This window comes from Companilactobacillus halodurans (assembly GCF_009600985.1).
GTDB lineage: Bacteria > Bacillota > Bacilli > Lactobacillales > Lactobacillaceae > Companilactobacillus > Companilactobacillus halodurans.
In genome coordinates this window covers 1-44,331 of record NZ_VDFP01000021.1, presented here as the reverse complement: position 1 = coordinate 44,331, position 44,331 = coordinate 1, and the positions used below count along the sequence as shown (strand labels likewise).

Below are 44,331 nucleotides of genomic sequence, written 5' to 3'. Positions count from 1 at the left end.
ACTCCTGTTTGATTTGGTTTGGTTGCTTAAATCTTAACACGAGAACAGTGATGTTCTTTTTTTATCTAAAAGAGAATAAAAAACTGGCGTTGATTTATTCATCAACACCAGAAAGTTTAGAACCAAAAATCTCACTTAGAATGTAATTTACTTACAATTCTAAGTGAGATTTTTTTTGAAATTGTTATTTAGCAACCGTCTGAATCCAACGCTCTAAATCCTCAACATCATAATTTTCTTGAATTTGTTCCATCATCGTATTCAAAGTCATGCTATTCATTGTCGTAATCAAAGTATCTTCGAGATTGTTCATCGCCGTACTGACAGCACAAGGCTCGAGTTTAGCTTTATCTTTATTTAAAAATTTAACGAGTAAATGTTGGCTGGCAAAAACTTTTTCAGGACCTTCGATAGCTTTAAATATTTTATAAAAATCAATTTCCGCTAAAGGCACAGCTAAAGAAAAGCCACCTGATTTTCCAGTAGCGGATTTGACTAGGCCTTCTCTTACCAAAGCCTTGATAGTCTTTTTTAGATAGGAATGAGAAACGTGCAATCGTTGACTTAAGGCTAAAGAATTTATATGTTTGCCCTTTGGCAAGCGCGATAAGATTAATAAAACATAAATTGATTGCTCCCAACCTGATGAGATTTTCACTTGACACACTTTCTTAACGAAACTACTATCGATATTAGGGACACCTGGTATCCCTAAATGATTCTAACATTTTTATCATGCTAATTTTAGCATGCACTATCTTGATTAGAAAGCATTCATAAGGAGATGAAGAGGAGTCTTCCAACTAATCTGAGAATAACATCAAATAGAAAAGAGGAAGTAATATGCAAGTTGTTTTAGGATCAGATAAAGATGGTTTTGAACTCAAAGAATTTGTTAAAAAGAATTTGACTGAGCAAGGTTATGAGATTGTTGATCTCTCAACTACCCCAGCCAAGAACTTTATTGAATCTTCATTGGCAGTTACTCATAAGGTTCTAGAAAGCGGTATCAAAAAAGCAATTATGTTTGATAAATACGGTGTCGGCAGTACCATGGCTTCTAACAAAGTTAAGGGTATGGTTACAGCTAACGTTGAAGAGGAGCGTACCGGACATATGACAGCCTTACACAATGGTGCTAAAGCTATTGCTTTAGGTTCCGGTATTGTCGGACCTGAATTGGCCATGTCAATTATTAATCGTTACTTAAAGACTGAATATGCTGCAGGTAGACACCAAGTTCGTCTAAACATGCTTGAGGAGATGATTTAATTATGGCAACTGATAAATATGAATATGATGAAGATAGAGCTCAACCTGAATATGTCGATCCAAAAATCGACAAGCATACAATTGTTGCTTTAGCCAATGACCACATTGTCACTGATTTGAAAATGTTGATTTCCGACCATTTGAAGTCTGAAGGCTATCGGGTCTTAGATGTCGGTACTTATGATCACACAAGAACTCACTATCCAATGTACGGCAAACGTGCCGCTGATGCAGTTAATGATGGCAGAGCTGATTGCGCTATTGTGCTATGCGGTACTGGGATTGGTATTGGAACAGCCGCTGATAAAAATGACGGTATCCGCTGTGCTATCGTTGGCAATATTGCCCAAGCTGTTTATGCTAAGGAACAATTAAATGCCAATGTTTTGGCCTTTGCTGGAATTGTTCTTGGACGTGACTTCGTCTTCGATATCGTTGATTATTACTTAAATGCTAAGTATCAACCAAGCGATACTAACAAAGATCTCATTAAGAGAATCGATCAAATCGCCACTCCTAATCCAGATCAAACTGATAACCCTGACTTCTTTGATAGTGAAAATAAGAAGTGGGCTCAAGGAGTTTATCACGATTAATAAAAATTAAATACTTTTTATAAAAATAAAGCTCTTAGTTTGAACATAAATTCAAACTAAGAGCTTTTCTTATATTTAAATATGAATAATAAAAAAAGAGCCCTACATGTCTGCAGGACTCTTCTGTGGTAAGGTGCGGTGATTTTCCAAACGCTTGCGCGCCAACCACGTACCCTTACCTCGGTTTGGCACCGTTTGATAGTATCGCATGTTTTGCCTTCATAAGTCAATTTTATTAATTGAAATAATTGCTTTTAGTATCCGTTTTCAATAAGTTGAATTGGCAACTCTTACTCTGACAAGGCTTCAACAAACTTGTTTCACATGGAACATCTTGTATAAAGACAAGCGTTTGCCACCACATATAGTAAAAGGTACTAATTAATTAATTTTGAATTGTTTTGACCAAGTCATAACATAATTTGTGACTCAGGATTGAAGAATCTGGTGAAACGGGATTGTCTCCCTTTTCAGAGACGGCTTTGAGAAATGCTCTGATAATTGGATCAAATCCTCTAGTAACCAAAGTATTTTCCCAATCAGGACGAGCAGTTTGAGTTTTAGAGCCAGTTTGAAAAGTATCCAACAAATTAAGATTGGTTACTTCCTCTCTGGTCCTAATTCCTTGGACAGTCGATAACTCCAAATTGCTGCCACCTATCATGTTGGTAATGATTTGAGCTTGAGATTTTTGACCTCGTAAAGTGATATAGCCCTGTTGCAAATTTCCATCATCAGTTACCAAAAAGTTATCAACGTGTGCAATTTTTTCATCCATCAAATAAACTGCTGTATCAACTGAATGAATCATCAAATCAAAGATTGCAAAGGCTGTTGGCTGAATTGCTTTTTCACGAATCTTTTCAGATACGATTGTCCGCTTATCTTCAATTTGCTTTAATTCTTGATTAAATGGTGCGAATCTACGATTGAAGCCACATGTCAAAAGCAAATTATTTTTCGCTGCTAAATCGTATAAAGATTCTACCTGCGATAAGTCTTCAGACACCGGTTTATCAACATAAACATTGATACCATTTTCCAATAATTGCTTAATGATTTTAAAATGCGTCTGCGTTGGCGTATGAACGAAGACTGCCAACGGTTTTTCTGCTATCAATTCTTCTAAAGTCTGGTGAAAATGTTTGAAGCCGTACATCCGCTCCAATTTCTTACCTTTAGCTTCATTTCTAGTCGTTAAATGCCATTCATACTCATTTTGTAAGGTCGCCATTACTGGTAAATAAGCTTTTTGAGCAATATTTCCAAGTCCCATCACGCCAATTTTTTCCACATTATCAACTCCAATTAGTTTTCATCAAATAATTCCAAATGGTCTTTGAGATATTTTCCAGTCAAACTGTCTGGATTTTCTGCAACCGTTTTCGGATTACCCGTTGCTACAATTTTACCACCATTGACCCCGCCTTCGGGACCCAAATCGTTGATATAGTCGGCATTGGCAATAATATCTAAATCGTGTTCAATAACGATGATCGTAGCATGATTTTTCAACAATTTATTGAAGACATCCATTAACACTGAAACATCCCTTGGATGCAAACCGACGCTTGGTTCATCGAAAACGAAGAGTTGATTTTTTTGACTGCGTTTCATATAAGTTACTAACTTCAACCGCTGAGCTTCACCACCAGATAAGGTCGGCGTACTCTCACCTAATTTGAGATAACTCAAACCGATGCTGACCAAGACGTCAAGAATGCTTTTAATTCGTGGCACGTCGTGGAAAAATTCAACTGCTTCTTTGACTGACATATCCAATATTTCAGCGATATTTTTGCCATGCCAAGTGATATCAAGAATTTCTTTCTTATAACGATTACCATGGCAGACAGGGCAAATTTGTACCATATCAGGCAAGTATTGGATATCCAAGGTAATTACACCTGTTCCTCCGCAATTTGGGCATGCACCCTGCTTATTGTTGTATGAGAAGTAAGTTGGCGTAAATTTTTTGGCTTTAGCCGCTGGGGTCTCAGAAAAAATCTTGCGCAAACGATCCAAAATCTTCGTATAAGTCCCAACCGTTGAACGAACATTTTTACCAATTGGAACTGAATCCACCTTAACGATATTTTTAATTCCCGCCGCATCAATTGATTTAACGAAATCAGGTAAATTTTCACCCTCAATTTGGTCATTCAAAGCTGGCAAGAGACTGTCAAAAATCAAAGTAGTTTTTCCAGAACCAGACATCCCTGAAACCACATTGAGCGATTCCTTGCTGAATTTAGCCGTCATATCATGGATATTGTATCGGTCGCCAACTTCAATCGTAATTGCCCCATGTTCAAAAGGTTTTTGTTGCTGATGCTTGATTATTTGCGCTGTCCCAGTCAAATAAGGTTCAATCACAGAATTCTGATTTTCTTTAATTTGTTCAACCGTTCCTTGTGTTATAACACGTCCACCGTCATTACCAGAATCGGGTCCGATTTCAATCACATAATCAGCTGCCGCAATGATGCTAGTATCATGGTCAACCACAATCAATGAATTGCCTAGTTTAACTAATTCACGCAAAATTTTAATCAAGCCATCCACATTTGCTGGATGCAATCCGACACTGGGTTCGTCTAGAACGTACAAAACGCCAGTCATTTGATTGCGAATCGTTCGAGCCAATTGAATCCGTTGCAATTCACCAGTTGATAAGGTATTACCGGCTCGTGAAATGGATAAATAATTTAAGCCTAAATCAACTATGGGTGACAAGAGATCCAATAATTCATGGGTCAAATTTTTTCCTAATTTTTGCATATCTTCTGGCAACCATGACATAATCTCATCGCAGAAGTCTTGAAGTTGTGAAATAGTAAATTGACTGACTTGGGCGATGTTCTTGCCGACTAATTCATTAGTGAACAATTTTGGATTGAAGCGACTGCCGAGACAATCAGGACAAATTTTTTCTGAATAGAATCTTTCCAAACGTTTCAAGGTAGTTTCATTCTTAGTACTCTTCAAACTATTTTTTACGGCAGTAATAGCATTTTCATAAAGGGCATTCAATCTAAAGGAACGTCCCGTCTTAGTTGGGACCAAAACTTCCTTTTTTTGTTCTTTGCCATTTATGACAATATCTTTTTCTTTATCGGTTAAATCTTTAAATGGAACATTTGTCCTAACGCCAAGCTCTTTGATGATATCCTTTTGCAAGGTCCGACCAGGCAATCCCCATGAACGAACCGCACCTTCATCAATCGTTAAACTTTTGTCAGGGATAATCTTATCGATTTCAATTTCTTTTAAGAAACCTGTTCCCTCACATCTTGGGCAAGCTCCATCAGAATTGAAGGCAAAATCTTCTGCACTGAAAGCCATAAATTTTACTTGGCAGACAGGACAAGTCATCATGCCCATTTTTTCATCTGAAGATGGCAGATCCATCACTTCAGATATTTTTAACGTTGGTTTTAATCGATGACCATTGGGACAAACGACTGAAGCCAATCTTGAAAACATTAGTCTCAATATATTTAGACTTTCCGTCATAGTTCCAACGGTTGAACGAACGCCCGGAACAACTGGACGTTGTCTCAATGCAATCGTTGATGGCAGATTTTTGATGTTCTTTACATCGGAACGACCCATTTGCGTGATTCTTCTGCGAGTATAGGTCGATAAAGCATTGAGATACTTTCTAGCTCCTTCAGCGTAAATCGTATCCATTGCTAAAGATGACTTCCCCGAACCTGAAACACCAGTGATAGCTACAAATGAATTCAATGGTATCTTCACATCGATATTTTTGAGGTTATTAGCTTTGGCACCGATGACTTCAATATTTTCCGGAATATAATTCCTATGTCTGATTGTCATAAATTTCCCCTCTCACCTTATCAATTCATTCCAATGGCTTGATTATAACATTCAAAGCCTTGATTTCATTGGGATTGCACTTATGAATCATAACGCCATTATAGTTTGATTTATCACTCGATAAAAAGAACTAGGCCAATTAAATCGGCTTAGTTCTTTTATTTATGCAAAATAAGGTTCTACTATCGTTAAGCTATTCTTATCTAAATCAACTTCGGCTTTTAATCCATATGGCAATGCTGTTCTAGGATAAGCATGTCCAAAGTTTAAATTAGTCATCAATGGCGTTTGTAAATCTTCAGTGACCTCTTTTAGTATTTGGCAATACTCTTCATAGTAGACTTCATCTTGAGGTTTTCCGGTAATAATCGCAGAAACACTTTCTAAAATACCTTTTTGCTTAAGATGTTCTAACATTTCTCTATAAAGATCGGGTGATGGCTTCTCTTCACTAGTTTCAAGGAATAAAATTTTTCCTTGAAAGTCTTTAGCTTCTGGCAAAAGGTGATATTTTTGATTTACTTTTGGTTCATCTGCAAAATAACGATCAGTGATTAAACTATTAAGACTATCTAGACACCCTCCTAACAAGGTTCCTGAAACAATTCCTGATCCTCTAAGGACTTGAAATCCTTTGGTTTCTTTGTGGCTTATTCTAGTTTTATCAATAGCTTTAGTCGAAAAATCAGTTCTTTCTTCATACCAAACAGGACTAGTTTTTATTTCAGTTCTTTTGGGATTCTCAAAGTAATTTTGCAAGGTGTTTTTAGTATAGGGCAATAATTCTGGTCCTAATTCTGCCCAGTCATTTAAAAAGTTGGGACCATAATAAGTCGTCAATCCCAATTGGTAGAGCATCAAGTGGTCAACGGTGGTATCAGAAAAACCGCTAAATATTTTAGGATGTTCTTGAACGTTTTTAACGAATTCGGCATCATCTAGTAAATATGGTGCTAAACGATAAGTATCATTGCCGCCAATAGCCGAGAAAATTCCTTTGATTTCTTTATCGCTAAAAGCTTTTTTTAGGTCATCAGCTCTTTTTTCCGGATGATTCTTCAAATACTCAACGCCTTTTAGACTATTGGGCATAAAAACTGGAGTGAGTCCAAATTCCGCTAATCTTTCTTTCCCTTTTTCCAATTCATGTTTAGCAAAAGCTTCGCCTAATGTCCCAGCTGACAGACTGACAATAGCGACTTTATCACCTTTTTTTAACGCTTTAGATTTAATCATTAAGAACACCCCTCCAACTATAAATTGTCTTCGATTATAATTCTTATCATTGAGAATTGCCACACGATTTTAGCCGTTATAACGGTTAAGTGGCTTCGTTTATCATCTGATAACAAAAAAAAGCAGTGCCAATTCAAAATGAATTGGCACTGCTTTTTCTTTTATAGTTATCTTTATTTAATCAAATAATGGAATGTGTTCCTGTGTCTTAACGTCGAACATCCCTTTGTCTGATATTTTTAATTCTGGTGAAACAAGTAATGAAATCGTCGAAAATGACATAATCTCATTAAAGTTACGGTATCCAAGATTTTGCATTTCTAAACGAACTTGCTTGAGCTCCAATGCCAATTGTTCGATTGGCTTTTCACTGATGATACCACCGATTTTTAAAGGTGCATCAGCCACTATAACGCCGTTATTGACGACGAAATAGCCACCTTGTTCATCCAATATTTGATGTTGAACTTTTAAGATCGAATCAATATCGGTGCCTAAAACCATCAAGTTATGGTGGTCATGCGCCCAAGTTGCCCCAATAGCACCTTTTTTGTCAATGGCACTCTTAACTAGAGCAAAACTGATATTGCCATTTTTTCCATAGCGTTCTTGAACCATTAACAACGCTAAGCCACTAGTTTGCCAATCAATGACACCATCGACAACAGGCAATTCGAATTTTTTTGAAGTGGTAAAAGTACCTTTTTCGTTTAAAACAATGACATTTGCAGTGACAGATTGTTGAGAACTTTTCAGTAACAAGTCTTCTTTTCCAAGTCGCTTAGCAATAACTGAATGCTGCAATGCTTTTGAAAAATTAGGTTTTAAAGTTGGCAAATCAGAAACACTTTGACCATTTTTAAAGACTCGATCAATTTCAAAATTATCCAAATCATTTAGAAAGATCAAATCAGCCACTCGTCCTGGAGCAATCGCGCCACGATCATTTAACGACATCCGTCTTGCTGGAGTGTACGTTGCCATATAAATTGCTTTGCGCACTGGCATCCCCAATGATATGGCTCTTTTAACAATCAAATTCAAATGGCCGTTGACTAAATCGTCAGCCATCACATCATCAGTCACGAAGCCGGCATATTCATAAAGATTATTCTTAACGATAGTTTGCATATTTTCTTTTGATAAAGACTTATTTTGAAATTGAATGAACATCCCATCGTTGATTCGCTCGATGATGCTTTCTGGAGTCTGGAAAGTGTGATCGGAAGTAATGCCACTACCAGCAAATTTAGCCAAATCTAAGCCAGAATATTGTGGACAGTGGCCTTCAAGTGGCATCGTAGGACGCATTTTTTTACAAAGGTCGATTATTTGTCTAATCAAAGAATCAGGTTGCGATACGATTCCTTTGAAATTCATGGCCTCGCCTAAACAGACGATTTTAGGATTCTTGAGCAGCTCTTTTACTTCTTCTAAACCGATAATTCCCCCAGTAGTCTCCATTTCAGGCTTAGTGGATGGAACTGATGAAGGTAAAGCATAGAAAACATCAATCACGCTCTTTTGAGCCATAAATTCTTTTAAACCAGCAATCCCAGCGACATTTGAAATCTCATGCGCATCAGCAATCACTGTGGTCGTTCCAAATTTTACAGCTTCGTTTCCAAAATTAGCCGGATCAGTCATTGAACTTTCAATATGCATATGTGAATCAACTAATCCAGGAATGATGTATTCATTCTTAGCGTCGATAATTTTATCGGCCGAGAAGTCCAAATTAGGACCAACCATCAAAATTTTACCGTCTTTTATTGCGATAGCTTTTTTTTCAAATTCTTGTGAAAAAGTATTAAAAACCTGACCATTATTAATTAGCAAATCTACTCGCATTTTTACTTCCTCTTAGTTCAATTTTTAGTTCATTGTCTTGTTCCAAAGCTTAATCCAAGTTGGCAATTGTTTGTTGACGTAGTTGAAATCAAGCATCTTAGCACGTTTAGCTGTATCACCGTAAGTCATATATTGTGGGTCACTTAGAGTTACTGAACTATTGACTGGTGCATTGTTCAAAGAGTTTGATCCTGCAACCTTTGTTTGTGACTGCTTACTGATACGGTAATCAAGATACTTATAAGCAGCATCAGTATTCTTGCTATTCTTCAAAATTGAGGCTGTATCGTAATTGGCATATGTACCAGCTTGTGGAACTACATATTCAACATCTGGAGCAGCATTTTTAATCATACCGACCGCAAAGTCGCCAACTACAGCTGCATCGATTTCGCCTGATTTGAACATATTAGCTAAATCAGAAGACTTAGAATAAGTTTTAACAACATTAGGTTTGAGTTCTTTCAAAGCTTTGAAAGCTTTGTCTTGATCAATCTTGCCATTTTGCAAAGTATTAGAAGGTTGTTCTTCGTTTAAAGCGTGTTGATTGGCTAGATAGACCATTGCTGGTCCAAAGGTTGTTGCAATATCTGGAATAGCAATCTTTCCTTCTAATGCTTTATCCCAAAGTTGATCCCACGAAGTAATCTTGCCAGTCTTTTTAGGATTGTAGATGATACCAATACTGTTGACCGTGTATGGAACACTGTTAGTATCCTTAGCTAATTTTTGTTGATCTTTAGTTAAATATTTGAAATTCTTGAGCTTGCTAAAATCGATTTTCTTGAAAACATTTTTATTATTTCCAGCAACAGCATTATTTTGAGCCAATTCAATCACATCGATGCCAGAATTTGGATTATGAGAAACTTGCGTAAATCTCGAAGAACTGTCTCCAAATTGACTCTTAACGGTTAGATTGTTGTCTTTGCCAAATGGTTTAAGAACATCTCTAGTCATTTGTTTAGTAGCTAACCCAAAAGTTGAAACAGTTAGGTTTTTGCTTTCTTTTTTACCGCTACAACCGGCTACCAAAAACATGATTAAGAGTGCTGTAACGGTCATTAAAATTTTTGATTGTTTCTTCATGATGTTAATCCCCTATTTATCTTCCAATTCAATTAATGATGATTTTTCAAAATTTAAAGCTATTTGTGAGTCGTTGACATACTGATCGTTTTCAGTATCGATTTTCATACGTCCCAAAGGCGTTTCAACAATATATTGGTAATAGTTACCTAGGAAGTTTTTAGCGATGACCTTTCCTAAAAGACTATTCTCACCCTGTCCTAAAGTAATGTTCTCCGGTCTGATTGTTAGATAAGTCCCCGCAATCACATCGTTATAGTTCCAATTATTTTCTTGAGCCCATTTTTTAGGAATAAAGTTTTCGTAACCGATGAATTCAGCAACGAATTTAGTTCTTGGGTGTTGGTAAATCGTCTGTGGTGTATCCAGTTGCTCGATTTTGCCTTGATTCATAACGGCGACACGATCAGAAATTGCAAAACATTCCTCTTGATCGTGAGTAACAAAAATCGTTGTCATACTAAGCTTTTTTTGCAAGTGACTGATTTCTTCACGCATTTCAATTCTTAGCTTCGCATCCAAATTGCTCAAAGGTTCATCTAATAAAAGCACATCTGGATTAATAGCCAAAGCACGAGCTAGAGAAACACGTTGCTGTTGGCCACCAGATAACTCATTTGGCATCCGATCTTTTAATTCAGCTAATCCGGTCGTTTGTAAAATACTCAAAGTCTTTTCAGAAATTTCAGCTTTAGATAACTTTTTACGTTTTAGTCCAAAAGCAACATTTTGAAAAATGGTCATATGAGGAAATAATGCGTAACTTTGAAAGACCATGCCAAAATTTCTCTTATAAACGGGCACTTTGGAAATATCTTTATCTGAAACTTTGATTGAACCTGTTTGCATTGGCAATAACCCCGAGATTAGACGCAACATCGTCGTTTTACCGCAACCGCTGGGTCCTAAAATCGATAGCAATTCGACATCTTTTATTTCTAATGAAAGGTTTTTCAAAACTTGTTTATTTTTTTGATATGAAAGCGATAGATCTGATATTTTAATTTGTGCCAAAATTTGTCTCCTAAGTTAATTTGTTCAATCCTAAGTACTTTTCAGCAATCATCATTAAAGCGCCAGTAATTATCATTAAAATAACCGAGACCGCTGAAACTGTTGGATCATAATTATTTTCCAGGTAATTCAAAATTGAAGTTGGCAACATACTCAATGACGGACCATTCATGAATAGCGTGATGGGGATATTGTTAAAAGAAGTGATAAACGAAAGAATAAATGCTGCCATAATGCTTTGCTTAATGTTTGGAATGACGACTTTAAAGAAAGTTATAACTTTGTTATAGCCAACCATCCAAGCAGCCTCTTCAATCCGCTTGTCTAAATCCATCATGCCGGCAGTTAAAAGCCGAATCACATAAGGCATGCACAAGAGAAAATGACCAATCAACAAACTGATGAATAACGGCCAACCAAAACTAATTACTAAAGTTTGGTAAAGTGCGAAGCCAATAACGATTTCCGGTATCAACGCTGGACTTAAGAAAATATGTTGGAACCAATTCTTACGATGAATCTGAAATCTAGTCAACGCATAAACCGCTGGAATTCCCACTATTAAAGCAATTCCCGATGCCAAGATAGCAACGATGAAACTCATCTTCATTCCATCGACAAAATCCGGTTGTTGGAAAACATTGTGATACCACTCAAAAGTAAAACCCTTAATGGGAAATGAGATAGCCGGTTCCGTTCCAAAAGATGTCACCACGACAATAACTAGTGGCAAAATCAGCAATAGTAAAACTAGGAACCCGACCACGGAAGAAAACCTAATTTTTAATTTCAAGACCATTCCTCCGATCAATCAATTTAGATAATCCATTTAGAATCAACATCGTCACTACCGCTATAACGGTTAAGACAATTGCAATCACACTCGCACTAGTCCAATTTCCTAAAGTAATAGACTGTTGTTGCAGCAATGTTGCTAGAACCATATTTTTATTTCCACCGAGCAATTGAGGCGTCGTATAAGCTGTTAGTGCTCCAACGAAAACCAGAATCGATCCTGTAAAAATACCGATTGAAACTTGCGGTAAAATCACCTTAAAGAAAACAATCATTGGTCTTGCACCCAAAACCTCTGCAGCTTCTTCAACTTCGTAATTCAATTGGCTAAAAGAACTGACTAGAGATGTAATCATGATGGGCAAGAATAAGTAAACTGCACCAACAATAATTGCCAAATTGGTATACAAGAGCGTCAAAGGACTGCTGATGATATGCAATTTCATGAGGAAATTATTGATAACGCCGTTTTTGCCCAAAATCATAATCCAAGCAAAATTTCTCACGACAGCATTGGTCAAAATTGGAAATAATACGATGATACTAACGACTTTTCGCCAACTGCCATTTAATCTTGAAATCCAATAAGCCGTTGGTAATCCCAACCCGAGAGTTATCAATGTTGTCACTACAGCAATGAATAATGTTCGGAAAATAACTTGGATATTATTTTGACTGGAAAAAAATAATTGATAATTACTAAACAGTGAACGGCCATCAGTAAACGTCGGTACAAACATTCTTAATACTGGATATATCAATAATATTATGATTATCAATAAGCCGGGTAATAAGAGTAAAGTAGCAAATTTCTTCAAAAGTGCTCAACCTTTCTAATCAATTGATAATGACAAATTACCATTAAAATACGAACGATGTCAATATCGTTTTCGATAATAGTTCGTAATTTATAAAATTGATTAGGATTTTAAAATAAACATTTTTTTATTGCTACTACTTATGTTAGAAAAAATACTTGTAATTCAACATTTGTCTAAACCTCTTGATTTATATGAAATTAGAAAAATATTATTTCGATTTACAAATCGTACACCCGATTTATATTGTTTTTGTAACGTTATAACGATAAATGCTGTTAATTTATCAACCGATAAATAAAGACGCAAAAAGAAGTTGGAGACATAACCATTCTTTCTCCTAAACTTGCAGCATAAACAAAAATAGCTCCTGGTAATCAAAATACAATTACCAGAAGCTATTTATCTTAATTTTCGAAAGATGAACATGTTCTGTCTTGCTTTTTTTTACTTACTTGTTTCAGGCAATTTAGCAATCTTTCCTTGTTCGATATAAACACTCAAAATACCAATATCAGCTGGATTTACACCACTGATACGACTTGCTTGAGCAATCGTGTGCGGATTGATTTTGCTTAATTTTTGAACGGCCTCAGTTGCCAAACTGTCGACCTTTGTGTAGTCGATTCGATCAGGAATAACCTTTGCTTCCATCTTCTTCAATCGATCGATTCTCATTTGTTCCTTCTTGATATATCCAGCATACTTAGTTGCAATTTCAACTTGTTCAGCAACTCGTCTATCAACTGGGTAATCAGCTTCTCCTACCATATCAACGATATCTGAATAGTGAAGTTCTGGTCTTCTCAAGAAGTGGTCAGCTAAGACGCCATCTTTTAATGGCTTCAAACCGTGAGCTTTCAAGAATGGCAAGGCCATCTTAGGCGTAATCATCTTGTGGGCTAAGCGATCCAATTCCTTTTTGATCGTATCACGCTTTTCATTAAAGGCTTGGTAACGTTCGTCACTGATGAGACCTAATTTATAGCCATAATCTGTTAAACGAAGGTCAGCATTATCGTGACGTAAAATCAAACGATATTCAGCACGACTCGTCAACAAACGGTATGGTTCGTTAGTTCCCTTAGTTACTAAATCATCGATTAAGACGCCGATATAAGCTTCATTACGGTGCAAAATGAATGGGTCTTTTCCTTGAGCACGAAGAGCTGCATTGATACCAGCCATAATACCTTGGCCAGCAGCCTCTTCATAACCAGAAGTTCCGTTCATTTGTCCAGCTGTAAAGAGGTTCTTAACAACCTTAGTTTCCAAATTCAACTTCAACTGCCATGGTTCGATAACGTCGTATTCAATGGCATAGCCAGGACGCATCAACTTAGCATTTTGCAAACCAGCAACTGAATGAATCATCTTCAATTGAACTTCTTCAGGCATAGATGTTGAGAAATCACCAACATAATACTCTTGAGTATCCTTGCCTTCTGGTTCCAAGAAGATTTGGTGTCTTGGCTTATCAGCAAAACGAACAATCTTATCTTCGATTGAAGGACAGTATCTAGGACCAACACCCTTGATAACGCCAGAAAACATTGGAGCACGATTCAAGTTTTCACGAATGATCTTGTGAGTATCAGCATTGGTATATGTCATCCAACAAGAGATTTGATGTTGCAAATAACTAGAATCAGGTGTTTCAAAGGAGAAATGATTAGGCTCCTTATCACCTGGTTGTTCGATTGTTTGGTCAAAATCAATTGTATTCTTGTTAACACGTGGAGGCGTACCAGTCTTGAAACGAGTCAACTTGAAACCGTGCTTTTCAAGATCTTCTGACAACTTGATTGAAGGGATACTGTTGTTTGGACCTGATGAATAAGTTAATTCACCAATAATAATCTTGCCTCGTGATGAAGTTCCGGCTGTCAAAACAACTGTTTTAGCGTGATATCTAGCTCCAGTAGCAGTAACAATACCTTTGCAGACGCCATCTTCAACAATCAATTTTTCAGCAATACCTTGGCGAAGAGTTAAGTTATCTTCATTTTCCAAAACATCTTTCATAACACGGTGGTACATGTTCTTATCAGCTTGGGCACGTAAAGCACGAACGGCAGGTCCCTTACCAGTATTGAGCATTCTCATTTGGATATAAGTCTTATCAATGTTTCGGCCCATTTCGCCACCTAAAGCATCGATTTCACGGACAACGATTCCTTTAGCAGGTCCACCAACTGAAGGATTACATGGCATGAAAGCTACCATATCCAAATTAATTGTAATTAAAAGGGTCTTTTGGCCCATTCTAGCAGCAGCTAAGGCCGCCTCTGAACCAGCATGGCCAGCACCTACGACGATGACGTCATAAGTTTCTGAATCAAATTCTTTAACTTCCATCTATCTTTTCACCTATATTTTATTTTCCTAAACAGAATTGTGAGAATAGTTGCGTGATCAATTCATCTTGATAACTCTCACCAGTAATTTCCCCGAGAGTGTCCCAGCAAGCTGTCATATCGATTTGAACTAAATCAATAGGCATTCCTGCTTGGATACCGGAAATAACGTCATTCAAGCTATTTTTGGCTTTACGAAGCAAGCCTGCTTGACGAGCACTAGTGATAATCACGTTGTTGCTATTATCTTCAATTCCGGCGTTGAATATTTTGCTGATGGTTTGCTTGATTGTTTCAATACCATCATTTTTAATTGCTGATGTCTTCAAAATCGTGTCATCAGGCTTCAATTGAACTACTGATTCTGGTGAAATGACCGGAATCAAATCGTTCTTATTAAAGATAATGATTCGTTTCTTGTCATTTGTCGCATCTAATAATTCTTTATCGTCTTCTTCAAGTTCCCGACTAGAATCTAAAACCACAATAACTAGGTCAGCACCTTTTAGTGCTTGACGAGAACGTTCGACACCGATTTTTTCGACTTTATCTTGTGTATCACGAATTCCAGCTGTATCGATCAATTTCAAAGGTACGCCATCGATATTGACGTATTGTTCGACGACATCCCTAGTGGTTCCAGCAACATCAGTAACAATAGCTTTATCTTCATCCAAAAGACGATTCAACAAACTTGATTTACCAACGTTAGGTTTACCGACGATTGCCGTGGCCAGACCATGTTGCAAAATTTCGCCGCTATCAGCTGTTTTCAAGAGACTATCAATACTCTTGCCAACTGTTTTAGCTTTTTCCAACAACATCTTGGTCGTCATTTGGTCAGTATCATATTCTGGATAATCGATATTAACTTCAACTTGAGCCAAAGAATCCAAGATTTCTTGACGTAAGTTAGAAATCAAATGATGCAAATTACCATCCAATTGATTGACAGCTACTTGCATTGCTTTATCAGTTTTAGCACGAATCAAATCCATAACAGATTCAGCTTGCGTCAAATCGATACGACCATTTAAAAAGGCCCGTTTGGTAAATTCGCCTGGTTCAGCCATTCTGGCACCGTAACCAAGTAATAATTGCAGTACTTTATTAGTCGCAACTATACCCCCATGGGTATTTATTTCGATGATATCCTCACGTGTGAAAGTCTTTGGGGCACGCATAACTGAGACCATAACTTCATCAACTAATTGACCATTACTAGGATCGATTATGTGGCCATAATTTATGGTGTGACTTTGAACTTTACTTAAGTCACGTCCTTTAAAGACCTTTTTAGCAACTTCAACCGCTTGGTCTCCTGACATTCTGACGATTGAGATGGCACCTTCCCCAGGAGGCGTCGAAATGGCTGCTATTGTGTCATATTCTGTTACTGCACTTGGCATAATAAAGCTCCCTTCCTATTTTTGAGCATAAAAAAAGTGCATAATCCGCCTGTTTGACGGAAAAGCACCTTGACTACTTTTCTATTTATATACTATGAGCAATTTCTAAAACATCTTAACCAGATTTTTATCAATTGTCAATCATTTACGATTTTTATAGATACGTTTCTTAGCTTTTCTAAGTCGACGTTTTTTCTCGCGCTCTGCTTCTTCAGCTTCTCTCTTTTCACGACGATACTTGAACGGATTTTGGAAAGCCAATGTCTGAAGAACTTGGAACGCATTAGTAACAACCCAGTAAATAGTGATGGCAGATGGGAATGTCAAAGCTGGAACGAAAATAAAGATTGGCATGACCCATGTCATAATCTTGGTTGTCGAATTTTGCGTTGGTTGTGAGTAACTTGAAATGTATGTACTCAAGAAAGTAAATACAGCCGCTAACACAGCCATAATGTAATATGGATCAGCTTTTCCTAGCTCCATCCATAAGAAACTACCATTACGCAATTGCGTTGTTTTATAGATAGCTTGATACAAAGCGAACATAACTGGCAATTGAATTACCAATGGCAAACAGCCCGCTACCGGATTAACTCCAGCTTCACTATATAGTTTTTGTGTCTCTTCACGTAATTTTTGTTGTGTATCGACATCTTTAGCTGAATATTTCTTTTGAAGAGCCTGCATTTGAGGTTGAATCTTCATTTGCTTATTCATGCTTCTAATCTGGAGCCAGTTCAGTGGCAACAAAATAATTCTTACGATCAACGTAAAGAATACAATGGCCCAACCATAACTATTGCCAACTAATGAAGCTAACCAAAGAATGAATCTCGAAAAACTATATATAACATAGTGATCCCAGAAACCAGTACTATGACTAGTAATTGGCTCGTTTAGGTTTGAACATCCAGCTAGAACCAAGACAACACTCAGTAACAGTGCGATACCTACGTATTTCTTTAAGCTTTTTTTATTCACTTTTACACCTATTTAGTTAAAATTTTTCTACCCTAATTTAATACTTTACCTAATTTCAATAAATGTACAATATTTTTTTTCGTTTCAAACATATCTAAATCGACCGCTGGTTTTCTTGCAATAATTAAGAAATCTAACTCAGCAGGAATTTCCGGCTTCAATTCCAAAAGTGATTGGCGAACGTATCTTTTAATCCGATTACGCCCCACAGCCGTATGCGAAACTTTCTTTCCAACGGAAAGACCAACTCTAAAATGTTTTTGATCTTTCTTAGGCATCTTATACAAAACGAAATTACGATTTGCGACAGAATTACCGTTGGAATAGACATATTGAAACTCATTTTCTTTTTTTATGCGATAACTTTTTCTCATATGTCACCAGACTACCCTTGTTTTGTAATAAAAAAAGACCACCAAAATGTTCAGTGATCCTTCAAAACTAAGCTGATAATACTTTTCTACCTTTTTTGCGACGTCTTGCTAGAACCTTGCGACCATTACTTGTACTCATTCTTTTCATGAAACCATGGACGCGTTCACGATGACGCTTCTTTGGTTGATATGTTCTCTTTGTAGTCATCAATAAACCTCCTGACTCTTATATTAAATTATTCACTTCTTCAGACAATTGCTTAACTATAATATCATGTTATGGCAATTTTTTAAACAGCTAATTTCCTATAAATGTCAAATAAACATTAATTATTTTAAAAAGTTTTTCGCAATTTCTATTGTGGATAAAAAGTGGACGATTGTGATAACTTATTTTTTCCACAGGACAGTAAACAAACTTTTCCATCTGTTAATTTGGCTGTGATTTGGTTTTCCACAGGGTTTGTTCAAATCTTGTTTTTTCTTTGTAACAGCTGAAAATAGGTACTTTCTTAGCCTGTGGATTGTGCATAACTGTGTTAACAACTTTTCAGCTTATATATTTTCCACAGGGTTGTGCATTTAGTAAATACCTGTTGTTATTTCTTCAAATTTAAACATGTGTTCTGTGGAAAACTATTTAATAGAATGATAAACTATAGAATGTCATTTTAGGGAAAAAATTATCCACAACCAAGATTGGGGGGAAATAATTGCCAAATATAAGTAACTCAACTGATCCAAAACTAATTGAATTTTGGGACTATTTTACAAACAAACTAAGATCTCAATTAACTTCTGTGAGTTACTCAACTTGGGTTGAAAGTGCTAATCCCTTATATATAGATGGAAATAACATTTACATTTCTGTCCCAACAAAACTACATAAAGATTATTGGGAAAGAAATTACACGGAAAAAATTGCTATTTACTCATATGAATTAAATGGGATTGAACTTAACCCAATAATAGAAAACGATGAAGACAGCGCAAAAAAAGAGGAGCAAAAAGTTGCTCCTCACATTGAACCTGCTCAAGAATCAGCTCAGCCAAAGCATGTATTTCATAATTCGCATCTGAATCCAAAATACACTTTTGCTTCTTTTATTGTTGGTAGCGGTAATCAAATGGCACATGCTGCAGCCCTTGCTGCGGCAGAAGATCCAGGTGGAGTATACAATCCACTTTTTATCTACGGTGGCGTAGGTCTTGGAAAGACTCATTTAATGCAAGCAATTGGACATCAAATGATCAAACTAGACCCACTGGCAAAAGTTAAATACGTTACAAGCGAAACTTTCGCTAATGACTTTATCAATTCAATTCAAATGAGGACCCAAGACGATTTCAGACAGGAATATCGAAACGTCGATCTACTATTAATAGATGATATTCAATTTTTCGCTGAAAAAGAGGGAACTCAAGAAGAATTTTTCCATACTTTTAATGAACTATATGAAAATGGTAAGCAGATCGTCATGACTTCTGATCGTTTACCTAACGAAATCCCTAAATTACAGGCCAGATTGGTTTCTAGATTTACCAGTGGTTTGTCAGCTGACATCACTGCTCCTGATTTAGAAACTCGAATTGCAATTTTGCGTAACAAAGCCAAAGCAGAACATCTTGAAATTCCAAATGATACTTTGTCTTACATCGCAGCCCAAGTCGATACGAATGTCCGTGAGCTTGAGGGCGCATTGATTCGCGTTCAAGCTTATTCAACGACTAAAAATACTGATATTACTAAGTCAGTTGCTGCTGATGCTTTGAAAGTATTCAAACTCTCTAATGACAAAAAAGGTCTTTCAGTTGCGAAGATTCAAACTAAAGTTGCCAAATATTATCACGTTTCCGTTCAGGATTTAAAAGGGAAGAAGCGTGTTAAAAATATTGTCTTACCTCGACAAATTGCAATGTATTTGAGCCGAGAACTAACAGATCGATCACTTCCACAAATTGGTATGGAATTTGGCGGAAAAGATCATACGACTGTTATGCATTCATGTGATAAAATATCCGAGTTAGTCATAAAAGATGAGGACGTAAAACGTTCTGTCAACGAATTGAAAGACGACCTCAGAAATTAACATGTTTATAACTTTTGAGTTTTCCCAAAGTTATCCACAGCTGTTAATAACAAGGATTTTCACTAGACAATTAGTCTTCTGATACTTTTCCACAGTTTTAACAGTCCCTACTACTACTTCTATCTTTATATTAATTAATTAAAAAAGGAGTTACCTATGAAATTTTCTATTGATCGATCAAAATTCATAAATCAAACAAGTAACGTTCAAAGAGCAATTTCCACGAAGACAACTATTCCAATTTTGACAGGCATGAAATTAGACCTTTCAGAAACAGGTCTAACGATCACTGGAAGTAATTCTGATATCTCTATCACATCATTTATTTCTAAAGATGATTCAGACAATGACTTAAAAATCGATAGCATCGGTTCAATTGTTTTACCAGCTAGATTCTTTAACGAAATTATTAAAAAACTTCCTGGAGATAATTTTGAACTCGAAGTTTTAGACAATAATCAAACTTTAATCAAATCTGGAGTTTCAGAATTTACTATCAACGGATTAGATGCCGTTAATTATCCACACTTGCCAGATGTTGAAACTGATAACCAATTAGTTTTGCCAACTGATGTTTTTAAAGAAGTTGTCAATCAAACAGTTATCGCTGTTTCAACGCAAGAAAGTCGTCCAGTTTTAACTGGTGTTAATTTCTTGATTACTAGTGAAGGTTTGACTGCAGTTGCGACTGATAGTCACCGTCTTTCACAAAGAAAAATCAATATCACAAGCGATGAAGACTACAATCTAATCATTCCTGGTAAAAGTTTGACAGAACTTGTCAGAACAATTGATGATTCAGTTAAGGAAATTTCAATGTCTATTTCTGAAAATCAAGTTTTATTCAGCTTTGACAATATTATGTTCTATTCACGCTTGCTTGATGGAAGATATCCTGAAACTGATCGTCTAATCCCTGACGAATCGAACACGCTTTTAACATTTGATTCATCAAAATTATTAGCTTCAGTCGAACGTGCTTCGCTTCTTTCTCATGAAAGTCGAAATAACGTTATTAAATTAGAAATCAAAGCTGTCGACAAAAAAGCTACTCTTTACGGAAACTCTCCTGAAGTTGGTACCGTTGAAGAAGTCTTAGATTTTGACAGTCTCGAGGGCGATGACTTGGAAATTTCATTCAATCCTGATTATCTAAAAGATGCTTTACGTTCTTTTGGAAGCAACACGACAATTGAAATGAGCTTTACATCACCATTGCACCCATTCACTTTAAGACCAGTCGAAGATCGTGATAATTTCGTTCAACTTATCACTCCAGTACGTACTTTTTAATGTGAATTTACCAAAATAGACTGAACTTTCGGTTCGGTCTATTTTTTTTGACTTCATAGATTTAAAAGCAATAGATAAGCGATGGGACTTTTTTCTAGTAATTTTAGTGGGTAGATACTCCTTATTTAAAAAATTGCTCATATCGCCTGATATTTCGTTCTAAGTTGTCTTTTATTGTGAAAACAACTATAATATTGGTATGTCATTAATGGATAAATCTAATAAATAGGGTGTTAACAATGTCTGAAAAAATTAAGCTAGAAACTGAATTTATTACTTTAGGTCAACTTTTAAAAGATGAAGGAGTCATTGCAACTGGTGGTCAAGCCAAATGGTTCTTGAGAGAAAATTCAGTCTTACTTAATGGCAGTCCTGAGGATCGTCGTGGTAAGAAATTGCGCTCAGGGGACGTTATAGTTGTCGGTGATCAAACTTTTGAAATTGAATAAATGTTCGTAAAAGAACTGCGACTTCAAAATTATCGCAACTATGAATCCTTACAGGTCAATTTTTCACCCAATATCAACGTTTTTTTGGGAGAAAATGCTCAAGGCAAGACCAATTTATTAGAGGCCATGTACTTTTTGGCGTTGACAAGAAGTCATCGAACCTCAAATGACAAGGATTTAATTAAGTGGGGCAATGATTTTGCTAGAATTTCAGGAACAGTTATCAAAGATAATTCCAGTCGTTTGAAATTAGATTTGGTAATCAGCAAATCAGGGAAAAAAGCTAAGTTGAATAACTTAGAACAACGAAGACTGTCGAGTTATATCGGTAATTTGAACGTTGTCTTATTTTCTCCAGAAGATTTGTCGATTGTAAAAGGCAATCCGGGAATTCGGCGAAAATTTATTGATATGGAATTTGGTCAGATGTCTGGTCATTATCTGAAAACGACTAGTCAATTTCGATCAGTTCTGAAACAGCGAAATGCATATTTGAAAAAACTTCAGCATCATCAAGCTAACGATATGATTTATCTGGATGTCTTGTCGGATCAGTTTTCGGCTTTTTGTGCGGAAGTAGTTTTTTCGCGCTTACAGTTCTTACAAGAATTACAGACACATATTGAAAAGATTCATGCAAATATAACTGAAGGCAATGAAGAATTAAAAATTGCTTACAAGACATTTTTCAATACTGATGGAAAATCGCTTGAAAACATTTATAATATTTTCAAAGAAAATTTCAAAAAGAATTACCAAAAAGAGATTCAGCGCGGCGTGACACTATTTGGACCACATCGTGACGACATCAAATTTATGGTAAATGGAAAAAATGCACAAGACTTTGGTTCCCAAGGGCAACAGCGTTCGGTGGCTTTAAGTTTGAAATTAGCTGAGGTCGAATTGATTAAGGATCAAGTTGGCGATTACCCAATTCTTTTATTGGATGACGTTTTATCTGAACTTGATCATAAACGCCAAACCCACTTATTATCGTCAATCAAAAATGGTATACAGACCTTTATTACGACCACATCAATCGATGATGTTGATCCAAAATTGGTGAAAAACCCTAATATTTTAAATATTACTAATGGCAAAGTTCAACAGGAGGAGATTTAATGGCTGAAGACAGAAAAGCTGAGCTAGAAAAAAGAGAAGAACAAGTCGAAGAATATGATGCAAGTCAAATTCAAGTTCTTGAAGGACTAGAGGCTGTTCGTAAACGTCCCGGTATGTATATCGGTTCTACTAGTAAGCAAGGTTTACACCATCTTGTTTGGGAAATTATTGATAATGGTATTGATGAAGCTTTAGCTGGTTTCGCTACAAAGATCGAAGTTACTGTTGAGCCAGATAACTCCATTACTGTTACTGATGACGGACGTGGTATTCCAGTTGATATTCAAAAGAAGACTGGTAAGCCAGCACTTGAAACAGTTTATACAATTTTGCATGCCGGAGGTAAATTCGGCGGTGGCGGTTATAAGGTATCTGGTGGTCTTCACGGTGTCGGTGCTTCCGTTGTAAACGCATTGAGTAGCGAACTTGATGTTGAAGTTGTTCGTGGTGGCAAACGCTATGGAATCGACTTCAAACGTGGAAAAGTCAATCATTCAATGCACGTTTTAGGCGACGCTGGTGAATTCGATCATGGAACTCGGGTTCATTTCGTACCTGATTCAGATATTTTTACCGAAACTACTACTTATGATGACAAAGTTTTGACGACTAGAATTCGTGAATTGGCTTTCTTAAATAAAGGTTTGAAATTGACTTTTACAGATAAAAGAGCTGATACAGCTGAGAAGTTAGTCTTCCACTATGAAGGTGGAATCAAGAGTTATGTTGAATTCTTGGATAAAGATAAAGAAGTTCTCTTTGATGAACCAATTTATCTTGAAGGTGTTCAAAAGGGCATTACAGTTGAAGTATCACTTCAATATACTGATGAATACCACACTAATTTGATGACTTTTGCTAACAACATTCACACCTACGAAGGTGGTACTCACGAAGTCGGATTCAAGACTGCTTTGACACGTGTCATCAATGATTACGCTCATAAGAATAAATTATTAAAAGATACTGAAAAATTATCTGGTGAAGATGTTCGTGAAGGAATGACAGCTGTTGTTTCGATCAAGCACCCAGATCCACAATTTGAAGGTCAAACAAAGACTAAATTAGGTAACTCTGATGCTCGAACGATTACTGATCGCTTATTCAGTGAACATTTCATGAAATTCCTCATGGAAAATCCTGATACAGCTAAGAAAATCGTTGAAAAAGGTTCTCTAGCTACAAAGGCTCGTCTAGCTGCTAAGCGTGCTCGTGAAGTAACGAGAAAGCAAAACGGACTAGAAATCAGTAACTTGCCTGGTAAGTTGGCTGATAATGCCAGCAAAGACCCAGAAATTTCAGAATTATTTATCGTCGAGGGTGATTCAGCCGGTGGTTCTGCTAAGACCGGTCGTTCACGTTTGACACAAGCAATTTTGCCTATTAGAGGTAAAATTTTGAATGTTGAAAAAGCCACGATGGACAAAATTTTGGCTAACGAAGAAATCAGAACACTGTTCACGGCTATGGGAACTGGATTTGGGGATGATTTCGACATTTCTAAAGCTAGATATCACAAGATCATTATCATGACCGATGCCGATGTCGATGGTGCCCACATTAGAACCTTGCTTTTGACTTTGCTTTACAGATATATGCGTCCGGTCGTTGATGCAGGATATGTTTATATCGCTAAGCCACCTTTGTATCAAGTTCGTCAAGGCAAGATGATGAGATACTTCGATACAGATAAGGAAAAAGACGACTTTGTTGAACAATTGCCACCAAAGCCAGAACCAAAGATTCAACGTTACAAGGGTCTTGGTGAAATGGATGCGGACCAATTGTGGGAAACAACTATGGACCCAGAAAAGAGAAGATTGGATCGCGTTAACCTCGATGATGCCATCGAAGCTAACCAAATTTTCTCAATGTTGATGGGTGACAAAGTTGAACCTAGAAGAGAGTTCATCGAAGCCAATGCACGTTATGCAGAAGTAGATTACTAGGGAGGAAGACAATTTAATGGCAGATCACAGAATAGAAAATGTTAACTTGACAGAAGTCATGAAGAATTCCTTCGTTGACTACGCTGCTAGTGTTATCGTCTCACGTGCGCTACCTGACGTCCGTGATGGCTTAAAGCCAGTTCATCGCCGTATTCTTTATGGTATGAATGAATTGGGTGTAACGCCTGACAAACCATACAAGAAGAGTGCTCGTTTCGTTGGTGATATCATGGGTAAATATCACCCCCACGGGGATTCAGCTATTTATGAATCAATGGTCAGAATGGCACAGGATTTCAGTTATCGCTATCCATTAGTCGATGGACACGGAAACTTTGGATCAATCGATGGTGATCCACCTGCTGCTATGCGTTATACCGAAGCTAGAATGAGCAAGATGGCAGTTGAAATGTTGCGCGATATCAATAAAGATACCGTTGATCTTGTTCCTAACTATGATGGCGAAGAAAAAGAACCAATGGTTCTTCCAGCTAGATTCCCTAACCTTTTGGTCAATGGGGCAACTGGTATCGCCGTTGGTATGACAACTAATATCCCATCACACAACTTAAAAGAAGTCATCGATGCTCTACATATTTTGATGAGAAATAAAGATGCTACGATTGCTGATTTGATGAAAGCAATTCCTGGACCTGACTTCCCAACTGGCGGTATCATCATGGGTCGCTCTGGAATCAGAAAAGCCTATGAAACAGGTAAGGGAACAATCATCTTACGTGCTAAAGTTGACGTTAATACAAAGAAGAGTGGCGCTGAACAAATCATCGTGACGGAACTTCCTTATATGGTCAATAAAGCTCGTTTAGTTGAAAGAATTGCTGAATTAGCTCGTGAAAAGAAAATTGAAGGAATCACTGACTTGAATGATGAATCAGACCGTGAAGGTATGAGAATCGTTATTGATGTTCGTCGTGATGTCAGTGCTTCAGTTATCTTGAATAATCTTTACAAACTAACGCAATTACAAATTTCTTATGGTATCAACATGGTTGCGATTGTTGGAAAAACACCACATGTCTTTTCACTAAAGGGTATCTTAGTTGAATACTTGAAGCACCAAGAAGTCGTAATCAGACGTAGAACTGAATATGAATTAAGACGTGCTCAAGCAAGAGCTCATATCCTTGAAGGATTACGGATTGCTTTGGACCACATCGATGAAATCATCAAGATTATTCGTGGTTCACAAACTTCAGCAATCGCTAAACAAACTTTGATGGATAGTTACAAACTATCTGACAAGCAATCACAAGCTATTCTTGATATGCGTTTGGTTCGTTTGACAGGTTTGGAACGTGATAAAGTTGAATCCGAATATCAAGATTTGTTGGTTAAGATTGCCGACTACAAAGATATTTTGGCAAAACCTGAACGTGTCGATAAAATCATCTATGATGAATTGCTTGAAATTCAAGAAAAATTCGGCGATGACAGAAGAACAGAAATTCGTGCTAGTGAAATTGCTAACATCGAAGATGAAGATTTAATCGAAGAGGAAAATATCTTAATCGTATTGACTCACAATGGTTACATCAAACGTCTTTCAGCTGACGAATTCCGTGTTCAAAATCGTGGAGGCCGTGGTGTTCAAGGCATGGGCATCCATGGGGATGATTTCATCGAACAGATGATTTATACCTCAACTCATGACCGACTATTATTCTTTACCAATGCTGGTAAGGTATATCGTCTTAAAGGTTATGAAGTTCCTGAATATGGAAGAACAGCTAAGGGAATTCCGGTAATCAACCTTTTGAATATTGAAAAAGGCGAAAAGATTCAAACCATTATCAATGTCGATAAAGATGTTGACCGCGACAATTCCTTCTTGTTCTTTGTAACTAAGCAGGGAACTGTTAAACGTACTCCAGTCAATGACTTTGCTAATATCAGACATTCTGGCTTACGAGCAATCACTCTTAAAGATGAAGATGAGTTAACGAATGTCTTCTTAACAGATGGCAGTAAAGTTATCGTTATCGGAACTCACAAGGGTTATGCTGTAACCTTTAGAGAAAGCGACGTTCGTCCAATGGGAAGAACTGCTGCTGGTGTTCGTGGTATTAAACTTCGTGAAGAAGACTACGTTGTTGGTTCATCAATTGCCCAAGCTGGACAAGAAATCTTGACTATCTCTGAAAAGGGTTATGGTAAGAGAACTTCAGTCAGTGAATATCCAGTCAAGGGACGTGGCGGTAAAGGTATCAAGACTGCTAACGTAACTGAAAAGAATGGACCAATTGCTGGTTTGACTGTCGTTGATGGCGACGAAGATATCATGTTGATTACTGACAAAGGTGTCATGATTCGTTTTGAGGTACAAAGCGTTTCTCAAACAGGTCGTGCTACGCTAGGTGTCAGATTGATCAAGGTCGATGATAATTCAATCGTTTCAACAATGGCTAAAATTGCTGATTCAGGTTCAGATGATGATGATGAGAATTCAGATTCTGACTCTGATTCTGAGACAGACGACCAAAACAATGTTGATTCAAATGATGCTACAACAACTGATGATAATGAAGATTCAGATAATAAATAAAAAATAATCGTTTCTGCGTATTTTGAAATGTATCTCTAAAAAGAGATGCGTGTCAGGCAGAAACGATTTTTTATTGAATAGGTTCTAGTAATTGAGAGTAATTTATGATAAACTTACATTTCGTGAGTATAAAATGTAGTTAATTTATGCTCCTTGTTCTTTAATTAGAACCATTAGACCATAAGGAGGTGTACAGTCATGGCTGAAGTACATTACGAAATCACATATATCATTAAACCTGATATGGAAGAAGACGCAAAGAAGGCATTGATCGATCGTTTCGATAAGATCATTACTGATAACGGCGCCAAAGTAATCGACTCAAAAGACTGGGAAAAGAAACGTTTAGCATATGAAATTGCTAATTATAAAGAAGGTATCTACCACATTATCAATGTAGATGCTGAAAACGATGAAGCAATCAACGAATTCGACCGTCTTTCAAAGATTGAAGATAACATTCTTCGTCACATGATCGTTAGACGCGAAGACTAGTCTTGTTTCACGTGAAACATTTTAAGGAGGCAGATAAATGATTAATCGAGTAGTTATAGTTGGACGCCTGACACGTGATCCTGAATTGAGATACACTGCTAATGGAGCAGCGGTTGCCAGTTTTACAGTTGCTGTAAATCGACAATTCACTAATTCTCAAGGTGAACGTGAAGCCGATTTTATTAATTGTGTTATTTGGAGAAAAGCTGCCGAGAATTTTTCTAATTTTACAAACAAAGGTTCTCTTGTTGGAATTGATGGACGTCTTCAAACACGTAACTATGAAAACCAACAAGGTCAAAGAGTTTATGTAACTGAGATAGTTGTTGAAAACTTCTCATTGCTTGAATCTCGTGCCGAAAGTGAAAAGAGAAACGCCGGTAACAATAACTCTAACCAAGGTTCTAACTACAATAATTCAAATCAATCAAATCAGTCTCCATTCGGAAACAATAATAGTAATAACAACAGTTATGGTAATAACTCCGGTAACGGAAATAATTACCATAACAATAATAACGATAGTAATAATTCAAATAATAACCAATCTAACAATTCTAACAATAATATGAGCGATCCTTTTGCTGACAATAGTAAACCGATTGACATATCTGACGATGATTTACCATTTTAATATAGAAGGGAGCAATCGATAATGGCCCAACAAAGAAGAGGCGGACGTAGAAGACGTAAAGTTGACTTCATCGCTGCTAACCACATCGAATACATCGATTATAAAGATACAGACTTACTTAAGAGATTTATCTCAGAACGTGGTAAGATTTTACCTAGACGTGTTACAGGTACAAGTGCTAAGAACCAAAGAAGACTTACAATTGCTATCAAGCGTGCAAGAATCATGGCTCTATTACCATTTGTTGCTGAAGACTAATTTTTTGAAAATTAATTAAAGACCACTTTCAGGTGGTCTTTTTTTAAACTCTAAATCGGATTTTTTAAAATTTCTTGTTTCGTAAAATTGTTATTATTTCTTAGAAATTATGCTATATAATATTTTTTATAAGACGACTTTTGACGATTTATTTACCATAAATATAATTCGAAAAGAAGAAGTCGGCTGTGATAAAATTAAGGGGTATATCTAAGAGGGGACTAATATGAAAAAGATAAAATCTAATCTGAAATTCTTCCTTTCGCGAGTTGACCATTCGACTCAACTCACGGCGGTCTCTTTGATTGTAATGCTAGTGGCTATTTTAATAGTTGGATTGGTCAGAGGCTCTGCAGCCGGTTACATCCAAGCTGTTTTAATAATTATCTCATTAGTACTATTTATATATTTGTTCTTGCTTTTAGGAGAAAAAGCAGGTAAATATACGAACAATTTACAATATCGAATCGATCGAGGAACAGACAACAGTTTCGTAGAGTATCCTTTAGGAATACTTTTGTATGATGCTGATAAACGAATTCAGTGGGTAAACCCTTACTTTGTTGAGAAGACGGGCTTTAATCCATCTAACAGTATGAGTGTCGGCGATATTTCAAGCGAGTTATCAAGCTTGATTGACGACCAAGAACATGCTGGTAACAAAACTATTCAAATAGATAATAAGTATTACTTAGTTCAAGTCCAAACGGAATTGAAGGTTATCTATTTATTAGATATTACGTATTATTCAAATATTGAAAATAAATATGAAGGCAACCGTTCTGTTGTTGGACAAGTTTATTTGGATAATTATGCTGAAATCACGCAATCAATGAGTGATCGGGATGTCTCTAATTTGGATAATTACATTACCAATGAATTATCTAACTGGGCTTCCGACCAACAAATGTTTTTGAAGCGGATCGATGATGATCATTTCTTCATCATGGCATATACTGGAAAGATTTTTAACATGGAGCAAAATGGCTTCAAGATTTTGGATGTCATTCGTGAATTCACTTCACAGCAAAATGTTCCATTGACCTTAAGTATGGGCTTCTCATATGGGGTCGATGATTTAAATAAATTGAATACTGAAGCACAAAAAAATCTCAATTTGGCCTTAGGACGTGGTGGCGACCAAGTCGTAGTCAAAGAGATTGGCGAAAAAGCTCGTTTCTATGGCGGAAATACCGACCCAATGGAAAAGAGAACTCGTGTCCGTGCCAGAATGATCAGTGAAGCTCTCCAAGAATTGCTCAAGGAAAGCGACCAAGTAATCGTTATGGGACACTCGCATCCCGATATGGATGTTTTGGGATCATCGCTTGGTATTAGACGAATTTCAATGATGAACAATACTCCATGCAAGATTGTCATTAATCCAAATACTTTGCATTCTGATGTCAGTCGATTGCTAGGCATGATTGACGAAGATCCTGAAATCAAGAAGGATATCATTTCACCAGATGAATCGGTTTCAATCAAGACGCCGAAAACTTTAATCGTAATGGTCGACCATTCGAAGCAAAGTATTTCAATCAATCCTGACTTATTTGAAGGAGACAACAATAAGGTCGTTGTTATCGATCACCATAGACGTGGGGAAGAGTTCCCTGAAAATCCTATGTTGATTTATATCGAGCCTTACGCTTCTTCAACTAGTGAATTGATTACTGAAATGCTTGAATATCAACCTAAGAATAAGAAAGCGATTGAAAAAATTGAAGCTACAGCCTTGTTGGCAGGTATTACTGTTGATACTAAGTCATTTTCACTTAGAACAGGAACGAGAACGTTCGATGCAGCTAGTTATTTGCGTTCAGTTGGTGCTGATGAGACTATTATTCAAAATGTCTTGAAGGAAAACGTTGATTCCTTTATTCAAAAGAGCCATTTGATTGAAACAATCACAATGGTCAATGACAATATGGCGATTTGCTTTGGCGAAGAGGATAAGACTTACGATCCAGTTATTGTTGCTCAAGCAGCGGATACATTGTTATCATTAAATAATGTTGAAGCATCATTTGTCATTAGTAAACGTCCTGACGGTCGTGTTGGTATTTCTGCACGTAGTTTAGGAAGCGTTAATGTCCAAGTAATTATGGAAAAACTTGGCGGTGGCGGACACTTGTCTGACGCTGCAACTCAAATTCCTGATTCAACGGTAGAAGAGGTCAAGAATCAATTAGTTGAGGTATTGACTGATTCGGATAAGAAGAACTAAGAGGAGGATCATATAGCATGAAAGTTATTTTCCTAGAAGATGTTAGAGGTAAAGGTAAAAAAGGCGAAGTTAAGAACGTGGCAACTGGTTACGCTCAAAACTTTTTGATTAAAAATAAGCAAGCAATTGAAGCTACTAAAGCTAATGTAGCTAAGTTGAAGGCTGAACAAAATCGTGAAGAAAAAGATTACGAAGCTGAAAGACAAGAAGCTAAGGAAATCAAGAAACAAATCGAAAACGATAAGACAGTTGTTGAAATCTCAGCCAAATCTGGTGCTGATGGTCGTTTGTTTGGTTCAGTCACAACTAAGAAAATTGCTGAAGAACTCAATAAGCAATACGATATCAAAGTTGATAAACACAAGATGGTACTTTCTGATGGTATTAAGTCCCTTGGATATATTAATGTACCAGTTAAATTATTCGAAGGTGTTGAAGCAACCATCAGAGTTCATGTCGCTGAAAAGAAGTAGGATATAAATGAATAATGATATAACTTCAAGAATACCGCCCAATGATAAGGATGCCGAGCAGGCCGTATTAGGAGCGGTTTTTCTCAGTCAGGATGCTTTAATTGAAGCTATGGAATACGTTGATGCCGACGACTTCTATCAACACGCCAATCAACTAGTGTTCCAAGCAATGATGAATTTAAACGATGAAGAAGAACCAGTCGATGTCGTGACGGTTCAAAATGAATTAGATCGTGCAAATCAAATTGAAGATATTGGTGGGGTAAGTTATTTAGCAGAATTGGCCAATGCTGTGCCGACAGCTGCTAATACGACTTATTATGCCAAAATCGTTAAGAACAAATCGACTTTAAGACGTCTGATCAATGCTGCAACTGATATTGTAAGCCGCAGTTTTGAAGAAGATGAAGATGTCGATAGTATTATCGATCAGTCTGAGAAGGATATCATGGACGTTTCAGAAAATCGGAACCACAAAGGATTTCGAAGAATTTCTGATGTCGTTAAGTCTTCTTTTGAAGAAATCGATAAATTATATGACGAAGATAGTGATGTTACTGGACTTTCAACAGGCTACAAAGACCTTGATGACATGACGACAGGATTGCACAAGGATGAGTTAATTATTCTCGCTGCTAGACCGGGTGTCGGAAAAACAGCCTTTGCACTTAATTTAGCTCAAAATGCCGCCACTAAGTCCAATGCCACTGTTGCTATTTTTTCTCTAGAAATGGGTGCTGAGCAATTAGTTAACCGGATGCTATGTTCGGAAGGCAGTATCGATGCAAATGCGCTTAGAACTGGTAAATTGGACGAGAATCAATGGAATAGTTTGGTCGTAGCTATGGGTAGCTTAGCTCGGACTAATGTTTACATTGATGACACTCCTGGTATCAAGATGGCTGAGATTCGTTCAAAATGTCGTCGTCTTTTAAAAGAAAGCGGCAAATTGGATCTCGTTATCGTCGATTATTTGCAATTGATCGAAGGTACCGGCCAAGAAAATAGACAACAAGAAGTTTCAGTAATTTCTCGTAATATGAAAAAATTAGCAAAAGAACTACATGTACCAATAATCGCTTTATCACAGCTTTCCCGTGGCGTTGAAGCTCGTCAGGATAAAAGACCAATGTTGTCAGATATCCGTGAATCTGGTTCAATTGAACAAGATGCGGATATCGTAGCTTTTCTTTATCGTGATGATTATTATCGTGATGAAGATGGCGATGACAATGATAATGACCAAGGCGAACCTGAGGATCAAGATGTTGGGGAAGTTGAAGTAATTATCAGTAAGAACCGTTCTGGTCCAAGAGGGACGGCTAAGTTATTGTTCGTGAAATCTTATAATAAGTTTTCATCGATAGCGAATATTCCAGAAAATTAAATAGTGTAGGTGTAGAAGAAATGACAACAGTTGTTGTAGTAGGTACCCAATGGGGCGATGAAGGTAAAGGTAAGATTACCGATTATTTCAGTGGTGAAGCTAACATTATTGCACGTTACCAAGGCGGAGATAATGCAGGACACACTTTGAACATCGATAATCACGTTTACAAGTTAAGATCAGTCCCATCAGGCATTTTGTATTCAGATAAAACTAGTGTTATTGGAAATGGCGTTGTTTTAAACCTTGAATCACTTCAAGAAGAATTGAAGCGTCTGCATGACCAAGGCGTAGATACAACTAACCTAAAAATTTCTAATCGTGCACAGTTGATCCTTCCATATCATATTGAATTAGATAAACTCCAAGAAAAGGCTAAAGGCGATGCCAAAGTTGGGACAACTAACCGCGGAATCGGACCTGCCTATACTGACAAAGCATCCCGTGTTGGTATTCGAGTAGCTGATATTTTGGACAAAGAGTTATTCAAAGAGTTATTGAAAGAAAATCTTCAAGAAAAAAATGAACTATTTACAAAGATTTATGGTGTTGAACCAATGGAATTTGACGATATTTTTGAAAAATATTATCAAATTGGCCAAGACCTTAAAGATCGTGTCATTGATACATCAGCCTATTTAAATAAAGAATTAAAGAATGGCAAAAACGTATTATTTGAAGGAGCACAAGGAATCATGCTCGATATCGACCATGGAACATATCCTTACGTAACTTCTTCAAACCCAGCCGGAGGCGTCACAACCGGAGCAGGAATCGGTGCACCATTGATCGACAACGTGATTGGCGTTGTAAAAGCTTATACATCAAGAGTTGGCGCTGGTCCATTCCCAACAGAACAATTAAACGACACAGGAGACTTCTTAAGAGAAGCTGGCCACGAATACGGAACCGTAACGCACCGTCCTCGTAGAGTTGGTTGGATTGATCTAGTTGTCCTAAAACACTCCAGCAACGTATCAGGAGTAACGCATTTATCATTGAACTGTTTAGACGTATTGACCGGATTAAAAGAAATTAAAATCTGTACCGGTTATGACCTAAACGGCAAAATTATCGACGAATATCCAGCTAACTTAAACGTACTAGCAAAATGCAAGCCAGTATATAAGACATTGCCAGGCTGGACAGAAGATATAACACAAGCTAAGAAGTTAGAAGATCTACCAAAAGAAGCTAGAGATTATTTGGACTTTATCAAAGACCAATTGGGAGTGGAATATGCCACAGTATCAGTTGGACCAGATAGAGAACAGACTATTGAAGTTAATGACGTTTGGAAAAACTAGAGAGCGAAGCAGGACCGCTTAGACACCGAGGATTAGAGCAATTTCACAAATTGCTCGCGTACCTTGCGAGTGATTCGTGAAATAGGTCTAACCGGAAGTGTCTGTCCTGTGTAGCTCGTTTCCGCTATGCAGCATATATAGCGCACTAAAACAATAAAAATTAAATGCACCAAAACGAACCAAAAAACTAAAAACTAAATTCAACACAAACAACAAAAAAAGCAATTTTCTCCTTTGAATCTAAAGAAGAAAATTGCTTTTTATTATGTCTAAAAGTATTTAATCACTTATTCAAATCATCAGTAGAAATAATCCCACGTTGAAAATTAATAAACCGTCCACTATTACGACTAAAAGTCAGCGTATAAAAGTAACTATCATTCTTACTCAATTGTTTGATATAAACCCGAGTATAACGAGGCACATCAGACAACTGATACCCCACGATACTTGAATTGCTAACACGAGAGTTGGAATTCTTAGCTAAAGTGAAAAGTCCAACGTCGCTTTTGTCAGGATTGAGACCTAAATTGAGTGATATCTGGTTGAAATTACCAGGGTCATTAGCATTTGTCGCTGTTAAATTAGAATTGATAATAGCTGTTTTGAGACGTTGCATGAAGGCATTTGCTTGTGAAGTTCCATCTTTTCCCATGGCAATGTCATCGAGCACGTATTTGGCAGGGTATTTATTGGTTTTTTGATTGAGATATTTAGCAGAAGTAATGGAATCATCTTGATAGTACAAACGATAACGGTAGCCAACGATATTTTTGGTGTCATCGTAACGATTGCAGCTGATAGTGATGTACTTTCCGTGAGTATCCTTTCCAAAGTTAAGTAAGGTCAAATTAGCAATATAGCGATGAGATTTTTTGTGAACCTTTTTAGAAAGGGCTTTTTCTTGATCATTAGATAAAAATGACAAGTCTTTTGTATTATTATAGTCATCGTTAAGAGTATTGATTAAATCAAGCGCTTTTTGCTTATCTTTGTCCATGTCGCTATTTTTTAAAGTGATAGACTTAGGTGCAATATCTTCATCGATATTTTTAGGATTTACAATCAATGAAAAGGGAATCGTTAATTGGGCAATATGATCAACGGTTTTGTCTTTGATTTTTCCAAGATTAAGGGCATATGCGGAAACGATTATTACAACTAAGAGAAGAATAATGATCCATTTAATATATTTTTTGTTTAATTTTTTCAAAATTTCCACCCTTTATTTGTAGGATAATTTACTATATATAATAACAAGATGAACTAGATATTTGGGGAAAATCATGAAAGATAAGAAAGATTTAAAGACTCGGACTAAATCAGAACATTATTTACTAATAGGTGCTGGTGTTGTCGGTGTACTAACGGCAGTCATTTTTTTGTGATGCTTTCACGTGGCGTAGTCAATGCCGTGGTTACATCTAAAATATCTAGTCAGTATCAAGATAAGGAATTAGAAGTTTTAAAGACTAACTTGAATTATAAATCGCTAGATTTCATTGGGAAATTAATCGACGTAAGCGATGGTTATGTAGTGACACCTAGCAATATCAAGAAGTATCAGGAGTTGGAAGATTACATTCAAGCACGAAAAAATCGTACCAAAGATGTCAATGGACTTTACAATGGCAAGAGTTACTACAAAGATAGTGTGACAAGCGATAAAATCAACAGCTTGGATAAGACTTTGCTCAAAGAAAAAAATCAGGATGTCTATCAAAAACAACGAAATAAGTTGGATACGATTCAAATTTGGTTTGAACAGACCCAAGATGCTGATAAATATTTGAATAAAACTTGGAATAAATTTAATTCTGACAAAGATAGCCTGAGTTTTAAGAAGATTTCAATGGTCAATACGTATTATAAGTTAATCAAGAACAAAACGGCTAAGAACAATTGGAAGTCAGCCGTTGGACAAATGGATCAATATTTTGCCAATCATCAAAATGAAAGTTCAAGAGTTGCGGCAGTCAAGGCTGAATTAGAGGCTTTGAAGAAGTCGCCGTTGACTCAGGACTATACGCCAGCAAATGTGGATATTGTTTCCAGCATGAATTCAACTAGTGGTGCTTCTGATAACTTGAGTCAGGCTGGCATTACCGCAAAGAATGTTCTCTATTACAATTCAAGTAAAAATACTTTGGCTTTGATGACTCGAGTTAGTGGCAAGTATGTCGCTGAAGATGGTTATAGTACTGTCTTGAGTTCGCAAGTCAGTTCCGGAAAATACACAATCAAGAAAATCGTAGATGCTAATAGTTCTGATGCAATTATTACTGACAGTTCTAATAGCAATTTTGGCGAATACGTCTCTAATGCTTCTGAAGATGACCTTAAGGAATTAAATGTGACTGATCCTGACAATACGACTGAAGATTTCAATTCAGCAACGCCGGTTTTTTGGTTCAAGAATAATTCAGCTTTGACGAGTTCGATTTATTTTGGCGATAGTTCGACGATTGGATTTATTTATGCAGGTGGCACTAGCTACAATAATGGTATGCAAATTAGTTCGTCAGACTTGTCTAATTTGATGTCACAAATCTCTTCTGGAATAACATTCTATGTTAATTAGGAGCTAATTATGCGTAAGAAAAAAATGGAACATAGGTTAATTAGAAAAAGAAAAAAATGGCCTTTTGTCTTACTGACTATTGTACTTTTGATTGTCTTGAGCGTAGGGGCCTTTTGGTGGAAATATGGTTATGATATTCGTAATACGATTGCTGATGGCTATTCATATAGTCAGGGATTAAAAAAATCTGACTTTCATCCCAAAAATTCGACCGTTATATATGATCGTAACGGTAAAGAACTTAAGAAACTCTCACAGTCGAGTTCCAATTATACTTCAATAAATAAAATTAACCCCAAAATCAAGAAGGGTTTAGTTGCTGTTGAAGATCAACGCTTTTATATTCACCATGGGGTCGATCTATACGGTATCGCGCGTTCAGTCGTGTCAACTTTGTTGCATCATCGAACTGAAGGTGGCTCAACTTTGACGCAACAACTGGTCAAAAACGTTGTTTTAAAAGATCAATCGCAAAATCTCACGCGTAAACTCAAAGAAATGGTCATCGCCCAACAATTGGAAAAGAAATTTACTAAGAAACAAATCCTGGAATTCTATATCAATGATGTTTACATGGGACACGGTTCTTATGGATTCAGTGCTGCTTCTGATTATTACTTTTCCCAAAAACAAAAGGATTTATCAATTGATAAATTAGCAGTGCTAGTGGGCATCCCTAATAATCCAGTTTATTATGATCCGGTCAGTTATCCTAAGCGAGCATTGAAACGCCGCAACATGATTCTTTATATCTTTAACCAACGTGGCTTAATCTCTAAAAAGACTTATCAAGCTGCTCGTAAAAAGCCTTTGGGATTAAAAGTCAATGAACGTAAATATGATAACAATGTTTCAAATAATTATGCCCTTAGTTATGCCGTCTTCAATGCGACTGAAGAATTGATGAAATCTTCAGGATTTACAATGCAATATTCATTTAAAAATAATGCGCAGCGAAAAGCCTACAACACGAGATACCAACAAGAATACGAACGGGCTCATGGTGAGTTGATGGACGGTGGCTACACGATTCGTACAACCATCGATATGAATCTTCAAAAGAAGATTGAAGCTTTAGTCGATAAAACTTATCAATCGTATACAGGACGCGATGCCAATGGCAAATTGACGCCACAAGTTTCCAGTACTGTTATCGATAATAAGACTGGCGACGTTATAGCGGTCGTTGGTGGTCGGACGACAGATGGCGATCAAGTTAATCGGGCGATAAGCGGTTATCGTCAACCTGGATCAGCGGCTAAGCCAATCGTAGCTTATGCACCAGCTTTTGAAAGAGGCTATTTTCCACAGAGTACTGTCACCGATTCAGCAGTTGGTAATCCAGTCATTCATAACTGGTATAGCGGATATACTGGCAGTAATTCTTTAAGACACGCTTTGGAAAATTCAATCAATACGATTGCTTACAAATTGGCCGCTTCCGATACGAAACATAGTTATTACGATGACATGGTAAAAATGGAGTTTGCAAGGTTAGATCCTAATCAAAAGGCCGATCCACGATTGGCAATCGGGTCATTTACTTATGGCGTCACAACTACGGAAATGGCTTCAGCCTACAGCTCATTTGCTCGCAATGGTCAATTCATTCATCCCAGCAATTTGAGCAGCATTTATGATAATGATAATGGTCGTTACATTTATCAAAACACGCATATGAAAAAAGACGTTTATACCAAGAATGCCAGTTATATGATGCTTAATACGATGCAGTCAGTTATCACTGACGGCTTGGGTAAAGCAGCTGCTTTGGATAATTACAAATATACGGCTGGTAAAACTGGTACGACTGATAATACTAAGGATTCCTATTTTGTAGGGATGACTCCGGACTTTACGATTGCTAACTGGACCGGAAACGATACGCCATCAACGTTGACTAGCAGTGAAGATGCTCTAACGATGCAAGCCTTTAAAGCTGAAGGAGAGTACATGGTCGATTATATGAAAGAAAAGAATAAGAACTTCAAAAAACCAAGTACCGTGACTGTCAGCGGCAATAATTTGTCGGTAAATACTAGTAATGAAAAGCCAAGCATTCAAGATGTAATCGATACTGACTTTTCTAAGTACAATACTGATCAAGAAAATAAGAATACTAATCGACTTTATAACTTGGATTATCGGATTATTTATCATTTGACGAAAAAAGAAGAATTCAAGCGGGAAAAGAAAGTCCAAAGAGCAATTGATAAGTACACTGATTCACCAATTACTAAAGAATCTCAATACAATAAAAAATTGAGTGAATTGCAAAAAATTCGGTACCTGAACGCTAACGTTAAACGTCAAAGTGCTAAGGTCAACTTCAATAAGCAAATTCTGGAATTGCAAAAGGATCTCAATTTGAGTCAAGCGATGTTCCAGACTGCTAAGGATAACAAGAAAGTGGCCAAGTACGAATCTGAAAAAGAGGAAATCGAGACTCGAAGAGAAGAAAAGCGTCAAGACATGGTTGATAAACTAATGCCGCAATATAATTCGCAACTTCAAAAGGTCAAGAGCGCTTATAAGAATAACGACTCTGATAAAGAAGACCAAAAGCAAAAATTGGTCGATATTATGAATGAGATTCGTAGTTATGGTGGAACAGTGCCAGATGTGAAGATTACAGTCAATAGCAGTTCCAGTTCAGATTCTGATTCATCTTCCTCAGATTCAACAAGCTCGGGTTCTTCGAATTCAAGTAATGATTCAAGTAGCAATTAAAGATAAACAAAAAATAGGTTTGGAACATAACTATTTTTCTTCTAAGCTTGCAGCATAGACGCAGAACATAACATAGCTTTTTATGCTTAAAATAAATAGCTCCTGGTAATCAAAGTACGATTACCAGGAGCTATTTGCCTTAATATTCGAAAGCTGACCATGTTATATTCCGCTCTCTTTTATTAAGAAATATTATTCAGGATCAAGGTCATTAGTACGTTTAGCAATGGCTGGCAAGATTAAACCAAGAGCAATCAAGACAATTGGCGTAATGATGTTTAAAGCTAATTGGAACCACCATGATGATGGATCTTTTGCCATATCCATCTTAGGAACCATTCCTAAAACACAAGCAAATGCTGTTAAGAAGAAAGTCCAAAGGCCAAATCCAAAGCCAACGTACTTATTCTTAACGAACATATAGTCTGATTTATATTTATCTAGTTGTTTAGTCAAAAGCATATAAGCAATGAAGACCCAGAGATAACGCATTGGCATGACGATTGAATTTAGATTCAAGAGCCAATTATATAAATCGTTCATCCCATTGATACCAAGTGCAGGCACAATAATAAGAATGGAAACAAGAATGGCAGTCATCTTATAACCGTTGATGGCAATACCACGTTTGTTTTTCTTCGAAAGCGACTTAGGGATGTACTTCTTATCAGCATCGCCTAAAAGCATTCTTAGTGGTGCATCGATAGAAATTGCTAAGGCTGCCGCTGAAGCAACGGTATTCGTGATGGCATATGCCCAGACGAACAAGTTTCCTACGTGGAAGCTATTTCCAAGGAATTGGAAGGCTTGGTAAGCACCATTAGCCATCAAATCAGCTGGGATATGATTTGAATTGACGATCATACCAATAGCAAATGAACCTAGAATAGCTGAAATAGCCACCATAACAGCTAAAATAATCATACCTAGTGGGAATTCCTTCGAAGCATTCTTAGTCTTGTTAACATATGGCGAGATTTTTTCTGACCCACCAACGGCGAAGACTAACATTGAGATAGTTGTAAAATATTGGAAATCGAATTTCGGTATGTATGTGTGAATATCAGTCATGTCTGGTGTGGCAATTTGAACATGAGTGATGAATGGTGCACTGACACCTAAAATAATAAAGAGCATCGACATGGTAAACATTGCGATTCCGGCAATACTACCTAAATTATTTAAAGTGGTTGCCCCTTTACTAGCTAACCAAACGAAGAGTAAGAAAATAATCAAACTTGCTCCTTGTACGACTAAAGGTGAAGCAGTTTGGATAAATGAACCGTTTCCCTTGAATAACCAACTTAAACTAACCATAATGATTTGTGGTTTTTGGGCAAGGTAAGGAACATGAACTACCCAATATGTCCAAGCGGCAAAATAAGCAAACTTATTGTTTGAGAGCATCTTAATCCAAGAACTGACACCCCCGCCTTCTTCTTGAAAGGCTGATCCAAGTTGTCCCACCATTAAAGTGTATGGAACAAAATAAAGAACCATAATTAAAATCCATGATGTTATAACAGCTAAACCTTGATTAGCGAAGTTGTTAATAACGTTGTTAAGACCCCAAACGGTGGTAAACCCTAAAAGAGCAATATTCCACCATCTAAATGTCTTTGCATTACTAGCATCTGACATAGTTAAATCCTCCTACGAAGGAGATTATACATGAAATATACAAACAAAACTTCTAAATAATGATATAGTTTTTTTACTATATATAATGTTATATTAAAGTAAATAATTTTTTATGAAATTGACAGATTGCATCAAAAAATTATAATTTAGGAATGCGGCTGTTAAAAAGAATTATTTTTAATCAATGGAATTAAGCTGTATAATTGCACTCTATCTAGATATAATACAGAATGGAACAAAAAGAGAGCTTGTTTTATATTAGGTAGCAAATTAATCGGAGTTTACTATGGATAATAACAATAAGAATAATATGTCCAGAGAACGCAGGCGCAGAACGCGTAATAACGCCTTAGCATCTGGCAATAATGGGAAGATTAAACGCCCATTTCTTAAGATATTAGGGCTAGTGCTTCTAGTCGTGATATTTGTAACGGGTGCATATGGATTTAGATTATATGCTCAAGCACAAAACTCGTTGGGTAAAACTTATAAGGCTTTGGATGGTAAAAAGGTTTCAACACGAATCAACAATAAAAAACCAATTTCTATCTTATTATTAGGAGTCGATACGACCGATAATGGGATTCGTGATATGGAAAAAGATTATCACGGAAATTCAGATACGATGATCGTAGTTACAGTCAATCCAAAGACAAACAAGACGACAATGGTATCAGTACCAAGAGATTCAATGGCACAAATTTGGAAAAATGATAATAAGAAAACAAAGAAAATTCAAAAAATAAATTCAGCTTATAATCTCGGAAATGAAGAGGGCGCCGTTGCAACGACGGAGAAGCTTTTGAACATACCAATCGATTATTATGTTAAGGTTGATTTTAATTCTTTGAAGCAAATTGTTAATGCTGTTGGCGGTGTAGATGTTAAAGTACCATTTAGCTTCTCTTATGGAGATACCGGTGAAAAAGAATCTCACTTTAAGAAGGGAAAGATGCATTTAAATGGCAAGCAAGCCTTGGATTATTCCAGAATGCGCTACGAAGACCCTCAAGGAGATTATGGACGTCAGTTACGACAACGTCAGGTCATAACGGCAATCATCAAGAGTGCGGCAAGTGCCAATACATTCACGCACTATCAAAAAGTGTTAGATAGTATTTCTAGTTCTATGACAACTAATCTAAGTTTCAATGATATGCAATCAGTTTTCTTCAACTACCGTGGAGCAGCTAAGAATATCGATTCAGATCATTTGCAAGGATATAGTTCTATGATTAGTGGTTCGTCATATGAAGTTATTCCAACTAAGGAATTAAGACGTGTTTCCAATAAATTGCGTAAGCAATTGAATCTTTCAAAAGAACAGTTGAATAATAAAGAAACGAAGCTAAATTCTTTGAATGAGAAGAATGGGTTCTCATTTAATTCAACTAATGGCCAGCAAAATTATACGATTTATACTGGTAATACAAGTTCTTATGGAAGTACATTTGGCAATACGGGAACCACAAACAACTCGAATACAACAGGCTATACAAGAAATAAAATGTTTTAATAGAGTTTAAATAAAAGGGCTGAGACAAAGGTTTCAGCCTTTTGTTATGTTATGGGAAATAAAAGGAGATAAATATGAGTGTTTTAGAAGTACACGGATTATCACAACAATTTTTGGATAAGAAATTGTATGATGATGCGGATTTACAAGTTAATAAAGAAGATCATTTAGGAATAATTGGTCAAAACGGTGTTGGTAAATCAACTTTTATCAAAATATTGACTGGTCAAATCGAACCAGATGAGGGAAAAATATCCTGGAAGAAGCATCTAACTGTTGGTTATTTAGACCAACAAGCTAAATTAGCCCCAGGTTTATCAATTTATGAGTATCTACAAACAGCTTTTTCAGACTTGTATGAAACAAGCGACAAATTAAACGATATTTACATGAATAATCCTTCAGATGAAGACCTTGAAAGAGCTGGAAAACTCCAAGAAATCTTGGATGCCAATGATTTCTATGAGTTGGATACTAAAATTCAACAAGTAGCGACAGGTTTAGGATTAGATGCGATTGGATATGATCATGACGTTTCCAAACTCAGTGGTGGTCAAAGATCGAAGATTATCTTAGCTAAAATTTTGTTAGAAGAACCAGATATGATTTTACTGGATGAGCCAACTAATTATTTGGATACTAACCATATCGACTGGTTAGCTGATTATTTGAATGATTTTAGTGGTGCCTTTATCGTAATTTCCCACGACTATACTTTCTTGGACCGCATCATCAACTGCGTGGCTGATTTTGAATTTGGTAAGATTACTAAATATACTGGGACTTTGAATCAAGCTCTCAAGCAAAAGGCTGCTAATAAAGAAACATATATGAAGGCTTACGTTAAGCAACAGGAGAAAATCTCAAAGACTAAGGCCTATATTAGGAAATTTAAGGCTGGTTCTCGTTCTAAGAGTGCTAAAAGTAGAGAGAAACAACTCGCACATATGGACGTTTTGACTCCTCCTGGGAATAAGACAGCCGCTAGCTTTGGTTTTCCATATGTCGAAGTACCTAGTTCCAGGATGCTATTGGAAGTAAATAACCTAAAAGTTGGATATGATGGAGAAGCTCTTTTTGATAAAGCTTTGAACTTCTCGATTGTTAGTGGCGAGAAAATGGTTATCAAAGGATTCAATGGTATCGGTAAGTCTACCTTGATCAAAACCCTATTAGGGATATTGAAGCCTATTGAGGGTAACTTTGATTTCTCAGAGACGGTTAAGATTGGCTATTTCAAGCAAGATTTAGTATGGAAGAATAACCTCGAATCACCTTATCAATATATCAGTGGCGAACACCCTGATAGGGATGGTAAAGAAGTTCGTCAGGTCTTAGCTAGAACTGGTTTGACTAATCAACAAATCATGTCATCGTTGCGTTCACTTTCTGGTGGGGAGCAGACTAAGGTCAAGATTGCTGATTTAATGTTTGATAATACTAACTTCCTATTCATGGATGAGCCAACTAATCATTTGGATGATGAAAGTAAAGCCGCTTTGCGTAGAGGGCTGAAAAACTATGATGGCTCAATGATTCTAGTAACTCACGAAGAGGATTTCTATAGTAGCGACTGGATCGATAAGGTCCTAGATATTGAAAAGATCAAAGAAAATTGATTATTTTCAAAAAAATATGAAAAAGTACTTGCATTGGTTTACCATAAACGGTAATATATTACCTGTTGTCACGACGAGTCAGTCGTATCAATGGTTTGGCAGTTTTGCTGCTGAATCATTGAAAAAATAATTTTAAAAAGTTGTTGACATTGAGTTGATAACTTGTTATGATTATTAAGTTGACTCGTTGAGAGCAACGACCTAACAATTTGATGATTATTTCATTAAATTGTTAGAAAAATTATTTTAAAAAGTTCTTGACATTAACTTGTCGGCTTGATAAAATAATTAAGTCGCTGATGAGCGTAAGCGCTTAATCAGCTGGTAGACCTTTGAAAACTGAACAAAGTTTTAAC

Annotated in this window: 35 protein-coding genes; 19 read left to right on the top strand and 16 right to left on the bottom strand. The window is 36.7% G+C overall.

Translation table 11 applies throughout. The features are described from left to right. Positions 1-184 precede the first annotated feature (184 nt). Complete coding sequence (locus FHL06_RS09695; RefSeq protein ID WP_162000246.1) at positions 185-658, bottom strand: Rrf2 family transcriptional regulator; 474 nt, start codon at positions 656-658, stop codon at positions 185-187. Positions 659-843: 185 nt separating this feature from the next. On the opposite strand from FHL06_RS09695, the gene lacA reads away from it, so the two are divergent. After that, positions 844-1,272 carry a galactose-6-phosphate isomerase subunit LacA gene (lacA, locus tag FHL06_RS09690; RefSeq protein WP_153386121.1) on the top strand — a complete coding sequence of 143 codons (429 nt, stop codon included), beginning with the start codon at positions 844-846 and terminating at the stop codon, positions 1,270-1,272. Between the two features lie 2 nt (positions 1,273-1,274). Next, positions 1,275-1,868 carry a galactose-6-phosphate isomerase subunit LacB gene (lacB, locus tag FHL06_RS09685; protein ID WP_153386119.1) on the top strand — a complete coding sequence of 198 codons (594 nt, stop codon included), beginning with the start codon at positions 1,275-1,277 and terminating at the stop codon, positions 1,866-1,868. A 385-nt stretch (positions 1,869-2,253) separates the two neighbouring features. Here the strand turns inward: lacB and FHL06_RS09680 are convergent, their stop codons facing one another. The 13 genes from FHL06_RS09680 to rpmH all read right to left on the bottom strand — a co-directional run bounded on the left by FHL06_RS09680 (position 2,254) and on the right by rpmH (position 17,846). After that, positions 2,254-3,162, bottom strand: a complete 909-nt coding sequence (locus FHL06_RS09680) for a Gfo/Idh/MocA family oxidoreductase (protein ID WP_162000247.1) — start codon at positions 3,160-3,162, stop codon at positions 2,254-2,256. Between the two features lie 14 nt (positions 3,163-3,176). After that, positions 3,177-5,711 (bottom strand): excinuclease ABC subunit UvrA, encoded by a 2,535-nt coding sequence (locus FHL06_RS09675; protein ID WP_153386117.1) that lies wholly within the window; start codon positions 5,709-5,711, stop codon positions 3,177-3,179. A 162-nt stretch (positions 5,712-5,873) separates the two neighbouring features. After that, positions 5,874-6,947, bottom strand: coding sequence for a S66 family peptidase (locus tag FHL06_RS09670; protein WP_153386115.1), 1,074 nt, complete (start codon positions 6,945-6,947; stop codon positions 5,874-5,876). 177 nt (positions 6,948-7,124) lie between these two features. Continuing rightward, positions 7,125-8,798 carry an adenine deaminase C-terminal domain-containing protein gene (locus FHL06_RS09665; protein ID WP_153386113.1) on the bottom strand — a complete coding sequence of 558 codons (1,674 nt, stop codon included), beginning with the start codon at positions 8,796-8,798 and terminating at the stop codon, positions 7,125-7,127. Between the two features lie 24 nt (positions 8,799-8,822). Further along, complete coding sequence (locus FHL06_RS09660; protein WP_153386111.1) at positions 8,823-9,887, bottom strand: ABC transporter substrate-binding protein; 1,065 nt, start codon at positions 9,885-9,887, stop codon at positions 8,823-8,825. A gap of 12 nt (positions 9,888-9,899) precedes the next feature. Further along, complete coding sequence (locus FHL06_RS09655; RefSeq protein WP_153386109.1) at positions 9,900-10,901, bottom strand: ABC transporter ATP-binding protein; 1,002 nt, start codon at positions 10,899-10,901, stop codon at positions 9,900-9,902. Positions 10,902-10,911: 10 nt separating this feature from the next. Beyond that, entirely contained in the window at positions 10,912-11,700 is a 789-nt protein-coding gene (locus tag FHL06_RS09650; protein ID WP_153386107.1) for an ABC transporter permease, read from the bottom strand. Then, positions 11,678-12,514, bottom strand: coding sequence for an ABC transporter permease (locus FHL06_RS09645; RefSeq protein ID WP_420360966.1), 837 nt, complete (start codon positions 12,512-12,514; stop codon positions 11,678-11,680). Before FHL06_RS09645 ends, FHL06_RS09650 begins: the two co-directional genes overlap by 23 nt. A gap of 447 nt (positions 12,515-12,961) precedes the next feature. Next, a complete protein-coding gene (gene mnmG, locus FHL06_RS09640) occupies positions 12,962-14,872 on the bottom strand; it encodes a tRNA uridine-5-carboxymethylaminomethyl(34) synthesis enzyme MnmG (RefSeq protein ID WP_153386105.1) in 1,911 nt (636 codons plus the stop codon). A gap of 19 nt (positions 14,873-14,891) precedes the next feature. Next, positions 14,892-16,280, bottom strand: coding sequence for a tRNA uridine-5-carboxymethylaminomethyl(34) synthesis GTPase MnmE (gene mnmE, locus FHL06_RS09635; protein WP_153386103.1), 1,389 nt, complete (start codon positions 16,278-16,280; stop codon positions 14,892-14,894). 141 nt (positions 16,281-16,421) lie between these two features. Next, positions 16,422-17,264: a membrane protein insertase YidC gene (gene yidC / locus FHL06_RS09630; RefSeq protein ID WP_162000248.1), complete on the bottom strand. Its 843-nt coding sequence runs from the start codon at positions 17,262-17,264 to the stop codon at positions 16,422-16,424. Positions 17,265-17,296: 32 nt separating this feature from the next. Next, positions 17,297-17,638 carry a ribonuclease P protein component gene (gene rnpA, locus FHL06_RS09625; RefSeq protein ID WP_153386101.1) on the bottom strand — a complete coding sequence of 114 codons (342 nt, stop codon included), beginning with the start codon at positions 17,636-17,638 and terminating at the stop codon, positions 17,297-17,299. A 67-nt stretch (positions 17,639-17,705) separates the two neighbouring features. Continuing rightward, positions 17,706-17,846 carry a 50S ribosomal protein L34 gene (rpmH, locus tag FHL06_RS09620; RefSeq protein WP_025085419.1) on the bottom strand — a complete coding sequence of 47 codons (141 nt, stop codon included), beginning with the start codon at positions 17,844-17,846 and terminating at the stop codon, positions 17,706-17,708. A 505-nt stretch (positions 17,847-18,351) separates the two neighbouring features. Between rpmH and dnaA the strand changes: the two genes are divergently transcribed. The 13 genes from dnaA to FHL06_RS09555 all read left to right on the top strand — a co-directional run bounded on the left by dnaA (position 18,352) and on the right by FHL06_RS09555 (position 33,888). Beyond that, entirely contained in the window at positions 18,352-19,728 is a 1,377-nt protein-coding gene (gene dnaA, locus FHL06_RS09615; protein ID WP_153386099.1) for a chromosomal replication initiator protein DnaA, read from the top strand. A 156-nt stretch (positions 19,729-19,884) separates the two neighbouring features. Next, positions 19,885-21,021: a DNA polymerase III subunit beta gene (gene dnaN, locus FHL06_RS09610; RefSeq protein ID WP_153386097.1), complete on the top strand. Its 1,137-nt coding sequence runs from the start codon at positions 19,885-19,887 to the stop codon at positions 21,019-21,021. A gap of 239 nt (positions 21,022-21,260) precedes the next feature. After that, positions 21,261-21,470, top strand: a complete 210-nt coding sequence (yaaA, locus tag FHL06_RS09605; protein WP_153386095.1) for a S4 domain-containing protein YaaA — start codon at positions 21,261-21,263, stop codon at positions 21,468-21,470. Further along, positions 21,471-22,592, top strand: coding sequence for a DNA replication/repair protein RecF (recF, locus tag FHL06_RS09600; protein ID WP_153386093.1), 1,122 nt, complete (start codon positions 21,471-21,473; stop codon positions 22,590-22,592). Further along, positions 22,592-24,541, top strand: a complete 1,950-nt coding sequence (gene gyrB, locus FHL06_RS09595) for a DNA topoisomerase (ATP-hydrolyzing) subunit B (RefSeq protein WP_153386091.1) — start codon at positions 22,592-22,594, stop codon at positions 24,539-24,541. Before recF ends, gyrB begins: the two co-directional genes overlap by 1 nt. A 16-nt stretch (positions 24,542-24,557) precedes the next feature. Continuing rightward, positions 24,558-27,104: a DNA gyrase subunit A gene (gene gyrA, locus FHL06_RS09590; protein ID WP_153386089.1), complete on the top strand. Its 2,547-nt coding sequence runs from the start codon at positions 24,558-24,560 to the stop codon at positions 27,102-27,104. Between the two features lie 198 nt (positions 27,105-27,302). Further along, positions 27,303-27,599, top strand: coding sequence for a 30S ribosomal protein S6 (gene rpsF, locus FHL06_RS09585; RefSeq protein ID WP_153386087.1), 297 nt, complete (start codon positions 27,303-27,305; stop codon positions 27,597-27,599). Between the two features lie 37 nt (positions 27,600-27,636). Then, positions 27,637-28,233, top strand: coding sequence for a single-stranded DNA-binding protein (ssb, locus tag FHL06_RS09580; protein ID WP_153386085.1), 597 nt, complete (start codon positions 27,637-27,639; stop codon positions 28,231-28,233). A 21-nt stretch (positions 28,234-28,254) separates the two neighbouring features. After that, a complete protein-coding gene (gene rpsR, locus FHL06_RS09575; protein WP_010625570.1) occupies positions 28,255-28,491 on the top strand; it encodes a 30S ribosomal protein S18 in 237 nt (78 codons plus the stop codon). A 226-nt stretch (positions 28,492-28,717) separates the two neighbouring features. Then, entirely contained in the window at positions 28,718-30,721 is a 2,004-nt protein-coding gene (locus FHL06_RS09570) for a DHH family phosphoesterase (RefSeq protein WP_153386083.1), read from the top strand. A gap of 17 nt (positions 30,722-30,738) precedes the next feature. Beyond that, on the top strand, positions 30,739-31,194 hold the full coding sequence (rplI, locus tag FHL06_RS09565) for a 50S ribosomal protein L9 (RefSeq protein ID WP_153386081.1): 456 nt from the start codon (positions 30,739-30,741) through the stop codon (positions 31,192-31,194). Positions 31,195-31,201: 7 nt separating this feature from the next. Further along, positions 31,202-32,581 (top strand): replicative DNA helicase, encoded by a 1,380-nt coding sequence (gene dnaB / locus FHL06_RS09560; protein WP_153386080.1) that lies wholly within the window; start codon positions 31,202-31,204, stop codon positions 32,579-32,581. 20 nt (positions 32,582-32,601) lie between these two features. After that, on the top strand, positions 32,602-33,888 hold the full coding sequence (locus FHL06_RS09555; protein ID WP_153386078.1) for an adenylosuccinate synthase: 1,287 nt from the start codon (positions 32,602-32,604) through the stop codon (positions 33,886-33,888). 283 nt (positions 33,889-34,171) lie between these two features. On the opposite strand, the gene FHL06_RS09550 is transcribed toward FHL06_RS09555, so the two are convergent. Further along, positions 34,172-35,101, bottom strand: coding sequence for a hypothetical protein (locus FHL06_RS09550; RefSeq protein WP_153386076.1), 930 nt, complete (start codon positions 35,099-35,101; stop codon positions 34,172-34,174). A gap of 171 nt (positions 35,102-35,272) precedes the next feature. Here FHL06_RS09550 and FHL06_RS09545 point away from each other — a divergent pair, with 171 nt between their 5' ends. Next, positions 35,273-36,469, top strand: coding sequence for a hypothetical protein (locus FHL06_RS09545; protein WP_238334002.1), 1,197 nt, complete (start codon positions 35,273-35,275; stop codon positions 36,467-36,469). A gap of 9 nt (positions 36,470-36,478) precedes the next feature. Beyond that, positions 36,479-39,199, top strand: coding sequence for a transglycosylase domain-containing protein (locus tag FHL06_RS09540; protein ID WP_153386074.1), 2,721 nt, complete (start codon positions 36,479-36,481; stop codon positions 39,197-39,199). Between the two features lie 192 nt (positions 39,200-39,391). Here FHL06_RS09540 and FHL06_RS09535 read toward each other — a convergent pair whose 3' ends face one another. Then, entirely contained in the window at positions 39,392-40,840 is a 1,449-nt protein-coding gene (locus FHL06_RS09535) for an amino acid permease (RefSeq protein ID WP_153386072.1), read from the bottom strand. Between the two features lie 286 nt (positions 40,841-41,126). Here FHL06_RS09535 and FHL06_RS09530 point away from each other — a divergent pair, with 286 nt between their 5' ends. Together FHL06_RS09530 and FHL06_RS09525 are read left to right on the top strand one after the other, a co-directional pair. After that, on the top strand, positions 41,127-42,356 hold the full coding sequence (locus FHL06_RS09530; RefSeq protein ID WP_153386070.1) for an LCP family glycopolymer transferase: 1,230 nt from the start codon (positions 41,127-41,129) through the stop codon (positions 42,354-42,356). Between the two features lie 74 nt (positions 42,357-42,430). Then, positions 42,431-43,975 (top strand): ABC-F family ATP-binding cassette domain-containing protein, encoded by a 1,545-nt coding sequence (locus tag FHL06_RS09525; protein ID WP_153386068.1) that lies wholly within the window; start codon positions 42,431-42,433, stop codon positions 43,973-43,975. Positions 43,976-44,331: the final 356 nt, after the last annotated feature.

Bases quoted from the DNA above. Each gene is read 5' to 3' on its own strand.
- gyrA (WP_153386089.1), top strand. From the start codon at position 24,558: ATGGCAGATCACAGAATAGAAAATGTTAACTTGACAGAAGTCATGAAG.
- yaaA (WP_153386095.1), top strand. From the start codon at position 21,261: ATGTCTGAAAAAATTAAGCTAGAAACTGAATTTATTACTTTAGGTCAA.
- ssb (WP_153386085.1), top strand. From the start codon at position 27,637: ATGATTAATCGAGTAGTTATAGTTGGACGCCTGACACGTGATCCTGAA.
- FHL06_RS09530 (WP_153386070.1), top strand. From the start codon at position 41,127: ATGGATAATAACAATAAGAATAATATGTCCAGAGAACGCAGGCGCAGA.
- FHL06_RS09525 (WP_153386068.1), top strand. From the start codon at position 42,431: ATGAGTGTTTTAGAAGTACACGGATTATCACAACAATTTTTGGATAAG.
- rplI (WP_153386081.1), top strand. From the start codon at position 30,739: ATGAAAGTTATTTTCCTAGAAGATGTTAGAGGTAAAGGTAAAAAAGGC.
- FHL06_RS09675 (WP_153386117.1), bottom strand. From the start codon at position 5,711: ATGACAATCAGACATAGGAATTATATTCCGGAAAATATTGAAGTCATC.
- FHL06_RS09650 (WP_153386107.1), bottom strand. From the start codon at position 11,700: ATGGTCTTGAAATTAAAAATTAGGTTTTCTTCCGTGGTCGGGTTCCTA.
- FHL06_RS09665 (WP_153386113.1), bottom strand. From the start codon at position 8,798: ATGCGAGTAGATTTGCTAATTAATAATGGTCAGGTTTTTAATACTTTT.
- FHL06_RS09540 (WP_153386074.1), top strand. From the start codon at position 36,479: ATGCGTAAGAAAAAAATGGAACATAGGTTAATTAGAAAAAGAAAAAAA.
- dnaB (WP_153386080.1), top strand. From the start codon at position 31,202: ATGAATAATGATATAACTTCAAGAATACCGCCCAATGATAAGGATGCC.
- FHL06_RS09555 (WP_153386078.1), top strand. From the start codon at position 32,602: ATGACAACAGTTGTTGTAGTAGGTACCCAATGGGGCGATGAAGGTAAA.
- lacA (WP_153386121.1), top strand. From the start codon at position 844: ATGCAAGTTGTTTTAGGATCAGATAAAGATGGTTTTGAACTCAAAGAA.
- rpsR (WP_010625570.1), top strand. From the start codon at position 28,255: ATGGCCCAACAAAGAAGAGGCGGACGTAGAAGACGTAAAGTTGACTTC.
- mnmG (WP_153386105.1), bottom strand. From the start codon at position 14,872: ATGGAAGTTAAAGAATTTGATTCAGAAACTTATGACGTCATCGTCGTA.
- recF (WP_153386093.1), top strand. From the start codon at position 21,471: ATGTTCGTAAAAGAACTGCGACTTCAAAATTATCGCAACTATGAATCC.
- FHL06_RS09670 (WP_153386115.1), bottom strand. From the start codon at position 6,947: ATGATTAAATCTAAAGCGTTAAAAAAAGGTGATAAAGTCGCTATTGTC.
- rnpA (WP_153386101.1), bottom strand. From the start codon at position 17,638: ATGAGAAAAAGTTATCGCATAAAAAAAGAAAATGAGTTTCAATATGTC.
- mnmE (WP_153386103.1), bottom strand. From the start codon at position 16,280: ATGCCAAGTGCAGTAACAGAATATGACACAATAGCAGCCATTTCGACG.
- FHL06_RS09660 (WP_153386111.1), bottom strand. From the start codon at position 9,887: ATGAAGAAACAATCAAAAATTTTAATGACCGTTACAGCACTCTTAATC.
- rpmH (WP_025085419.1), bottom strand. From the start codon at position 17,846: ATGACTACAAAGAGAACATATCAACCAAAGAAGCGTCATCGTGAACGC.
- FHL06_RS09570 (WP_153386083.1), top strand. From the start codon at position 28,718: ATGAAAAAGATAAAATCTAATCTGAAATTCTTCCTTTCGCGAGTTGAC.
- gyrB (WP_153386091.1), top strand. From the start codon at position 22,592: ATGGCTGAAGACAGAAAAGCTGAGCTAGAAAAAAGAGAAGAACAAGTC.
- lacB (WP_153386119.1), top strand. From the start codon at position 1,275: ATGGCAACTGATAAATATGAATATGATGAAGATAGAGCTCAACCTGAA.
- rpsF (WP_153386087.1), top strand. From the start codon at position 27,303: ATGGCTGAAGTACATTACGAAATCACATATATCATTAAACCTGATATG.
- dnaN (WP_153386097.1), top strand. From the start codon at position 19,885: ATGAAATTTTCTATTGATCGATCAAAATTCATAAATCAAACAAGTAAC.
- FHL06_RS09535 (WP_153386072.1), bottom strand. From the start codon at position 40,840: ATGTCAGATGCTAGTAATGCAAAGACATTTAGATGGTGGAATATTGCT.